We start from the raw sequence: 56,068 nt of genomic DNA, 5'->3' as shown, positions 1-56,068 counted from the left end.
CCTCGGCCTGCGGGCCATGCGGATCGGCGCAGTGCGGCGCCTGCCGATCCTCTTCGGGCGCATGGCGCGCGCCATCCCGGACGCGACCATGCGGGCCTGGACCCGGCCCGCGATCGAGGACCCGCTGATCCGCCGCGACCTGCTCAAACACGCCCGCGCGCCGTTCGATCGCGCCGTCCTGACGCGGCAGACCGAGGCGCTGCGCGGTTTCACCGGGGACGCCCTCGTCCTCTGGATCGCCGACGGCACGGTTATGCCGCGCGAGCACGGCCGCCGGCTCGCCGATCTGCTGCCGCGCGGTCGGCTCGTCGAGCTGCCGGACTCCTACGTCCTCGCGATGATGGACCGTCCGGACGCCGTCGCCGCCGAGCTCGCGGCCTTCCTCGGCGCGCCGACCACGTCGCCGCAGGAGTGACCCTCGTCCGGGCCTACTTCGCGTACGCCCGGGGGAGCGGCTTGCCGGCGGCAGCGAGCACGCCGCGCAGGCGCGTGGGGTAATCGGTGATGATGCCGTCGACACCGAGCGCGAGCTGCGCGCGCATGTCCTTCTCCTCGTTGACGGTCCACGGGATGACCGTCAGGCCGGCGGCGCGCGCCGCGGCGACGGTCTTCGCGTCGGACAGCTCGAAGTCGGGGGAGAGCACGTCGAAGCCCGCCTCCTTCACGCCCCGGACCACGTCGCCGCCGGATCGCTCGAAGCTCACCGGGCCGAGCCAGGCCGAGCCCTTCTTCCACGTCGTCGCGTCGTACAGCGCCACCAGCGGCACCGACGGCGCCTGCGCCCGCACCAGCGGCAGGGACCGCCAGTCGAAGCTCTGGACCGCGATCCGATCGAGCACTCCCGCGCGGCGCGCGGCGCCGAGGATCTGCGCGACGAAGGCGGCCGGCTCCGCCGACTTCGACCGCTCCTCCGCCTCGATCTTGGTCTCGATGTTGAATCGCACCGTGTTGCCCCGGTACTGCGCGGCCAGGTCGAAGAGCTGCGGCAGCGTCGCGATCCGATTGCCCTCGACGACCTTCGCCGCCGGGAACTTCGCCAGCTTCCTCGCGCACACCAGCGTCTGCACCTGGGCGTAGGTGAGGTCGTGGATCGTCTTGCCCACGTAGGGGAACTGCTTGTCGCCGGGCGTCGCGGGCGCGGTGTCGGTGCACTTGTCCGCCTGCACCGCCGGGTCGTGCCAGATCAGCGGCACGTCGTCCTTGGTGAGCACGACGTCGAGCTCGAGCGTGGTCACTCCGAGCTCGAGCGAACGTGCGAAGCCGTACAGCGACTCCTCGGTATGCTCGCCTCGCCCGCCGCGGTGCGACTGCAGGTCGAACGAGCCCGACGGGGCCGCCCACACGGGGGCGGCGACCGCCCCACCGCCCAGCACGACGGTGACGGCCGCCGCGAGCGCGGCGACGCGGGACAGGGTACGGGAGCGCGTGGTCATGGCGGCAACGTAATCGCACACGATGAATCGCGGGTGAACGGCGGGCGCGCCGCGGGCGCGCCGCGGGCGGAAAGCGCGATCAGGCGAGCGGCGGTGCCGCGGGAGCACCCGGCGCGGTGTCCGGCGCGGGAATCCCCGCGGGTGCGGGCGCCCCCGGAGCGCGGAGGACGGGCGAACCGGGCGCGGGCGGCGCGGGCTTTCCCGGAGCGGCGCCGGACACGGGGTGCGGTGCGGGCGCGCCGGGCTTCCCCGGTGCGGCGGGCGCGAGCGGTGCAGCGTGGGCCGCACCCGCGAACGGGACGCCCAGCGCGGCTGCGGCGACGGCGGCGAGGAGCAGCCGGCGTCCGCCGGCGATGAGGATCGACATGGTTCTCCCTGGTGACGAGCCGCCGCGCCCGGTGCGGGCGGCCGCTATCGACGCTAGGGGCGGCCCGTCACCGTCGGGTCCGCGTCCGGTCGCAGCCTCGTCCCGCCTCGGTCCCGAGAGACGACGGACGCCCGCCGGGGTTCCGGCGGGCGTCCGAGGATCGTGCGCTACTTCTTCGTCGCGTCCTTGAGCGACCAGGTGGGCGCGAGGTCGCCACCGGTGTGCTCGAGCACCTTCGGCTTCACGGCGAACCAGCCGATGGCCAGGATGGCGACGAAAGCGGGGATGCCCAGGATGACGACGATGAGGTTCGTCTTGTCCCAGAAGCCACCGTCGGACTTGTAGCCCGAGTAGGCCATGCCGACGAGGACCAGGAAGAGGAAGACCAGGCCGACGTAGCTCATGAACGGCGCGAGCGGGGCGCGGAACGGGCTCTTGGTGACGATGCCCGCGTCCGAGAGCTTCCGGTAGCGGATGTGGCACAGGAAGATCAGGCTCCACACACCGACGACCGCGATGGCGGAGGCCTCGAGGGCGATGTCGAAGGCGTGGCCGGGGACGAGCGCGTTGAGCACGGCGCCGAGCACGTAGAAGATCGACGTCACGATGATGCCGGTCGCCGGGACGCCCGACTTGCTCATGTTCATGAACATCTTCGGTGCTTCGCGGCTGGCGGCGAGGCTGCGGAGCATGCGGCCCGTGGTGTACAGGCCGGCGTTGAGCGAGCTCATGGCGGCGACGATGAGCACGCCGTTGATGAGGGTCGCCATCCAGCTGACGCCCATGCGCTCGAAGACCGTGACGAACGGGGACTCCAGGTCGCCCTCGGCGTTCCGGGTGCCGTACTGGCTGGTCGGGAGGATGCACACGAGGAGGAAGATCGAGCCGCAGTAGAAGACGGCGATACGCAGGATCACCGAGTTGACGGCCTTGGGCACCTCGCGCTGCGGGTTCTGCATCTCGCCGGCTGCGATACCGACCATCTCGATGGCGGCGTAGGCGAAGACGACGCCGGACATCACCACGATCGGGGCGATCCACCCGAAGGTGTCGCTGTGCGGCCAGAATCCGCCGGGGTTGGACCAGAGGTTGGAGATCCCGGCCTTGTGCGCCTGGTCGCCGTCGCCCACCGTGACCTGACCGATCACGATCACGAGGCCGACCACGAGGAAGATCACGATGGCGCCGACCTTGAGCACGGACGCCCAGAACTCGAACTCGCCGAAGGCACGCGCCGAGAGCAGGTTGATCACCAGGACCACGGCGAGCGCGATGATCACCGACACCCAGTTGGGCAGCTCCCACCACTTCCGGACGTACACCGCCACGGCCGAGAGTTCCGCGACGCCGGTGAGCGCCCAGAAGATCCAGTACAGCCAACCCGCGGCGTAGGCCGCGGCCTCGCCGAAGAACTCACGGGCGTAGGAGACGAAGGCGCCCGAGCTCTGGCGGTAGAGCACCAGCTCGCCGAGGGCGCGCATCAGGAAGAAGGCGATCACGCCGACGAAGGCGTAGCTGAACAGCAGGGCGGGGCCCGTGCTGTTGAGGCGGCTGGCGGAGCCCAGGAACAGGCCCGTGCCGATGGCGCCGCCGATGGCGATCATCTGCACGTGTCGCCGACCGAGGGTTTGCTTGTAGCCCTCCTGCTCGGCCGCGAACTTATCGACGGAATGCGTCATGGATGAGTCTTTCTCCTCGACGTATCGGTGCGCATGGGGTTGTGCGCTGGATGGGAATGTAGACCTCGCAACGCTTCCGCGGACGCGTTACCGAGAGATGACTTGGGGATGTCGATCGACGTCGACGTGTAAACATAGGTCCATGACCGACTTCTCGGACCTCGGGGAGCTGTTCGCCTTCCTTTCCGGACACGCGCCCTTCGACGGCCTGCCCGACGACGTTCGCGCACGTCTGGCGGCCGAATCGTCGATCAGCGAGTTCGCCGAGGGCGCGACGATCCTGGACGGTTTGTCCGCTTCGCCCGACCACGCCTTCGTGGTGCTCGCCGGCCGGGTCGGGGTGTGGAACTTCCCGTCGGCGTCGCCGACCGACGTGGGCGACGTCGACGAGGTGGTCGGTCCGGGCGGGGTCTTCGGTTACGTGGTCATCCTGGTGGGCGCGAAGGGCGGGCCTCGCGCCGTCGCCCTCTCCGATGTCACGCTGCTGCGCCTGCCCGCGTGGGCGGTGGGCGACATGTTCTCCACGCCGGCCGGCGCGGCCTTCCTGGCCACCGAGCTCGCCAAGCCGACCACGGCGGTCTCCGCCGAGGAGGTGCGCGAGCGGACCGCGGGCGAGATCGTGCGGCGCCCGCCCGTCATCTGCCCGCCCACCGTCACCGTGCAGGAGGCCGCCACGGCGATGACGGCCGCGAAGTCCGGGTACATCCTCGTCGAGAACGCCGCCCGGGAGCCGCTGGGCATCGTCACCGACCACGACCTGCGGGCGCGGGTGATCTCGGTCGGGCGCCCCGTCACCGATCCCGTGACCGCGGTGATGACGGCGCCGCTCGCCGCCGTTCCGGAGACCGCGCTGTCGTCCGACGTGCTGATCGAGATGCTCGACCGCAAGCTCCATTACATGGCGGTGCTCGACGAGCACGCGGCCGTGCGGGGCGTCGTCCAGGACGTCGACTTCCTCACGGTGCCGACGACGTCCACGTTCGCGCTGCAGCGCCGGATCGAGCGCGCGGAGGCGGCGGAACTGCCCGAGATCGGCGCGACGATCCGCGAGATCTTCCCCGTGCTCTGGGGACAGCAGGCCCCGGTCCGCCACATCTCGGGCGTCGCGGCCGTGGCGATCGAGGCGATGGTGCGCCGGTGCATCGAGCTCGAACTGCCGGTGCATCCCGAGTTGCAGGAGGGCGACTTCACCTGGCTCTCGCTCGGGAGCGTCTCGCGCCGCGAGGTGGTGCCCAGCTCCGACGTCGACAGCGCGATCATCCTCAAGGACCTGCCCGGTGCCTCGGCGGAGGAGATCGAGGTCCGACGGTCCGCCGCCCTCGCACTGGCCGCCGCCGTCCACGCGCGGCTCGAGGAGTGCGGCATCCCGTCGGACACCAACGGCGCGGTCGCCGCGCAGACCCGCTTCTGCCGCACCGAGTCGGAGTGGCTGTACGCGGCCGGCGAATGGATCGATGCGCCGCTGTCGAACAACGCGATGATGATGGCCTCGCTGCTGGTGGACGGCCGCCCCGTGTGGGGCGACCTGACCCTGCAACCCGTGGCCGGTGTCTACCAGCATCTCTCGGAGCATCCCCGTGCCTTCATCCTGATGTTGCGCGAGGCCCTCACCGCCAAGGCGCGGCTGCGCTCCGTGCGAGACGTGATCTCGTTGCGGGGCGGCACCTTCGACATTAAGGCGCACGCGCTGGTGCCGGTGGTGAACATCGCCCGGTGGGCCGCGCTGAGCCGCGGCTCCACCAAGCTGCAGACCCGCAACCGGCTCGCCGCGGGCGCGGATTCGCCCGTGCTGCCCGATGATTCCGCCGAGGTGCTGCGCGAGGCCTTCTCGATCCTCGAGCGACTCCGCATGGAGCATCAGGTGCAGCAGATGGGCGCCGGTCGCGCGCCGGGTGACGTCCTGTCCATCCGGCGGATGTCGTCCCTGGACCGCGGGCTCCTCGAGCAGTGCGTGCGCGAGGTGGCCGCGGTGCAGCGCCGCATGGCCAACCTCGCGCAGTACCTCGACGCCGGCGAATGGTGAACCGGCACCGGTGAGCTCACGGCTCAGGCCAGGACGGCCTCGGGTGCCTTCGACTCGATGCCCAGCGCCTCGCCGACTCCGGCGTTGAGGAGCACGCCGTCGTGCGTGGAGAGGCCGGCGGCGAGGGCGGCGTCCTCGGAGCACGCGGCCTTCCATCCCTTGTCCGCGATGCGCAGCACGTAGGGCAGGGTGGCGCCGGTGAGCGCGAACGTGGAGGTGCGCGGCACGGCGCCCGGCATGTTCGCGACGCAGTAGAAGACGGTCTCGCCGACCGTGAAGGTCGGATCGTCGTGCGTGGTGGGGTGCGAGTCGGCGAAGCAGCCACCCTGGTCGATCGCGATGTCGACGAGCACGGCGCCGGGCCGCATGCGATGCACCAGGTCGGTGGAGACCAGCTTCGGCGCCGCGGCGCCCGGGATCAGCACGGCGCCGATGACCAGGTCCGACTCGACGACGGCCTCCTCGAGCGCGAGCGAGGTGGAGTAGCTCGTGTGCACGCGGCCGCCGAACTGGGCGTTGACGGCACGCATCTTGCGCACGTCCAGGTCGAACACGGTGACGTCCGCGCCCATGCCCGCGGCGATCTGCGCGGCGTTGATGCCGGAGACGCCGCCGCCGAGCACCGTGACCTTCGCGGGCGCGGTGCCGGGGACACCACCCATGAGCACGCCGCGGCCGCCCTTGGAGCGCATCAGGTGGTAGCTGCCGACCTGCGGGGCGAGCCGACCCGCCACCTCGGACATCGGGGCGAGCAGGGGGAGTGAGCCGTCGGGGAGCTGGACCGTCTCGTAGGCGATCGACGTGGTCTTCGACGACAGGAGCGCATCGGTGCACGGCCGCGACGCGGCCAGGTGCAGGTAGGTGAAGATCGTCTGGTCGGCGCGCATCCGGGCGTACTCGGGCTCGATGGGCTCCTTGACCTTGAGCAGCAGGTCGGCCTCGCCCCAGACGTCGTCCGCCGTGGCCACGATGCGGGCGCCCGCTGCGGCGAAGTCCTCGTTGCTGATCGCCGACCCGACGCCCGCGCCGTCCTCGATCAGCACGTCGTGGCCGCGACGGGTCAGCTCGGCGACACCGCCGGGCGTGATCGCCACGCGGTACTCGTTGTTCTTGATCTCGGTGGGGATTCCGACGCGCATCGTGTGCTCCTGTCAGGCGAAGGTGGCTTGTGTCACATAGTCTGAAGAAACATCGAGAACCGATCAAGCACACGGAAGAAGATTCTGAAAGGGTCGAAGTTGGCTGACGTACATTCTGTGAGAACGGCGTATCGCCCACCATCGTCGAACGATCGTCGACCTCTGCTCGACGACGCGGACCGGCGGATCCTGCTCGTGCTCCAGCGGGACGGGCGGGTCTCGAACGCCGCCCTCGCGGAGGAGGTCGGCCTGGCCCCGTCCACGGTGCACACCCGCGTCCGACGACTCACCGACGCGGGTGTGATTCGCGGCTTCTACGCCGACGTCGATCCGGCGGCCGTCGGGCGACCGCTGCGCGCCATGATCTCCGTGACGCTGCGGTCGACGGCCCGGCACCGGATCCGGCAGTTCGTGGAGTCCGTGATCGACCTGCCGCCCGTCATCGACGCGTACTTCCTCGCCGGGGGTGACGACTACCTCCTCCACGTCGCGGCCGTCGACACCGACGACCTGCGGCACCTCGTCGAATATCTCAGCGCCCGCGAGGAGGTCGCCGGCACCAACACCTCGCTCGTCTTCGAGCACGTCCGCGGATCGGCGCCGCTGTAGGTGTGCAACCCGCTGCAACGATCGACGGGGCGCACGGACCGCGGCGACTGTGGGATGGATCACACGTCGACGACCGGAGGAATCCCATGCGAGCAGCGCGCTACTACGACCGCAACGACGTCCGGATCGAGGACGTCCCCGCTCCCGTCGTGACGGACGGCACCGTCGCCATCGACGTCGCGTGGTGCGGGATCTGCGGGACCGACCTGCACGAGTACGTGGACGGCCCGATCTTCGTGCCCCCGTGCGGCCATCCGAATCCGGTGAGCGGCGAGGCCGCGCCCCTGACGATCGGGCACGAGATGTCCGGCGTCGTCGCCGCGGTCGGCGCCGGTGTCGACGACCTGCGGGTGGGGGACCACGTGGTGGTCGAGCCGTACATCATCGCCGACGGCGTGGACACCGGGCCGGACAGCACCGACTACCACCTCTCGCCGAACATGAACTTCATCGGGCTGGGCGGCCGCGGCGGCGGGCTCTCGGAGCGGATCGTCGTGCAACGCCGCTGGGTGCACCGGGTCTCGAAGGACGTGCCGCTGGACCAGGCGGCGCTCATCGAGCCCCTCGCCGTGGGGTACCACGCGCTGCAGCGCTCCGGCGCCGGCGCGGGCGCGTTCGCCCTCATCACGGGCGCGGGGCCGATCGGTCTGCTCACCGCCGCGGTGTGCAAGGCGAAGGGGCTCACCGTCGCGATCAGCGAGCCCAGCTCCCTGCGTCGCAGCCGGGCCGCGGACACCGGCGTCGCCGACCACGTCTTCGACCCCACGCAGGTCGATGTGGTCGAGGCGGTCCGGGGCCTCACGGGCGGCCGCGGCGCGGACGTCGGCTTCGAGTGCACCTCGGTGCAGCCCGCCCTGGACACCCTGTTCGACGCGCTGCGGCCGCAGGCCGTGCTCGTGGTCGTCTCCATCTGGGGCCACCCGGGCAGCGTCGACATGCAGAAGCTGGTGCTCAAGGAGATCGACATGCGCGGCACCATCGCCTACGTGAACAACCACGCCGAGACGATCGCGTTGGTCGAGAGCGGCACCGTCGACCTGGCGCCGTTCATCACCGGGAGGATCGGCCTCGACGAGCTGGTCACCGTCGGCTGCGACACGCTGCTGCACCACAACGAGACCGCCGTGAAGATCCTCGTCTCGCCGTCGGGAGCGGGCCTGCCCGCGAAAGTCTGACGGCGGCACCGGCCTACGCTGTCGTGGTGAGCGAGAGCAGGATCGTCCCGGCCGCCGACCGCACGCATTGGCGCGGCGAGGGGATCTACACGCGGCAGTCGATGCCCTTCACCGGCAACTTCGATCTGGGCGAGAACGCGCACGGGCAGCTGCTCGTGCACAACGACGACCTCATCGACCCCGGTTCGGGCGTCGACCGGCACTTCCACCGCGATGCCGAGATCGTCACCTGGGTGATCGCTGGGGAGGTGCACCACGACGATTCGTCCGGCGAGACGGGCCTGGTCCGGGCCGGCCAGGTACAGGCCATGAGCGCGGGCAGCGGGGTCAACCACCGCGAGCAGAACCCGCGCTCCACCGGCGTGGTAGCCCGGGTCGTCCAGATGTGGCTGCCGCCCAACGAGCCCGGCGGTGAGCCCGAGTACCGCACCGCCGACGTCCCGCTCGACGGGCGCGGCCTGGTCCTCGTCGCCTCGGGGATCGCGGGCCGCGATCCGGCGGTGGTGATCAACAACGACGCCGCGGCGCTGCACGCGGCCAGGCTGGCGGCAGGGGAGTCGGTGGTCCTGCCGCCGGCGCCCTACGGCCACCTCTTCGTCGTCTCCGGCTCGGTCGCCGTCGGCGACGACCGGCTCGCAGAGGGCGACGCGCTGCGCACGGTCCACACCGGCGCACTCACGGCGACCGCCACCGAGCCCGCCGAGATCCTGTTCTGGGAGATGCACGCACAGGCGGTCTCCGCGCGCTGATCGCTCACGATGTCGGCTTCTGGCGGCGCGCGTGTGCTCAGGAGCACGTGCACCCGCGCAGAACTCGAATTCGTGAGGCGGACGCCCGAGTCCCGGGAATGCCCGTTCGAGCCCGTTCGCCTTCGGCTCGGTCCACCTCCTGCGGCGCGGCCCGCGGTGTAGGAGGATTCTCCGGTGCAGACCACCGAATCCACCGCCGAACACCGCCGCCTCGCGGAGAGCCCGGGGCCCGACGGACCGTGGCGCCTGTGGGGCCCCTACCTCGCGGGGCGCCAGTGGGGCACCGTCCGGGAGGACTACAGCGGCAGCGGCGACGCGTGGGCCAGCTTCGGCTTCGACCAGGCGCACCGCCGCGCCTATCGGTGGGGCGAGGACGGGCTCGGCGGCATCTGCGACCGCTACGGCTTCCTCAACCTGGCCGTCGGCCTGTGGAACCACAACGACCCCATCCTCAAGGAGCGCCTGTTCGGCCTCACCAACGAGCAGGGCAACCACGGCGAGGACGTCAAGGAGTACTGGTGGCCCGTCGACGGGACGCCCACGCACAGTTGGATGCACTGGATGTACCGGTACCCGCAGGCGGAGTACCCGTACCAGCAACTCCGTGACGGCAACGCCGCACGCGACCGCACGCAGCGCGAGTACGAGCTCGCCGACACCGGCGTGCTCGCCGACAACCGCTTCTTCGACGTGCACGTGCGCTACGCCAAGGCCGCGCCCGACGACATCTGCGTGGAGATCGAGGCCGTCAACCACGGTCCGTCGCCCGCGCCGCTCGATCTGTTGCCGCAGCTGTGGTTGCGCAACACGTGGGCCTGGGGGCACGACGAGCGGCGCGGCGAGATCACGCACGTGCAGTCGCCGCAGGCCGGCGGCCTCGAGGCCGTCCGCGTGACGCACCAGTGGCTCGGTGAGTACCACCTCGCGGCCGAGGGGTCCCCACAGCTCCTGTTCTGCGACAACGAGACCGACGCGGTGGAGCTCTTCGGTGCCGCGCAGAACGCCTCGCCGTACCCGAAGGACGGGATCACCCGGCGCGTCGTCCAGGGCGACGAGTCGGCGGTCAACCCGGAGAGTCGCGGGACGAAGGTGGCCATCTGGTACCGCTTCGCGCCCGTCCCGGCGGGGGAGAGCGTGACGGTGCGGCTGCGGCTCTCGCGCACCGCACCGTCGCTGGACACCTTCGGCCCGGGGTTCGCCGCCGTGTTCGCCGACCGGCGCGAGGAGGCGGACGAGTTCTACGGCACCGTGATCCACCCGGACGTGCAGGGCGAGGACCGGGCCGTCGCTCGCCGCGCCTACGCGGGCATGCTGTGGAACAAGCAGCTCTACCGCTACGACGTGGAGTCCTGGCTGGAGGGCGATCCCGCGGTCGACCCGTCGCCGCGCGAGCGGGCCGACCCGGGCCGCCGCAACACCACCTGGAAGCACTTCTCGTTGGCGGACGTGATCTCCATGCCCGACGAGTGGGAGTACCCGTGGTTCGCCGCCTGGGACCTGGCCTTCCACTGCATCCCGCTGGCCCACGTCGACCCCGAGTTCGCCAAGGAACAGCTGGTGCTCATGTGTCGCGAGTGGGCGATGCACCCGAACGGCCAACTGCCGGCGTACGAATGGGAGTTCGGCGACGTCAACCCGCCCGTGCACGCCTGGGCGGCGTGGCACGTCTACCGCATCGACGGTTGGCGCGACCAGGATTTCCTCGTCCGCGTCTTCACCAAGCTGCTGCTCAACTTCTCCTGGTGGGTCAACCGCAAGGGTTCCGACGACGCCGGCGTCTTCGAGGGCGGCTTCCTCGGTATGGACAACATCGGCTTCTTCAACCGGTCCGCGCCGCTGCCGCCCGGCTACCGGCTCGAGCAGTCCGATGCCACCAGCTGGATGGCGTTCTACTGCCAGCAGATGTTCAAGATCGCCATCGAGCTCTCCCGGCACGACCCGGTGTGGCAGGACTGCGCCACCAAGTTCCTCGAGCACTTCCTGCAGATCTCCAAGGCGACGTACAACTTCGGTTCGCACAGCCTCTCGCTGTGGGACGACGAGGACGGCTTCTTCTACGACGTGCTCGTCCGGCCCGACGGCAGCGCCCTGCCGATGCGGGTGCGCTCCATGGTGGGGCTGCTCCCGCTGCTGGGCGCCACCGACGTGCCGACGTGGGTGGCACAGGAGTGCCCCGACGTGACCGCGCGCCTGAATTGGCTGCGCTCCCGCCGGCCGGAACTCGTGGAGCCCGTGCTCTCCGGCGCTGCGGCCGACGGCGCCGGAGACGGCCGGATGCTGCTCTCCCTCGTCAGCCCCGACCGGCTGCGCCGCGTGTTGGAGCGCATGTTCGACCCGGCGGAGTTCTTGGCGCCCTACGGCATCCGCTCCTTGTCCAAGGCGGAGCAGCAGGTGACCGAGGACGTGGACGGGAACACCGTCTCCATCCAGTACGAACCCGGCGAGTCGACCACCGGCATGTTCGGCGGCAACTCCAATTGGCGTGGGCCGGTGTGGTTCCCGGTGAACGTGCTGCTCGCCGACAAGCTGCGCACGTACGGCCGACACTTCGGTGAGGACTTCACCATCGCCATCCCCACCGGCTCCGACAACCTGTGCACGCTGGAGGAGGCGGCCGACGTCATCGACGAGGGCCTCGTCGGGTTGTTCCGCCCCGTCGCGCGGGCCGACGGTGGCGGCGCCCGTCGCCCCGCGGACGCCGGGCGGATCGAGGGCAGCGACAACCCGCTCTGGGCGCAGCACCCCACCTTCTACGAGTACTTCGACGGCGACACCGGCGAGGGCCTCGGCGCGACCCACCAGACCGGGTGGACGGGCCTCGTCGCGCACCTGCACAACCCCCGTCTCCCCATGGAACCCCCGCGCGCTCCGGTGGCCTGACGGCTGGAGAAATTTCACACTGCAAAGCGTGAAAAATCTGGCATCAAGTACGGTGTACAGGATCTTTGCAGGGTTACGATCCGTTCAGGCGGATGCCAGCCACCCGCCCCGAATCGATTGGGGAAGGGCGTGATGCGGACGACGGGACCAACGGACGACGGCGACGTCGTCGACGTCCTCGGGGTCGGATTCGGACCCGCCAACCTGGCGCTGGCGATCGCGCTCGCGGAGTCGCCGGACCGGATCCGCTCCGTGCGGTTCCTGGAGCGCCGCGAGGCCTTCGCATGGCACCCGGGAATGCTGTTGCCGGGCACGTCGATGCAGATCAGCTTCCTCAAGGACCTGGTGACGCTGCGCAACCAGGCCAGTCCGTTCTCCTTCGTCGCGTACCTCGGTGCGCGGGACCGGCTCGTGGACTTCGTCAACCGCGCCGTTCTCACGCCCGAGCGCGCCGAGTTCGCGGACTACTTGGCCTGGGCGGCCGCGTCGTTCGCCGACCAGGTGCGGTACGGCCGCATGGTGACGGGCCTCGCCCGGTGCGCCGACGGCCCGCGGTTCGCCGTCACCCATCACGGTCCCGATGGAGACGAACGGGTCACCCGCGCACGGTCGGTGGTCGTGGCGCGCGGCCTGCGCCCCGTCCTCCCCGCGTGGACCGACGGGCTCGACCCGCGGCGCGTCTTCCACAACATCGACCTCGTCCCGCGGCTCGGCGAACTGGAGCGCGATCTCTCCGACGGGGTCGCGGGCGGGCGCTTCCTCGTGGTGGGTGGCGGCCAGTCCGCCGCGGAGGTGGCGCTGCACCTGCACGACGCGGGGGCGCGCGTCGACCTCGCGTTCCACGGCTTCGGGCTCGCGGACGTGGACGAGAGTCCCTTCGTCAACCAGGTCTTCGATCCGGACGTGGTCGACGAGTTCGCCGTCGCGCCGCCGGAGGCGCGCGAGGCGCTCCTGCATCGGCACGGCAACACCAATTACGCGGCGGTCGAGCACGCACTGACCCGCGAGCTGTACGACCGCTGGTACCGGCAGAAGGTCGGCGGCCCACGCCGATTGGGCGTGCACCGCACCAGCGAGGTCGTCGCCGCGCACGCCGCACCCGGCGGCGGCGTCGCGACCGAGCTGCGCCGCCTCACCACCGGCGAGCGCACCGCGGCGACCTTCGACGCCGTGGTCTGCGCCACCGGGTTCCGGCCCGGCGGCCTCACCGGGTTGGACGGCATCGCGCCGCCGGGCGCCGACCTGCACGTCGCCCGCTCGCACCGCGCCGTGATCGACGGCGTCGAGGTGCCGGGCCTCTACGTGCAGGGCGCCGACCTCCCGGGCCACGGGCTCGGGACCACGCTGCTGTCCAACGTGGCCGTCCGCGCGGGCGAGATCGCCCGCGCGCTGCACCAGGAGGAGTCGCCATGACCACGCGCACACCGGCGGGCACCGTGCTCTTCGCGGCGACCGAACGCACCCCGTTCACGGTCTTCGTCGCCGAGGACCCGCGCGACATCGAACGCGCGCAGGCCCTGCGGTACGACGCCTTCTCCACCGAGCTGGGCGCCCCGCTGCCCGGGGCCGTGATCAGCGAGCGCCTCGGCCGGCCGATCGACGTGGACCGGTTCGACGACTACAGCGCCCACCTCCTCGTGCGGCACGACCCGACCGACGAGATCGTGGGCTGCTACCGGATCATCCTTCCCGCGCCGAGCGGGCAGCGGGAGGTGTTCACCACCAGCATGTTCCGTCTCAGCCCGGCGTTCGCGGCGATGGCGGACGACGTGGCCGAGTGGGGCCGCGCCACGATCGCGGCGGGCTACCGCGGCGGCGTGGTCTCGGTGCTGCTGCGGATCGCGCTGCTCGCCTTCTACGAGCGTGCCGGATTCCGGTACGCGATGGGCTGCATGTCCGTGCGGATGGAGGACGGGGTGCACCCCCGCGCCGCGCTGGTCCGCGCGGCCCTCGGATTCCTCACCGACAACGACGCGCTCGCCGACGGCGCCGTGCGCGCCGATCCCATCCGGCCCGTCGTCGTCGACGGTGTCCCCATCGGCGAGCTCCCGCGGCCCGAGGGCGCCGATGAGGACCTGGTGCCGCCTACGATCCGCATCGCCGTCCGGTACGGCGGCATCATCTGCGGCATGCCCTCGTACGACCCCGATTTCGAGATGGCCGACTTCCTGGTCCTGTTCGAGGACGAGCGGATGCGCGCGGCCGGCTGCCTCGACGAGGTCCGCTCCTTCCTCGCAGCGCTGTGATCGCCCGCCTCACCCGCGCCGTCGCAGCGCGCCCCCGCGCCGTTCTCGCCGCGTCGCTGCTCCTGCTCATCGTGCTGGGCGTGTTCGGCGCCGGGGTCGGCGGCGCGCTCCGCAGCGGCGGCAGCACCGACCCCGCCGCCGAATCCGCCCGCGCGCAGGAGAGCCTGGAGGGCGACTTCGGGCGCGGCGGGTCCTCGCTCGTGCTGACGGTGCGCGCGCTGACGCCGGAGGCGGCGCCCGCCGCCGCGGACCACGGTCGCGCGATCACGGACGCGGTCCGGCGCGCACCCGCGGTGCAGTCCGCCGCCTCCGCCTGGACCGATCCCGCCGCGGCGGCGCGCCTGACGTCGGCGGACGGCCGCACCGGCCTCGTGGTCGCGAGCCTGACCGGCGGCACCGGGGACGCACCCGACCACGCCCGCGCGATCGTCGACGGCCTGCCGAGCCCGCCCGACGGGGTGCGGGTCGAGGCGGGCGGCGAGGCCATGACCTACCTGCAGATCAACGAGCAATCCGGGAAGGACCTGGTCCGGGCCGAGCTGATCGCCCTGCCGCTCACCTTCCTCGTCCTCGTGTGGGCGTTCGGCGGGCTCGTCGCGGCCGCGTTGCCCGTGGTGGTGGGGATCGCGGCGATCATCGCGACCTCCGGGCTGCTGCGGCTCGTCGCGGAGGCCACCGACGTCTCCGTGTTCGCGCTCAACCTCATCACCGCGATGAGCCTCGCGCTGGCCATCGACTACACCCTGCTGGTGGTGAGCCGGTACCGCGAGGAGGTGCCCGAACGCGGCCGCGACGAGGCGCTCGTGACCGCCATGGCGACGGCCGGGCGCACGGTCCTGTTCTCCGCGATCACCGTGGGGCTCAGCCTCGCCGCGATGGTGCTGTTCCCCATGTACTTCCTGCGCTCCTTCGCCTACGCCGGGCTGGTCGTCGTCGGGTTCACCGCCGTCGCGACCCTGATCGTGACGCCCGCGATCCTGACGCTGCTGGGCGACCGCATCGACCGGCTCCGGGTGGGCCGCGGCCCGCGGCCGACGGACGATTCCCGCTGGTACCGGGCGGTGAAAGCCGTGCAACGCCGGGCGGTTCCACTCGGCATCGCGGTGGTGGCGCTGCTGGTCGCGCTCGGCGCGCCCTTCCTCGGCGCGAAGCTCGGCTACCCCGACGACCGGACCCTGCCCACCACCGCCTCGTCGCACGCCGTCGGCGACGAGCTGCGCAGCGGCTTCCAGCCGAATCCCACGGCCGACGTCCTGATCCTGCTCCCCGAGGGCGCACCGTCGGGCACCGAGGACTACGCCCGAGAGCTGTCCCGGACCGCGGGCACGGGCCCCGTGGTCGGGCCGGACGGGACGTGGCTGCGCGGCACCCGCGTCGCCGACGGGGATCCGGCGGCCCGGGCGGGCTTCGCGCGCCTGGTCACGGTGGCGAGCGAGCACGACCCGCGGTCGGCGGCCGGCGGTACCCAGCTGGACGCGCTCCGCGCGGTGCCCGCGCCCGCCCCGACGCTCTTCGCCGGTGCGGCCCAAGCCGATCGGGACGCTGTCGACTCGATCCTCGGGGCGGTCCCGCGGGTCCTGGTGGCGATCGCGATCACCACCTTCCTGCTGCTGTTCCTGCTCACGGGCAGCGTGCTGCTGCCGCTCAAGGCGCTGGTGCTCAACGTGCTCTCGCTGTCGGCGACCTTCGGGGCGATGGTGTGGATCTTCCAGGAGGGGCACCTGGGCGGGCTCGGGACGACGGTGACCGGGCACCTCATCGCGGACATGCCCGTGCTGATGTTCTGCATCGCCTTCGGACTGTCGATGGACTACGAGGTCTTCCTGCTCTCGCGGATCCGCGAGGAGTGGCAGGGGCTGCCCGGCCGGGACCGCGCCGCGAACGACGAGGCCGTGGCCCGCGGCATCGCGAGCACCGCGCGGGTGGTGACCGCCGCCGCGCTGCTCATGGCCGTGGTCTTCGCCGCGATCGGCTTCTCCGAGGTGTCCTTCATGCGCATGCTGGGCGTGGGCCTCGCCATCGCCGTTCTGCTCGACGCGACGCTGGTGCGGCTGGTGCTGCTGCCCGCGTTCATGCGGATCGCGGGCACCGCGAACTGGTGGCCCGGATTCAGAGCCAGCCGCGGCGCTTGAACGCCGCGTAGAGGCCGCCCGCGAGGGCGATCATGGTCAGCAGGCTCAGCCAGAAGCCCCACTCCTTCCCGAATCCGGGGTAGGGCACGTTCTGGCCGAAGTATCCGGTGATGGCGGTGGGCACCGCGATGATCGCGGCCCAGCTGGTGAGCTTCTTCATCACCGTGTTGAGCTGGTTGTCCACCAGGGCCAGGTTGGTCGAGCGCACGGATTCCACGTTGTCGCGCAGCCCTTCCGTCCAGTCCGCGGCGCGCATCGTGTGGTCGTAGACGTCCTCGGCGTAGGGCAGCAGCTGGTGCAGATCGGGCGCCGCGGACACCCGGCGCAACACCGAGCCCACCACGTCGCGCATCGGCAGCACGATGCGGCGCAGATCGCCGACCTGCTTGTGCAGGTCGAAGGTGATCTGGGAGACCCGGTCGCTCGAGCGGCCGTCGAACAGGATCGATTCCACGTCGTCGAGCCGCTCGTCGACGGTCGTGATCCGGGCCGTGTAGCCGTCGACCACGGCGTCCAGCAGCATCAGTTCCAGTGACTTCGGGCCGTACTGCAGCAGATCCGCGTTGTCCGAGATGTTCTCCGCGACCTCGTCGACGGGGAAGCCGTGGCCGAGGCGCACCGTCAGCACCCCGTGCTCGAAGAGGAACAGCGAGATCCGGCTGGTGGTGCCGTCCTCGGCGATCGTGTAGGCGGTGACGAACATGATCTCGCCGTAGCGCAGGGACTTCGGGCGCTCGTGAACGGTGAGCGCGTCCTCGACGGCCAGCTTGTCGAGGCCCATCGTCTCGACGAACGGCGCGAACTCCGCTTCGGTCGGGTCGAGCACGTCCACCCAGATCAGGCCCGACGGTGCCGCCAGGGCCCGCGTGGCGGCGTCCGTCGCGGCGTGGTGGACGACGTCGAAGCAGTCGTCCGCATCACCCACGAAGGTCCGGATGGTCACGTCCATGGGAGCAACCCTAGGACCCGCCGGACTCCGGCCGCTCGACCTGCTCGGCGAGCGTCGCAGGGGCTTGGACGCAGTACGAGTCGGTGAGGAGCTCGGCGACCTCGTCCCAGTCCGTGTGCTCGTCGACGATGATGCCGACGGTGCTCTCGCCCCAGTTCACCCGGAAGTACGGGTCGCCGAGGTTCTCGAACGCCGGGACCTCGCCGGGCTCGGCCCGGAAGATGAGGCGGAACTGCTGGTCCTCGCCGCCGAAGACGTGCGCCACCGTCGCGCCGCGGACGCGCCAGCGCGTGCCGACCCAGGCCCGGTCCGCTACGCATTCGGGGAAGGTCTCGAGGATGCCGGCGAGGCGGTCGATCCATTCGTCGGGAACGTCCGGTCGGGTGGTCACCGGGCAAGGGTATCGTCGGGCGCATGCTGAACGTGGGTGTGTTGGGATCCGGCGGCAAGGTCGGCCGTGCAATGGTGGACGCCGTCGAGGCGGCCGACGACCTGGCGCTGAGCGCCACGGTGGATGCGGGTGACATGCTCACCGGCTTCCTCGACTCGAACACGCAGGTCGTCATCGACTTCACCCACCCGGACGCGGTGATGGACAACCTGGAGTTCCTCATCGACAACGGGATTCACGCCGTGGTCGGCACCACCGGCTTCACCGACGACCGGCTCGACACGGTGCGCGGCTGGCTCGCGGAGAAGCCCGGCGTGGGCGTGCTCATCGCCCCGAACTTCGCCATCGGCGCCGTGCTCACGATGCGCTTCGCAGCGCAGGCCGCCCGGTTCTTCGACTCGGTCGAGATCATCGAGCTGCACCACCCGTACAAGGCGGACGCCCCGTCCGGCACCGCAACCCGCACCGCGGAGCTCATCGCGGAGGCGCGCGAGGAGGCCGGCCGCGGCAAGATGCCCGACGCCACCTCGGCGGAGTTCGATCGCGCCCGCGGCGCGCGCGTCGACGGCGTCCGCGTGCACTCCGTGCGCGTCGCCGGCCTCGTCGCGCACCAGGAGGTGCTGCTCGGCACCCAGGGCGAGACCCTGACCATCCGGCACGACTCGCTGGACCGCAGCTCCTTCGTGCCGGGCGTACTGCTCGGCGTGCGCGGCATCTCCTCGCGGCCCGGCCTCACCGTGGGCATCGAGCCGTTCATGGACCTGTGAGCCCCGTGGAGCGCCGCGATCGGGGGAACCTGGGCCAGCTGCTGGTCATCGGGTTCCTGTCGGTCGCGATGCTCACGTACATCGGGCTCATCGGCGCGTGGGCGTGGATGATCGCCCGCCGCGGCGGCGGCGCGAACCTCGGCCTCGGCTTCGGCATGGTCCTGGTCGGGCTCGTCGGCCTGTGGATCCTGTGGTCCGTGCTCAGCAACGGCTACGCGCACCAGAAGCTCGCGGCGTCGGCCAAGGCGCTGGGGCGCGACCTCGACGTCTCGGAGCTGCCGAAGATGCCCTCGGGGCGCGTGCAGCGGGACGCCGCCGATGAGCTGTTCGCGCAGGTGAAGGCCGAGTACGAGGCCGAGCCCGAGTCCTGGGTGAACGCCTACCGGCTCGCCCGCGCCTACGACTACGCGGGCGACCGCTCCCGTGCCCGCGACTGGATGACCAAGGCCGTCTCGATGGAGAAGAAGGCCCGCTGATGGCCGTGCTCCTCGTGATCCACCACACGCCGTCTCCACACTGCCAGGAGATGTTCGAGGCGGTGATCGCGGGGGCGACAGACCCCGAGATCGAGGGCGTGGAGGTGGTGCGGCGCGCGGCGCTCGCAGTGACCGCGTCGGACGTGCTGGCCGCGGACGGCTACGTCCTCGGCTCGCCGGCCAACCTCGGCTACATCTCGGGGGCGCTCAAGCACGCCTTCGACACGATCTACTACCCGTGCCTCGACTCTTCCCGCGACCGGCCCTTCGGGTTGTATCTGCACGCGAACGAGGGCGGCGAGGGCGCGGAGCGCGCGGTGGATTCGATCACCGCCGGGCTCGGATGGGTGAAAGCGACGCCGCACGTCGTCGTGTCGGGCAAGCCTTCGAAGGCGGATCTCGAGGCGTGCTGGAACCTCGGCGCCACCGTCGCCGCGCAGCTCATGGGGCAGTGAGGCGGGGATCGCCCACCGTGAATCCACGGCTCAGCTGCGCACAAGGCCGCATCCTGCTTCGCGTCGATCTGAGCCGTGGATTCACGGCGCCCCGCACTCACAGCGAGCGGCGTCAGGGTCCAGGCAATAGGGTCGGCGAGTGGCTGAATCGCGGCTGGACCTCCTGCGCTGGCAGTTCGACCTGACCTGGGCGCTCGGCGAGGTGCACCTCGCCGAACTGACGCCCGACGACTTCCGGTGGGAACCGGCGTCGCTGACCTGGACGATGCGCCGCGGCGACGACGGTGCGTGGGTCGCCGATTGGGCGGAGACCGAGCCCGACCCGATTCCGGTCCCGACGATGGCGTGGATCAGTTGGCACATCGGATGGTGGTGGAGCACCACCGCCGACCACCTACTCGGCCGACCGGTCCGGGAACGCGAGTCCGTGCGCTGGCCCGGGCCCGACGGTGCCATCGCCTGGCTGACCGAGAAGCGCGACGAGTGGCTGACCGTCCTCGACGGACTCACCGACGAGCGCCTCGACGAGCCGTCGGGGTTCCCCTGGCCGCCGGACGCCGACCTCACCGTCGGCCACCAGGTCGCGTGGGTCAACGCCGAGCTGATGAAGAACCTCGCCGAGATCGGCCAGCAGCGTCTCGCCCGCGCCGCGCTGCGGGCGGAGTAGTCCACCCGCTTCTTCGACTCTCTAGAATGGGGTTGTGATCGCGACGCCCTACGAAGACCTGCTCCGCGACGTGCTGGAGAACGGCACGCACCGGCCCGACCGCACGGGCACCGGGACGCGCAGCGTCTTCGGGCGCCAGCTGCGGTACGACCTGTCGCAGGGCTTCCCGCTCATCACCACCAAGCGGGTGCACATGAAGTCCATCGCGTACGAGCTGCTGTGGTTCCTGCGCGGCGACTCCAACGTCACGTGGCTGCAGGACAACGGCGTCACCATCTGGGACGAGTGGGCGGCACCCGACGGCGAGCTCGGCCCCGTCTACGGCGTGCAGTGGCGCAGCTGGCCCACCCCCGATGGCGAGCACATCGACCAGATCAGCAAGGCGATCGACACGCTCCGCACCAACCCGTCGAGCCGGCGCAACATCGTCTCCGCGTGGAACGTCGCCGAGATCGAGAACATGGCGCTGCCGCCGTGCCACGCCTTCTTCCAGTTCTACGCGGCGGACGGCAGGCTCAGCTGCCAGCTCTACCAGCGCAGTGCCGACCTGTTCCTCGGCGTCCCGTTCAACATCGCCAGCTATGCGCTCCTCACCCACATGGTCGCCGCGCAGGTGGGCCTCGAACCCGGCGACTTCGTGTGGACCGGTGGCGACTGCCACATCTACGACAACCACGTCGAGCAGGTCACCGAGCAGCTCAGCCGCGAGCCGTACCCGTACCCGCGGCTCGAGCTCGCCGAGCGCCCCAGCATCTTCGACTACGCGTACGAGGACATCACGGTCCACGACTACCAGCACCACCCCGCGATCAAGGCGCCGGTGGCCGTCTAGTGATCGGCCTCATCTGGGCGCAGGCCCGCGGGGGAGTGATCGGCGCCGACGGCGGGATCCCCTGGCACATCCCCGAGGACATGAGGTTCTTCCGCGAGACCACCGCAGGCGGCGCCGTGCTGATGGGGCGCCGCACGTGGGACTCCCTGCCTGCGCGGTTCCGTCCGCTCCCGGGACGCACGAACATCGTGGTCACCCGGGATCAGGACTGGCGCGCCGACGGTGCCGTGGTCCAGCACGAGCCGGCCCTCCCGGACGGCGACGTGTGGGTCATCGGCGGCGGTGAGATCTACGCCGCGACACTGCCGCTCGCGGACGTCCTGGCCGTCACCGAGGTGGACGCCGACATCGACGGCGACACCCGCGCACCGTCGATCCCGGACACCTTCGCGCTGGAGGAGGACGCGGCCTGGCGCGAGTCCTCGTCGGGCCTGCGCTACCGGCACCTCACCTACCGGCGCAACCGCTAGCCAATAGCAACTTTCCGGGGCGGGGTGGGTAGCCTTAGCGCTTATGAGTGCGACCCCGGCGACCACAACGCCCACCACGCCCTTCGGCGCGATCTCCGTCGCGATGGTGACGCCGTTCAAGGCGGACGGCACGCTGGACCTCGAAGCCGGGCAGAAGCTGGCGTCGCACCTCGCCGACCAGGGATGCGACGGGCTCATCGTCGCGGGCACCACGGGCGAATCGCCCACCACCCAGCCGTGGGAGAAGATCCAGTTCCTCAAGGCGATCATCGAGGCCGTCGGCGACCGCGTGCAGATCACCGCGGGCGTGGGCACCTACGACACCGACGAGTCCGCCGTCTTCGCGCGCGACGCCGCCGAGGCCGGTGCGCACGGCCTGCTCGTGGTCACCCCGTACTACTCGCGGCCGCCGCAGGCCGGCCTGCTCGCGCACTTCACGACGGTGGCCGACGCCACCGACCTGCCCGTGCTGCTCTACGACATCCCGCCGCGCTCCGTGGTCGCGATCGAGACCGATACGCTGCGAAAGCTGGCCGAGCACAAGAACATCGTCGGCGTGAAGGACGCGAAGGGCGACCTCGGCGCCGGCGCCCGGCTCATCGCCGAGACCGACCTGCAGTTCCTCTCCGGCGACGACCCGCTGAACCTCCCCTGGCTCTCCGTCGGCGCGCTCGGCTTCGTCTCCGTCATCGGGCACGTCGTCGCGCCGCAGCTGCGCGCGATGCGCGACGCCTACTTCGCGGGCGACAACGCCCGCGCCAAGGACATCAACGCCTCCCTCGGGCCCGTCTACGAGGCCATGGCCGGCCTCGGCGGCGTGACCTTCTCGAAGGCGGCACTGGCCCTGCAGGGCCTTGATATGGGTGTACCGCGCCTCCCGCAGGTGCCGCCCACCGGTGAACAGCGCGACCGGCTCGCAGCGCTACTGACCCAAGCGGGGGTGCTCTAAACAATGACCGACGGTGCAGCAGGCGGAGCCCGACGGAGCCGAAAGGCCACCCGACAGGCGGGACCGCCTGCCGAGCCCAAGCCGGTGATCTCCACCTCGGCGGCGCGGGTCGTCGTCGAGGACAAGGCGCAGGCTCCGGCGGCACAGGCCCCGGCGAAGGCTCAGGCTCCGGCCGCGAAGGCCGAGGCGCAGCAGCCGCAGAAGTCCGCGTCGCGGGGCGGTGGCAACCGCCGCGGCGGCGGGCGGCGCGGTGGTGGGCAGAAGGCGCCGTCGGCGGCGGTGGAGCGGCTGGGCGCCCCGCCCAAGCTGCCCAAGGGCGGGATGCGCGTGGTCGCGCTCGGCGGCATCAAGGAGATCGGTCGCAACATGACCGTCTTCGAGTACGACGGCAAACTGCTCGTCGTCGACTGCGGCGTGCTCTTCCCCGAGGACCAGCAGCCCGGCGTCGACCTGATCCTCCCGGACTTCCGGTACATCGAGGACCGCATCAAGGACGTCGAGGCGATCGTGCTGACGCACGGCCACGAGGACCACATCGGCGCGGTGCCCTTCCTGCTGCGCCTGCGGCCCGACATCCCCGTCGTGGGCGCCAAGTTCACGCTCGCGCTGGTCAAGGCCAAGTGCGACGAGCACCGGCTGCGGCCCAAGCTGATCGAGGTCCGCGAGGGCGAGTCGACCAGTCACGGACCGTTCGAGTGCGAGTACTTCGCCGTGAACCACTCCATCCCCGACGCGATCGCCGTGGCGATCCACGCCGGCGGCCAGGTGGCGCTGCACACCGGCGACATCAAGCTCGACCAGCTGCCGCTCGACGGCCGGCTCACGGACCTCGCGGGCTTCTCGCGGCTCGGCGACGCGGGCGTGGATCTGTTCCTCGTGGACTCCACCAACGCCGAGGTCCCCGGCTTCGTGACCCCCGAGCGTGAGATCGGGCCGGTGCTCGACAACGTGATCGGGCGGGCCAAGGGCCGTGTGATCGTGGCGTCCTTCGCCTCGCACGTGCACCGGATCCAGCAGATCGCCGAGGTCGCGATGGCGCACAACCGGCGGATCACCTTCGTCGGCCGGTCGATGGTGCGGAACATGGCGCTCGCGCAGGAACTCGGCTACATGCACCTGCCCGAGGGTGTCGAGGTGGACCTCGACACGGCGGCCTCGCTGCCCGACGACCGCGTGGTGCTCATCTCCACAGGCTCGCAGGGCGAGCCCCTGGCCGCGCTCTCGCGCATGGCCCGCGGAGAGCACCGCAACATCACCATCTCGCCGAACGACCTCGTCGTGCTGGCCAGCTCGCTCATCCCGGGCAACGAGAACTCCGTCTTCGCGGTGGTCAACGGGCTGTCCAAACTGGGCGCCAAGGTGATCACGCAGCAGAGTGCCAAGGTCCACGTGTCCGGCCACGCCAGCGCCGGCGAGCTGCTCTACCTCTACAACGCGGTGCGCCCGCGCAACGCGATGCCCGTGCACGGCGAGTGGCGCCACCTGCGCGCCAACGCCGCGCTGGCCGAGGCCACCGGCGTGCCGAAGGACCGCATCATGCTCGCCGAGGACGGCGTCGTGGTGGACCTCGTCGGCGGTGTCGCGAAGATCGTCGGGCAGGTGCCCGTCGGCCACGTCTACGTGGACGGCTCGTCCGTCGGCGACGTCGGCGAGTCGACGCTGTCCGACCGCCTCGTCCTCGGGGAAGGCGGCTTCATCGCCATCACCGTCGCGATCGACGAGGAGGGCAACGCCGTCAGCAAGCCCGAGGTCTCCGGCCGCGGCTTCTCCGACGACCCGACCGCGCTCAAGGAGGCGGAGCAGATCGTCGAGGACGTGATCGCCGACCTGGCCGCCGAGGGGGTCAAGGAGGCGCACCGCATCGCGCAGGGCGTTCGACGGGCCGTGGGCCGCTGGGTCGACAAGGCCTACCGTCGCCGGCCGATGATCGTCCCCACCGTCATCGTGGTGGGGGAGTAGGGCCTAGGGCTGCCGTTCGACCTTCGCGACCTGGGCGCGCAGCGTCTGCCAGAAGATCTCGGAGTCCGCTGCTGCGTCCTTCTTCCCTTCCGCCTCGACGATGACCGTCACGCCGCGGACGTCGACCCACGCCTGCAGCGTGTTCCGGCCGACGGCCATGATGAAGGGCTTGAGCCGCGCGAGGTCGTCGGGTGCGGCGAGGATCGTCGGGCGGTTCGCCGCGGAGACGTCGGAGCGGCAGGCCTCGGTCGCCGCGCCGCGAGCCGCGGTGATCGTCCTGCTGAGCACCGAGGCCTCGAGCTCCGTCGTGCCGTGGACCGCCTCGGCCTCCACGATCTCGGTGCCCTCCATGGAGCGCGGGAGGGCGTTGAGCTTCGTGCCGCACTCCGAATCGGCGGGCGAATCCTCGGGTAGCCCGTCGGGCGAGGTCAGCGTCTCGCGCTCGACCTTGTAACCGGTACTGCCGGCGGGGAACTCGTGCGCGGCGAGCACCGCCTGCTGCGGGACGACGGGGGCGGCGTGCGCGAGGGCGGGTAGGGAGATGATGATGGCCGCGGCGGCTGCCGCACCTGCGACCCGGCGTCGAACGTTCATGTTCGCTCCTCCGAAGAAGGATCCTCTCGTGGGCCGGAGCCTAGCGGAGTGTCCGGTTCGGGGTGGAGGAGTCGGCGAGTCGGTGCGACCGTGGCGACGGGGGCGGCAGGGACGCCGCCGGGCGATCACGGCTGACGCTCGACCTTGGCGACCTGCGCGCGCAGGAGCTGCCAGAAGGCGTCGCGGTCCGCGGCGGCGCCGTTCTCGCCCTCGACGATGACGCCGACCGTCGTGCCGCGGACGTCGGCCCATCCGCGGATGTCGTCAGCGCCGGTGGTCAGTACACGCGGACGGACGCGCTCGAGGTCCGTGGGGGCGGTGACTGCCACTGCGCGCGGCACATCCGGCTCGGCGCATCGGGTCACGACGTCGGCGATCCGGGACGTCAGCGGCCGATCGACGATCGACACCATGATCGCACTCCGACCGCGGAGGGCTACCGCGTCCGCGACCGCGGACCGGCGGAAATCGCCGTCCAGCCCGTCTCGCAGGGCGATGCAGTCCGCCGACTCGAGACCTCCGAGTCCTGTCGACGGCGTGCGCCGGCCCGGCGTGTACTGCGTGGACCCGGCGGGGAACTCCGCTGCGGTCAGAAGCGCTCGCGCGGGGACGACCGGGGCCGCGTGCGCGGCCGCGGGCAGGCCGACGGTGGCGAGGACCGCCACCGTCGCCCCTGCGACCAGGGTGCGCAGGCGCATCAGCGCGCCCTTTCGACCTTCTGGATCTGCGCGCGGAAGACCTGCCAGAAGCGGGCGGTGTTCGCGGGGGTCTCGCTGAGGCCGCGGACGTAGACGTTGACCGTGTATCCGTTGACGTCGGCCGCGCCCTCGATCGCGCCGGCTCCCTCGTCCTCGCCGTAGGTAATGACGGTGGGGTTGAACCGCGTGAGATCGCCCGGCACCGGGAGTTCCGCGTTCCGCCCGGAGCACGCCTGGGCCACTCCGCGCCAGAGCGCCCCCTGGGCGGGCGAGATGACGCCGGCCGTCATGAACGAGTATCCGTTGCGGGCCGAGGCGGCCACGGACTGCGCGTTCGCATTCGCGCCGTTCAGTCGGTTCGCGGCGTCCTTGCACTGCTGCGGCGCGGTGTTCTTGATGGTGACCGCCTCGCCGTTCAGCCGGCCGGTGCGGTAGTCGTTCGACCCGGCCGGGAACTCGGCCTTGGTGAGCACGAGGTTCGGGCCCACCGGCGCGGCGGAGGCCGCGGGGGCGAGGGCCGTGCCCCCGGCCGCGAGTACGGCGAGGAGGGCGGAGGCCGAGGCGAAGCGCGTGCGGCGGGACGTCGACGTTGAGTTCGCAATCATGCGGTGAAGTATAGGACACTTCTTTTTGATTTCAGTACGAAGTACAGGCGTGCTGGCGTGGCCTGCGGCGCACGGCCGGACGGGTCTAGGGTGGCCCGTGTGAAGCCAGCTCGGAGTGAACGCGCCGCCCTCGTCGAGGCGGCGCGCGCCGCCGGACCCGATGCCCCGACACTCTGCGGCGAGTGGACCGTGCGGGAGTTGCTCGCGCACCTCATCCTCCGCGAGGGGCGGCCGGACGCCATGGCGGGCATCCTCGTGCGCCCGCTCGCCGGGTACACCGAGCGGGTGCAGGCGGGAATCGCGGCCCGTCCGTTCGACGATCTGCTCGAGACCGTCGCCGGCGGACCGCCCCGGCTCTCGCCCCTGCGCCTGGTCGACGAGCAGGCGAATCTCGGCGAGTACTTCGTGCACACCGAGGACATCCGGCGGGCCGTGCCGGGGTGGACGCCGCGGGTGCTCGACAAGCGGGTCGAGCGCGGCCTTCACGACGTCGTCGCGCGGATCGCGCGGCTCACGATGCGCGGCGCTCCGCTGCGGGTCAGCCTCACGACCGAGGAGGGCACCGTCGCCACCGCGGGGCGGGGTCCCGAGGTGGCGGTGATCGGCGCGATCGGCGAGGTCACGATGTGGGCGTTCGGGCGCGACGAGGCGCTGGTGACGTTCGAAGGGGCCGACGGCGACATCGATCTGCTCGGATCGGTGGTTCGTTCGCTCTGACGACCCGCCGCAGGTCCTGCTGTTACATGTGTGGCACTTGATACGGATGGGGTTGGTGTCGATAGACTGCCCCCATGGCATCGAAGACCACCACCCGCGCGCGCGGGGCCGCGAACTCCCGCTCCGGGGGCACGCGCGCCAGCCGCGCCGCGAGCCCGACGCGCAGCCGGCCGGCCGCCCCGCGCTCCCGCAGCAAGCAGGGCACCGCGGCGCCCAAGGCCGCCTCGGGCGCCGGCGGGGGAGTGGCGCGCGGCCTGGGGGCCGGATGGAAGCTGCTGGCCAAGGGGGTCGGCGGCGCCGTTCGCACCGGCAGCCGGTCCGACGACACCGAACCCGCGGCCACAGCGACCGGCGAGGTCGCCCAGCCGAAGCCGACCCACTCGCGCGACGGACTCGCGCTGGCCCTGTTCGCCGTCGCGATCATCCTCGGCGCGGCCGTCTACTTCGACGCCGGCGGGCCCGTGGGCGCGTTCTTCTCCACCGGCGTCCGCGCGGTGGTCGGCTGGTTCGCCGTGCTCGTCCCGCCGCTCGCCATCGCCCTCGGCGTGATCATGATGCGCCGACCCGACAACCCGTCCGCGCATGTGCGGCACCGCGTCGGCTCCGCCCTCATCGTGCTGCCCTTCCTGGGCCTGCTGCACATCGCGTCCGGCGGACCGTCGAGCTTCGACGACCGCGCCGCCGCCGGCGGCTACCTCGGGTACGTCGTCGGGGGCCCGCTCACCGACGGCTTCACCGCGTGGATCTCGGTGCCGCTGCTGGTCCTGGTCGCGTTGTTCGGCCTGCTCCTGGTCAGCGGAATGACGGTGCGCGAGATCGTGGACCGGCTCAAGTTCTACTTCGGCGTCGACATGAAGGAGCAGTACGGCGACGAGGAGCCGCTCGACGAGGACGACCTCGACTCGCCCTTCGCCGCCTTCGACTCGGGGCGCGGCGACACCGCGACCCGCGCGCTGATGCCCTACGGCGACCCCTACGACAACTACCCGGCCGACCCCGAGCCGCCCAAGCGGAGCCGCCGTCGCAAGGCCGCCGCGGAGGACGAGCCCGCACCGTCGGACCAGGTGACCGCGCCGATCACGCCGGAGCCGGCGCCGTCGGACGAGCCGACCGTCGAGGTGCCCCCGGCGCCGAAGCCCCGGCGGGCCGCGGTGGTCAAGGACCACACGCCGCCGCCCGCGCCGAAGGCGACCGAGTTCACCGTCGCGCGGACCATCGACAGCGAGGACTACCTCCTGCCGCCCGCCGACCTGCTCATCGAGGGCGAGCCGGCCAAGGCGGGGACCAGCGCGAACGACGCGATGATCGACGCGATCAGCGGCGTCATGGAGCAGTTCAAGATCGACGCGGCCGTCACCGGCTACACCCGCGGCCCGACGGTCACCCGGTACGAGCTCGAGCTCGGCCCCGGCGTGAAGGTCGAGAAGGTCACCCAGCTGCACCGCAACATCTCCTACGCGGTGGCGACGGACAACGTCCGCCTGCTGGCGCCTATCCCCGGCAAGTCGGCCGTGGGCATCGAGGTGCCCAACACCGACCGCGAGATGGTGCGCCTGGCCGACGTGCTGGCCGCCGACAACACGCGCAAGGACACGCACCCGCTGGTCATCGGCCTGGGCAAGGACATCGAGGGTGAGATGGTCAACGCCAACCTCGCCAAGATGCCCCACCTTCTGGTCGCCGGGTCGACGGGCTCCGGCAAGTCGAGCTTCGTGAACTCGATGCTCGTCTCGCTGCTCGCGCGCGCCACGCCCGAGGAAGTCCGGATGATCCTCATCGACCCCAAGATGGTCGAGCTGACGCCGTACGAGGGCATCCCGCACCTCATCACGCCCATCATCACCGACCCCAAGAAGGCCGCCGCGGCGCTGGCCTGGCTGGTCGATGAGATGGAGCAGCGGTACAAGGACATGCAGGCCTCGCGCGTGCGGCACATCGACGACTTCAACCGGAAGGTGCGATCGGGCGAGATCACCACGCCGCTCGGGAGCGAGCGCGTGTACCGGCCGTACCCGTACATCGTCGCCATCGTCGACGAGCTCGCGGACCTCATGATGACCGCCCCGCGCGACGTCGAGGAGGCGATCGTCCGGATCACGCAGAAGGCCCGCGCCGCCGGCATCCACCTGGTGCTCGCCACGCAGCGGCCCTCCGTCGACGTGGTCACCGGCCTGATCAAGACCAACGTGCCCTCGCGCCTGGCGTTCGCCACGAGCTCGCTGACGGACTCGCGGGTCATCCTCGATCAGCCGGGCGCCGAGAAACTGATCGGCATGGGCGACGCGCTGTTCCTGCCGATGGGCGGCAAGTCGACCCGCATGCAGGGCGCGTTCATCACCGACGAGGAGATCACCTCCGTCGTCGACTTCGTGCGCAACCAGGCCGAGCCCGAGTACGCCAACGGCGTCACCGAGACCAAGGTCGAGAAGAAGGACGTCGACCCCGACATCGGCGACGACCTGGACGTCTTCCTGCAGGCCGTCGAGCTGGTCGTGTCCTCGCAGTTCGGCTCGACGTCGATGCTGCAGCGCAAGCTGCGCGTGGGCTTCGCCAAGGCCGGCCGCCTCATGGACCTCATGGAGTCGCGCGACATCGTCGGGCCGTCGGAGGGGTCCAAGGCGCGCGACGTGCTGGTCACGCCCGACGAGCTGCCCGGCCTCATGGTGGTGCTGCGGGGCGGCGGCGATGTCGCCCAGGAAGCGGGCGAACCGGACTTCTGATACAGTCCTGCTTGCATGTGTGAGGGGAGTATCCCGCTCGCGGCGTGAACGTCAACACGGTGGATCGACATCCACCCGGGCACGCCGGACCCGCAGGTCGGGTCGGGAGAGACCTCCGGATCTGTACCGGAGGTGTATGCAATGCACGTTTCTGCCGTCGTCTGGATCGTCTCGATCCTGGTCGTTCTCGGCCTCTTCGTCTTCGACTTCTTCAGCCACGTGCGCACGCCGCACGAGCCCTCCCTGAAGGAATCCGGCTTCTGGTCCGCGGTGTACATCGGCATCGCGATCCTGTTCGGCATCGGCGTGTGGGCGGTCTCCGGGCCGCAGTACGGCGGTGAGTTCTTCGCCGGCTTCGTGACGGAGAAGGCGCTGTCCGTCGACAACCTCTTCGTGTTCGTCATCATCATGGCGAAGTTCGCGGTGCCCCGGATCTACCAGCAGAAGGTGCTGTTGATCGGCATCGTCATGGCGCTGGTGATGCGTGCCGGCTTCATCGCCGTCGGTGCCGCCGCGATCTCCGCGTACTCCTGGGTGTTCTACATCTTCGGCGCGTTCCTGCTCTACACCGCGATCAAACTGGTCAAGGAGGCGTCGTCGCCCGAGGGGCCGGTCGAGGACGAGAAGGAGCGCGAGGGTCGCGTCGCCGCGCTGTTCAAGAAGATCGTCCCCACCACGGAGACCTACGACGGCGACAAGCTGATCACCAAGGTCGACGGCAAGAAGGTCGCCACCCCGCTGCTGCTCGCGCTGGTCGTCATCGGCTTCACCGACGTGCTGTTCGCGCTCGATTCGATCCCCGCGATCTACGGCCTCACCCAGGAGCCCTACCTGGTGTTCATGGCGAACGCCTTCGCGCTGATGGGCCTGCGCCAGCTGTACTTCCTCATCGGCGGCCTGCTCGACCGCCTGGTGTACCTGTCCTACGGCCTGTCGATCGTGCTCGGCTTCATCGGCGTGAAGCTGGTGCTGCACGCGCTGCACGAGAACACGCTGCCCTTCATCAACGGCGGCGAGCACGTCGCGGTGCCGGAGATCTCCACCGGCCTGTCGCTGTCGGTCATCCTGGGCGTCCTGGTCATCACCACCGTCGCCTCACTGATCAAGTCCAAGCGCGACGGGCGCAAGGCCCTCGTCGACGAGGACAGCGGCTCGAAGCCGGAGTGACTCCGGTCAGGACGGTTTGACGCCCACGGCCACGGTGGCCTGCCGCTCGTCGTCGATCTCGATGTACGTGTCGAGGCCGACGGCGCGCAGCGCGGCCACCGTGTACGTCGCCTGCTGGCGCCCCGTCTCGATGAGCACCCGCCCGCCGGGGCGCAGCCAGTGCGGCGCGTCGATCGCGATCCGGCGATGCAGGGTCAGCCCGTCGGGGCCGCCGTCGAGCGCCCGGTGCGGCTCGTTGTCGCGGGCCTCGGGCGGCATCGTCCGGATCGCCGCGGTCGGAACGTACGGCGCGTTCGCTGCGATCACGTCGACGGTGCCGCGCAGCACCCCGGGGAGCGGGCGGAACAGGTCGCCGACGAGCACAGTGGCCTTCGGGGCGTTGCGCGCGGCGTACTCGGCGGCGGTGCGATCGATGTCCGCGGCGTAGGTCTTCGCGGCGGCGGCGGTCGCCACGATCGGCCCGGCGCCGCAGCACAGCTCGACGAGCACGCCACCGCCGTCGGCGAGCTCGGACAGCAACTCGGTGCGCCGCCGGGGCACGAAGACGCCGGGGCCGACGACCAACCTGCGGCCGCGGAACTCGACCCAGCCGAGGAGATGCTCCAGCGGCTCGCCCGCACAACGCCGGCGGACGAGGGTCTCCAGGTCGGACCCGGACGCCGCGTCCTCCAGCAGCTCGGCCTCGCGTTCGGCGAAGGCGCATCCGGCCGCCCGCAGCTCACCGATCACATTCATCGGAGGAGTCAATCACGGTTGGGCGTGATTCACCACACTCACGACACCGAGGTTCAGGCTGGTTCACAGTGCGCGAGAACCGGTGTGATCCGATGAATTCCAGAAACCGGTTACAGCGTGACGAGCATCCGGGTGTTGCCCAGCGTGTTGGGCTTCACGGACGACAGGTCGAGGAACTCCGCGACGCCCTTGTCGTAGCTTCGGCACAACTCGTTGTAGACCTCGGCGCTGACGGGCGTCCCCGTCGATCTCCGCGCGAATCCGTGCCGGCCGAAGAAGGCCGTCTCGAAGGTCAACCGTCGACTCGTACACCCAGAACTCCTGCACCGACTCGTACGGCGTGACCGGATTCTTCCCCAGCAGGATCTTTCCCTCGTACACGTCGATGAGACGCTTGATCGCGGGGACGTCCGAGGTCCGGGCGAGCCGCAGCACATCGTCGCGGTCGGTGGTCACGGTGGGAATCCGTAGCGCGCAGAGCCGTCGATTCGGCCTACCGATAGGCTGATCGGCGTGAGTGCAACGGACGGCGTGCAGCCCGCGAGCACACCTGTCTCGAACGTCAACGTCGCGAACGGGTTGACGGTGCTCCGGATCGTACTCGTCCCGGTGTTCCTCGCGGCGCTGTTCGTCGACGGCGGCCACTCCACCACATGGCGGTGGATCGCCTTCGCGATCTTCGCGGTCGCCATGATCACCGACCGCGTCGACGGCCAGATCGCCCGCCGTTACGGCCTGATCACCGATTTCGGCAAGCTCATGGACCCCATCGCCGACAAGGCGCTCACCGGCGCGGCCTTCGTCGGACTGTCCGTCCTCGGTGAGCTGCCCTGGTGGGTCACGCTGGTCATCCTCGCCCGTGAGTTCGGCATCACCGCCTTCCGGTTCGCCGTCATCCGCGACGGCGTGATCCCCGCGAGCCGCGGCGGCAAGCTCAAGACCCTTCTCCAGACCATCGCCATCGGGCTCTACCTCATGCCGCTGCCGGGGTGGATGGACGTGCCCAGCCAGGTGGTCATGGGCGCGGCCGTGATCGTCACCGTCGCGACCGGCGTGGACTACCTGCTGAGCTGGTGGCGTGGCCGCAAGTGACGCCGCCCGCCTCGTAGCCGCCCTCGCCGAGCGCGGCGAGACGGTCGCGTCGGCCGAGTCGCTCACCGCCGGCCTCTTCGCCGCCACCGTCGCCGACGTCCCCGGCGCCAGCGCCGTACTGCGCGGCGGCCTCATCATCTACGCCACCGACCTCAAGGCGAGCCTGGCCGGCGTCCCGTCGGACGAGCTGGAACGCAACGGCCCGGTCCATCCCGACACCGCGCGCGCCCTCGCCGACGGGGCGCGGGCGCGGTGCGGCGCCGACTGGGGCGTCGGCCTGACCGGCGTCGCCGGCCCCACCGAACAGGACGGCGTGCCCGTCGGCACCGTCCACCTGGGGATATCCGGCCCGTCGGGCACGTCCGTGACCACGCTGCAGCTCGACGGTGACCGGGCGGACGTCCGCCGCGGGGCTGTCCAAGCCGCCCTGCGGGAGCTCGCCGCGCGGGTTTCGGCGAATCGGGAACCTTCCGGGCCCGCCCCGCGTTGACTGGACAGTAACCAAGACGGAGGTGAGCATGGCTCTACTGCTTCGCGAGGCGATCGGCGAGAACCTGCGTAAGACCCGGGTGCGTCAGAGTCGCACGCTGCGAGACGTTTCCTCGGCGGCCCAGGTCAGCCTCGGCTACCTGTCGGAGGTCGAGCGCGGCCAGAAGGAGGCGTCCAGCGAGCTGCTGGCCGCGATCTGCGGCGCGCTGGCCGTCGACGTCGCCGACGTGGTGGCCCAGGCCAGCGTGTCGCTGCGCCCGATCCCCACGATGGTGATCCCGGCGCCGGCGCTCGCCGTCGCCTGACCCTGAGACGACCCCGTCGCGGGTTCGGGGATTTCCCCCGANCCCGCGACCGGGGCGGCGCAACAGGGGCGTTTCCCGATAGATTGATAGGCACGAGTCCGGCGGTCGCCGGACGGCCGGATGTGGATTCGGCGATGGACGTATCGAGGCGGAGGAGAACTGACGATGGCTAACCCGTTCGTCAAGGGGTGGAACTACTTGATGGCGCTGTTCAACTCGAAGATCGACGAGAACGCCGATCCGAAGGTGCAGATCCAGCAGGCGATCGAAGACGCACAGCGTCAGCATCAGGCGCTCTCGCAGCAGGCGGCGGCCGTCATCGGCAACCAGCGCCAGCTCGAGATGAAGCTCAACCGCCAGCTCGCCGAGGTCGAGAAGCTGTCCGCCAACACGCGCCAGGCTGTGCAGCTCGCCGATCAGGCCACCGCCGCCGGTGACGTCGCGAAGGCCACCGAGTACACCAACGCCGCCGAGGCCTTCGCCGCGCAGCTGGTGACCGCGGAGCAGAGCGTCGAGGACCTCAAGGGGCTGCACGACCAGTCGCTGCAGGCCGCCGGCCAGGCCAAGCGCGCCGTCGAGCAGAACGCCATGCAGCTGCAGCAGAAGCTCGCCGAGCGCACGAAGCTGCTCAGCCAGCTGGAGCAGGCGAAGATGCAGGAGCAGGTCTCCGCGTCGCTCAACCAGATGGGCCAGCTCGCGGCGCCCGGCAACACCCCCAACCTCGACGAGGTCCGCGAGAAGATCGAGCGCCGCTACGCCAACGCCCTCGGCTCCACGGAGCTGGCGCAGAACTCGGTGCAGGGCCGCATGATGGAGGTCCAGAACGCCACCGTGCAGATGGCCGGCCACTCGCGGCTCGAGCAGATCCGCGCGTCGATGCAGGCCAGCGGCCAGATCCAGGGTGCCCCCGCGGCCCCGCAGGCGGCCCCCGCGCCGCAGACGCCGCAGCAGGCCCCGAACCCGGGCTTGCAGAAGCCCTGAGAACCGAGGAACGGATGACCGACCAGCGAGGCCGCTACCGCACCGACTTCTCGGCGGTGGCGGCCTCTGCCGGTCGGATGGCCGCCTCCGCGATCACCGCCGCGTCCACCGCGATGGAGACGGCCGCCCGCGCGGCCGATGAGGCGCGGGACAAGGCCGCCCGCCGCCGCGATCCCAAGGCGGCCCACCAGCGCTCCATCAAGCAGGCCCGCTACACGGTGAACAGCTGGGCCGCGACCACCTCCACCTCGGCCGTGGTGGCCGTCGGCGGTTTCGCCGCGGCCGCGCCCGTCGTGGGCGGGACCGCCACCGCCGTCACCGCCCTCGTCGCCGTGCCCGCGGGCTACGCCGTCCGCAAGCTGCGCCGCCTGCGCCGTACCCCGCCGCCGCCGCGCACCTACGCCCGCCGCGCCGTCCCGGCGCGCTCCTCCGCGCTGCACGATCCCGTGCGCGCCCTCGCCGACGCCGAGCAGGAGTTCCTGGCGCTCATGTCGGTGCTCACCCGCTCCGGCGCGTTGCCCCCCGAAGCGCTCAGCGAGCTCGACGACGACGCCGAGACCTCCGCCGACGCCATCGTCTCCTACGCCGAGCAGCTCACCGATCTCGAGCGCGTCGTCGTGGGCGGCGGGGGATCGGCCGCATACCTGCGCGAGACCTTCGAGGAGGGCCTCGACAGCCTGGACGACGGCGTCGAGGCCTATCGGGAGATGGTCCGTTCCGCCGCGACGACGGTCGCCGCCGCGCGCCGGTCCCTCGGGTCGCCCGCCCGCTTCGACGAGCTCAGCACCGCGACGCCGCGCCTGCAGGAGACCGCCGAACGGCTGCGCGCCTGGGCCTACGGCATCGCGGCACTGCCGCCGGTGCCGGATCCCCACGCCTGGTGATCCGCTCTCGGGGTTAACCCCCAAATCTCCCTGAAACCGCAGTTCAGAGCGTGACTTCCGGGCTCCGGCGGGGGCAGTATGGAAGGCGAAGGACCCATCGAAAACCTCCCGAAAGGTGCACCGCAATGTTCTGGAAGATCCTCGGCGCCATCGTCGCCATCTGGCTCGTGCTGATGGTGGCCTCGGCGATCATCAAGTCGCTGTTCCCGCTCGCCGTCATCGCGCTGGTGATCATCGGTATCGTCTCGGTGGTCAAGTGGCTGAGCTCGGGGAAGAAGACCCCGAGCACGTTCTAGCGGGGCCGCCCCCGCGCACGCCCCACCGGGCGTGTCGACGGCTCACGGAGGAGTGCGGGTGCGCGTAGCGATCGTCGCGGGTTCCGAGGCCGGGCATGCACTGCCCGGCCTCGCTCTCGCTCTCCGTCTGGTCGGTGCGGGCCACGAGCCGGTCGTCTTCACCGGGCGGCAGTGGGGCGCGGTCGGCGAACGCTACGGCGTCGACACCCGCGAACTCCCGGGACTGGCAGCGCGGCCGGGCGACGACGACGGCGACGCCGGATCGAAGATCCACGGCCGCGCCGCGTACATCGCCACCCGGGTCCTCCCGGGCATCGAGGCCCTCCGCGCCGATCTCGTCGTCGCCGACATCCTCACCCCGGGCGGGGGGATGGCGGCGGAACTGCTGGGCGTGCCCTGGCTGGAGCTCAGCCCCCACCCGCTCTACCTGCCCTCGAAGGGACTGCCGCCCATCGGATCCGGCCTGGCCCCCGCGCAGACGCCGCGCGAGCTGCTCCGCGACGCCGTGCTCCGGGCCTTCACGGCCCGCGACATCCGCAACGGCCGCCGCCAGCGCGCGGAGGCCCGTGCCGGCATCGGGCTCCCGTCGCGCGACGGAGGCCCCGCCGGACGGCTCGTCGCCACCATTCCCGCCCTCGAACTGCCGCGCCCGGACTGGCCGGCGCGCACGCACCTCGTCGGGCCGCTCACCCTGGAGCCGACGGACGACCCGTGCCCCGTCCCCGACGGTGTCGGCCCCCTCGTCATGGTGGCGCCGTCGACCGCGGCGACGGGGGAGCAGAACCTCGCCGAGGTCGCCGTCGACGGACTGCGCGGCGCCGGCGTGCGGCTCGCGGTGAGCGGGCTCAATCCGCCCGCCTTCGACGAGCCGTGGGTCGCCAGCGGCTTCGGCCGGCAGGACGACCTCGTCGCGCGCGCCGACGTCGTGGTCTGCGGCGGCGGGCACGGCATGCTCACCAAGGCGCTCACCGCGGGGAGGCCCGTCGTCGTCGTGCCCGGGGGCGGCGACCAATGGGAACTCGCGAACCGCGTCGCGCGCCAGGGGAGCGGCGTGCTCGTGCGGCCGGCGACCCCCGGCGCGATCCGCGACGGCGTGCGCCGCGTGCTCGACGACCCGTCGTACGCGCGCGCCGCGCGGTGCGCCGCGGACGGGGCCCACCGCGTCGCGGACCCCGTGCTGGTGTGCGAGGCCTATCGGTAACCTGGTGCGGTGCGCCTCACCGACTTCCGCGAACTGCTCTACGCCGAGTTCGGCACCCTGCGCGGCGACACGCTGATGCGGGACCACAGGCTCAGCGCCTTCGGCGCCACCGGCGATCAGGCCATCGAATCCGGCGTCGACCCGAAGGACGTCTGGCGCGAGCTCTGTTCCGAGTTCGACGTCCCCCGGTCCCGCTGGTAGCTACTCCTGGGGCGTGGGCCCCGGCGTCCACAGCCCGGACCGCGTGACCTCGGTCCGGCCCAGCTGCGCCGCGGGCGCGTCGACGTAGGGGACGTACCGCTCCAGCGCGCCCCACTCCCGGCCCCAGTCGTGGTTCAGGTACGTCGGCACCGTCTGCGCCTTGGCGAGCAGCAGCGCCCAACCCAGCGGCCCGCCGGCGTCGCCGCCCTGCCACGTGGTGGTCGCCGCGGCCGCGAGGTCGCGCTCGGGGAGGATCCGCCACTTCGGCTGCTCCGCGACGCCGCCGTTCTCGCGCCACTGCCGCTGGCAGGGGAAGCCGATCCCGGCGCCCCAGTCGACCAGCGTCGGATCATCGCCCAGCAGCTCCTGCAGCGTCTCCAGCTTCGGCGCTCGCGGGGGCGTGTACGCCACCCACGTGCTCTCCGACGGTGCCGTGATCGTCGCCCGCACGCGCACGGCCGTCGCGCCGGCGGGCACCGTTTCCGCCGGAACGCGCAGGTTGCGCCACGCGGGCGCCGGACCGATGTCGATCGGCGTGACCGCCCCGTTCGGGGTGATCGTGCTCTCGCCGGTGCCGAACTCGAGCTGCAGGTCGCCCGGGCCGAAGCGGCCGGCGACGCTGATCGTCAGCAGCCGGTCGATTCCGCCCGCGGGCAGCGCGTACCAGCTCGAGATCGCGCGCGCGGAGTGCTGCGGACCGGTCTGCCGGGAGCCGACCACCGGCACCCGCGCGGGATCGAGCCCGAAGGGCAGCGCCGCGGTCGAGCCGTTGACGCCGGGCGCGTCGAGGGTGCCGCCGCCCGTGCCGCCCGTGTTCGACGGGGTGTTGTCGGCGTCGCCGGTGCGCACCAGGTCCGCGGCGCCCCGCGACGACGAGGAGAGGCTGCCCGCGATGCCGTTCGGCGTGAAGTTCGCGTTCAGCTCCCCGACCAGCGGATCGGGCGCGGTGCCGATCGGTGCGAGCACGCCCGCGGTGGCGTCCCGCTCGACGAGTACCTCGTCGGCCATGCCGCACGGGTCACCCGCGAGCGAGCGCAGGTTCTGCTGGCCGTAGGAGTAGGCCGGCCGCTGGATCATGATCGACGCGACGTTGGTGGCCCCGATCATCGCGATGATGAGCGTTGCGACCAGCGTGATCGGTGTGGCGAAACCGGGCAGTCGCCCGCCGAACTCGGGCAGCCGGGGAGTCCGGCCCGTCACGTGCACCACCAGCGCGCCGAGGAGCAGCACCACGGTGGCCGCGCCGAAGACGGTCGCGATCTTCACGCCCGCGACCGCCGGGTCCGCACCGCCCCAGGGGATGCCGAAGTTGCCCGGGTAGAACCAGCCGTTGGTGGTCTCGAACGCCAGTGTCGCGCAGCCGGCGACGGCCGCGAGGGCGAGCAGCCGGAACTGGGGCCGGCGGATGGTCCGCGGCCCGATCGCCACGACGGCGATCGCCGCGACCATCGCGCCCAGCGTGGCGAACGCGCCGAAGTGGTGGGTCCACTTGGTGGGGTTGAAGGCCATGACCAGCAGCGAGACGCCGATCGCGGCCACCACGCGGCGCGCCGGCCCGGTCGCGATGCCGGGGATCCGGCGGCGCCACAGCAGCAGCGTCGCCACCGCGACGGAGCCGAGGAACAGCGCGAGCATCGCGAACCGTCGCGCGACGGATCCGTTGGGGTTCTGCTGGAACAGGGCCTCGTACCGGATGATCTCGCGGTGCCAGGGCTCGCTCGGCCCGACGTCGCCGAGCAGCTTCGTGGACTGCAGCATCTCGACCAGGCCGTGGTCGGCGAAGACGAGGAAGAGCACGGACGCGCCGGCGGCGCCCAGCGTCAGCAGCGTCGCGGCGTAGCCGTTCGCCCGCACGTGCGCCACGACGGCACGCCACAGGGGCGCCGCGGCGACGAGGAAGACGACGAAGGCGAAGCTGCCCGTCGGGGCCGCGGAGAGCGTGAGCCCGGCGACGACGAGGCCGAGGCCCGCGGAGGCGAGGCGGCGGGTGGCGACGGAGCGCTCCACCAGGCACCAGGTCACGACGGTGCCGACCGCGACGATCGGCTCCGGGCGCAGGCCGGGGTTGTAGGTGAGCCAGAACAGGGTGAACACCGCCGCCATCGCCCAGAGTGCCCGCGAGTATTCGCGCGGCGCGCGCCGCTTGCTCAGACCCAGGCGCGGCAGCACCTCGCGGGAGAGGAGGAACCACGCCAGGATCCCCGACAGCAGCGCCGGAAGGCGCAGCCACGGGCTGGAGACGCTGAGATCCGCCATCCAAGAGACCACGTAGAACGGCATGCCGAACGGCGCGTACGGGGCGTCGTAGTAGCGGAAGACCTCGGGCATGTAGCCGGAGTGCGGCGCCGCCTTGATCATCCCGAGGATGTAGCCGTCGTCCGAGGTGGGGGCCCCGACGATGTGCCACGCCAGCAGGCTGCCGATCACGGCGACGTCGGCGAGGCGCACGTGCAGCCAGCTGCGGGGGAGCAGCCTGCCTCGGCGCCGGCCATCCGCGCGGTCGAGCAGCGCCAGCGCGAGGAGCGAGACCAGCACGCAGGCCACGCCGACGAGGATCGCGACGCCCTTGAGCACCGACGGCGAGGACGTGTACCGCGAGTCGACGTCGATGGTGACCTTCGGCGTCGGGCCCTGCAGGTCCGCGGGCAGGTCGGAGAACACGCCCACCACCTGGGGCCGGAGGTCGCCGCGGACGTCGCCCTGGGCCGAGATGCCGCTGGCCGCGGCGAACGCGTGATCGGCGTCGATCGCGATCCGCAGCTCGCCGCACCGCGTCAGGTCGGCGCGCGGCACGTGGTGCACCAGCGCGCCCCGGGAGCGGACCGTCAGCGCCTCGCCGTCGACGGTGACGAACAGCCCGGCCGTGCGCGCCCGGTCCCCGGCCGGTGGGGGTGTTGTGGCCGCGAGCACGGTCTGCCTGTCCGACGGTGCCGCCGCCGCGACCGCACAGGGGATCGTCGCGTCGACCTCCAGCGGCTTGTACATCGTGAGCGGCGCGGTGACCGGTGCGAGCGATCCGGACTGCGGCCAGTCGATCGTGACCGCGGTCTGCTTGATCGGCAGCAGGGGCGTCGCGATCGCGAGCACCAGGCCGATCAGGCCGGCGACGACGGCGGCGATCCGGGCGATTCGGAGGTTCACGATCAGTCAGGGTATCGGCCCGGACCGGCGGGCCCGGTCGGCGCGCGGCGCGTCGCCCGAGACGGCTGTGAAATACGTCGTCCCGGCAGCTATGCTGTGACCACCGACACAGCCCGCGCCCGGTTCCGCCACCCCTGGAACAGGGCGTATTGAGAGAAAGCACGGTGGTTTCAGTGACCCTTGACGCCAATTCGCCGATCGAGAAGCTCCCCGGCGGTACCGACGCCACGCGGGCGGGCCGGCACGACGCCGACCCCCGGGGCGGGCAGTCCGCCTCGGTCGAGTCCTTCTCGCTGGACGATCGGTACACGCGCGAAGAGGGCACGATCTACCTCACGGGCATTCAGGCCCTGGTCCGCATGGTGCGCGACCGGGCGCGGCTGGACCGCCGCCAGAACCTCAAGACGGGCTCGTTCATCTCCGGCTACGAGGGCTCGCCCCTCGCGGGCTACGACCTGGAGATCGCCAAGCGCACGAAGTACCTCAAGGACTTCGACATCGTGCACCGCCCGGGCCTCAACGAGGAGCTCGCCGCCACCTCGGTCATGGGCTCGCAGATCGCGGCGCAGGTCGGGCACCTCGATCGCGGCCTGGACGGCGTCACCGGCTACTGGTACGGCAAGGCCCCCGGCCTCGACCGCGCCACCGATGCGCTGCGGCACGCCAACATGATCGGCACCCACCCCACCGGCGGCGCCGTCGCCCTCGTCGGTGACGATCCGGGCGCCAAGAGCTCGACGGTGCCCTGCGCCTCCGAGATGTCGCTGGCCGACCTCTACATGCCGATCCTCTACCCGGCCGACTCGCAGGACATCCTCGACCTCGGCGTGCACGCCGCGATCATGTCCCGCGTCTCCGGCCTGTGGACCTCGCTGAAGATCTCCGCACACGTCGCCGACGGATCGTCGACCGCGGACGTGCACCCGGACCGCATCCTGCCCGTCTACGGCGACCTCGGCACCAGCCCGCACGTCCCGTCGGGCCAGCTGCTCGGCGCGAAGCTGATGGAGCTCGAGCAGAACCAGCTCACCGTCCGCATGCCGCGCGCCACGGAGTACGCCCGGATCAACCGCCTCAACCGGATCACGGTGCGTTCGAGCGACGACCGGATCGGCATCGTCTGCGCCGGCAAGACGTACCTCGACGTGCGCGAGTCGCTGCGGCTCATCGGCATCGAGGACGACGAGCTCAACCGCCTCGGCATCCGGATCCTCAAGATGGGCATGGTCTACCCGTTCGAGCGGCAGATCCTGCACGAGTTCATCGACGGTCTCGACGAGGTCATCGTGGTCGAGGAGAAGCGCGACTTCCTCGAGACGATGATGCGCGACATCCTGTTCCGGCACCCCGGCGCCCCGAACATCGTCGGCAAGGCCAACGAGGACGGCTCCACCCTGTTCTCCCGCTTCGGCGAGCTGGACGTCGACTCGGTCTCCCGCGGCCTGGCCCAGCGCCTCGCCCGCGTGCACCAGGTGCCCGCGGCGAAGGACTGGCTGGACCGCAAGGCGCAGGTGCGCACCCGCATCGAGCTGCCGCTGGCGCAGCGCAGCCCGTACTTCTGCTCGGGCTGCCCGCACAACACCTCCACCAAGGTGGCCGACGACACGCTCGTGGGCGCCGGCATCGGCTGTCACGCGATGGTGCTGCTGATGGATCCCCAGCAGGTCGGCGACGTCACCGGCGTGAGCCAGATGGGCGGCGAGGGCGCGCAGTGGGTCGGCATGGCCCCCTTCGTCACCGAGAAGCACTTCGTGCAGAACATCGGCGACGGCACGTTCATGCACTCGGGCTCGCTGGCGCTGCGCCAGTCCGTGGCCTCCGGGGAGCGGATCACCTACAAGCTGCTGTTCAACGGCACCGTCGCGATGACCGGCGGCCAGGACCCGGTCGGCGAGATGACGCTGCCGCAGATCTGCACCCTGCTGCTCGCGGAGCGGGTCAGCAAGGTCGTCGTCACTTCCGACGATCCCAAGCGCACCAAGGCCCTCGGCCTGCCGAAGGGCGTCGAGGTCCGCGACCGCGCCGACACCCTCGACGTGCAGCGCGAGCTGGCCGAGGTCGCCGGCGTGACCGTGCTCGTGCACGATCAGCACTGCGCCGCGGAGAAGCGACGCAAGCGCAAGCGCGGCAAGTACCCCACGCCCAACCAGCGCGTGGTGATCAACGAGCGCATCTGCGAGGGCTGTGGCGACTGCGGCCAGAAGAGCAACTGTCTCTCGGTGCATCCGGTCGAGACGGAGTTCGGCCGCAAGACCCGGATCGACCAGAGCTCCTGCAACCTCGACTTCTCGTGCCTCAAGGGCGACTGCCCGTCGTTCGTGACGGTCACCCCCGGCGAGGTCGGCAAGGTCCGCAAGTCGGTGCCCGACATCACCGCGGAGTCGATCCCGCAGCCGAAGAAGGCGCGCCGCGAGGCGGACGGCATGGCCATCCGCATCACCGGCATCGGTGGCACGGGCGTGGTCACGGTCTCGCAGATCCTGGCGACCGCCACGGTGCTCGACGGCCACTCGGCCCGCACCGTCGACATGACCGGCATGGCGCAGAAGGGCGGCGCCGTGGTCTCGGACATCAAGGTCTCGGCCACGTACGTCGATCAGGCCGCGAAGGTCGCCTCGGGCGACTGCGACGTGTACCTCTCGTGCGACAGCCTCGTCGGCGTGGACCCGGCGAACCTCAAGGTGGCCTCGCCCGAGCGCACCACCTCGATCGTCTCGACCACCGAGGTCCCGACCGGCCAGATGGTGATCGACACCTCGGTGGGTTACCCCGACGCGCGGAGCATCCACGAGGCCATCGACCGGGCGTCGCTGCGCACCGTGTACCTCGATCCGGGCGACCTGACGCTGCAGCTGTTCGGCGACGAGCAGTACGCCAACCTGTTCATGGTCGGCGCCGCGTTCCAGACCGGCGCCCTGCCGATCAGCTCCGCGTCGATCGAGCGGGCCATCGAGCTCAACGGCGTCGCCGTGGAGAAGAACCTGCAGGCCTTCCGCCGCGGCCGCCAGTCGGTCTCGGATCCGGCCGGCGTCAAGGCCGCGATCGATGCGCTGCACCCTGTGCCCGCGCCGGCCCCGGTCAGCGCGTTCGCCAAGGGCCTCGTCGCCGTCCTGGACGGCGGCTCCGAGGAGCTGCTGCGCCAGGTCGGGCTCCGCGTCGACGAGCTCGTCGCGTACCAGGACAAGGCCTACGCGGAGCGGTACGTCGCCGACGTGGCCCGCGTGTTCCGCGCCGAGAAGAGCTGGGGCTCGGAGGATCTCACCGCGGCCGTCGCGCACAACCTGCACAAGCTGATGGCCTATAAGGACGAGTACGAGGTGGCCCGGCTCTCGCAGGACGCCGGCTTCGCGGCACAGGTCGCCGACGAGTTCGGCGCCGACGCCAAGAAGGCGATCCGCCTGCACCCGCCGACGCTGCGCGAGATGGGCCTGAAGAACAAGCTGGCGCTGGGCGAGTGGGTCAATCCGGGTATGAAGACGCTGGCGAAGATGAAGCGCCTGCGCGGCACTAAGCTCGACGTCTTCGGCATGACCGAGATGCGGCGCATGGAGCGCACCCTCATCGCGGAGTACCGCGCGCTGGTGGGCCTCATGATCGCCGCCGCCGAGGGTGGCCGCGTCGCGGAGGAGCAGCGCGTGCAGGTCGTCGCCCTCGCCGAGCTGCCGGACATGGTCCGCGGTTACGAGTCGATCAAGACCGGCAACGTCGAGAAGTACCGCGCCGCAGTCCAGGAGAAGTTGCAGCAGCTGGGCTGGTAACTCCCGCTCCCTCGTATTCGACGGTGACCGCCCCTCGCCTCCGAGGGGCGGTCACCGTCGTCGGTTCCCGACGTATCCGCGGTCACGGATGCATGCGTGCGCCCTTGAGGATCCGGTCGACGGCGTTCTTGGGGCCGTGGACACCGATGCCGACGAGCTCGAGGTCGTCGGTGCCGACCGCCTGCACCGCGGCCCGGTTGTCCCGGTCGTTCCCGGTCGAGAAGAGCTCCCGCGTGAAGACCGAGACGGTCAGGCCCCGTCCCAACGCCCGCTGGTGTGCGGCGCGGAGCGTCTCGCCGGCGCCCTCGAAGACGAGGACGGGCTGGCGGAACATCGGTAGGTAGGCGGCACCGTCGGCATCGGCGTAGGGCTCGCCGATGACCTCGGGGACGGTGGCGGCGATCCCGCTGACGAGGAACGCGGCGGCGTTGAGGCGCTGCCATCCGGCGAGGTCGTCGCGGAGCAGCACCGCGATCTTGGTGTCGAATCGAATCGTCTCGGTCATGCAACCAGGATCGCCATCGCCGGGTCCCGGATTCTTGTACATACTTGATGGATGCCCGCGGAGTCGACCGTCGCCTGGCGTCCCCGCGTCGCGGGAATCGCCGAGGTGTTCCGGGCGCATTTCGAAGAGCACGCCTACCCGATGCACACGCACGATGTCTGGACGCTGCTCACGGTCGAACGCGGACGTATCGGGTACGAGCTCGACGGCGAGCGGTGCGATTCGTCGACGCGATCGGTGACATTGCTGCCGCCCCACGTCGCGCACGACGGCCACAGCCTCACGGCGGGCGGGTTCGACAAACGCGTGATCTACCTGGAGTCGCGGATGCTCTCGGGGATCGGCCGGGCCGTCGGCACGCCGACGCTTCTGGACGGGCTGCTCAGGCGGCGCGTCGACCAGCTCAACCGGGCGCTCGCCGAGCCGGGCGAGGAGTTCGAAGCGGCGAGCCGGCTCGCCCTGATCGTCGAACGGTTGCAGTGGCACCTGGACCGCAATCCCGAGCCGTCGCGGGCCCCGCTGAATCGGTCCCTCGCGCACGCCCTCCGCGATCTGCTCGACGGCAGAGTCCGGGAGGGCATGACCTTGGACGAGGCTGGCAATGTGCTCCATGTGGACCCGACGCACCTGGTCAGAGAGTTCTCGCGGGAGTTCGGACTCCCGCCGCACCGGTATCTCATCGGCCGTCGGGTCGAGCTCGCGCGCAGGATGCTGCTGGCGGGTGGCGCCCCGGCGGACGTCTCGGTGGAGGCGGGGTTCCACGATCAGTCGCACCTCAACCGTCACTTCAAGTCGATGGTCGGGACCACGCCCGGTCGGTACGCGCGGAGCGGCGGAGCCGCAGCTCGGGGATGATCGGATCCCGGTTCCCGGACACCCGATCCGCGCGGCGCGGCGTGTCGCGCGTTCGATGCTTGCTTCGAACGCAGGTTCGCCTATAGTCGACGGTGTTCGACGTGAAAGTGAGCCGATGAGAGCGCGCCCCGATGCGGATGCGAAAACTTGTCAGAGGGTCCCTCTAGCGTCCGTAGCAACAGTAGAACCCAGCGCCGGCGGTACTTCCCACCCCGGCCCGAAGGACGGAGAGTCCCATGGCACCTGCGGCACCGGATCGCGATAAGGCCCTCGAGCTGGCCCTCGCGCAGATCGACAAGAGCTACGGCAAGGGCTCGGTCATGCGCCTCGGAGACGAGGTGCGCCAGCCCATCGCGGTGATCCCCACCGGGTCCATCGCGCTGGACGTGGCGCTGGGCATCGGCGGCCTCCCGCGCGGCCGCGTCATCGAGGTCTACGGCCCGGAGTCCTCGGGTAAGACCACCGTCGCGCTGCACGCGGTCGCGGAGGCGCAGGCCAACGGCGGCATCGCGGCCTTCATCGACGCGGAGCACGCGCTGGACCCGGACTACGCCGCGAAGCTGGGAGTCGATACCGATGCTCTGCTCGTCTCGCAGCCCGATACGGGTGAGCAGGCGCTGGAGATCGCGGACATGCTGATCCGTTCCGGCGCGCTCGACATCATCGTGATCGACTCGGTGGCCGCGCTGGTCCCCAAGGCCGAGATCGAGGGCGAGATGGGCGACAGTCACGTCGGCCTGCAGGCCCGCCTCATGAGCCAGGCGCTCCGCAAGATGACGGGCGCCCTGAACAACTCGGGCACCACCGCCATCTTCATCAACCAGCTGCGCGAGAAGATCGGCGTCATGTTCGGCTCGCCCGAGACCACCACGGGCGGTAAGGCGCTGAAGTTCTACGCCTCGGTGCGCCTGGACGTGCGCCGCATCGAGACCCTCAAGGACGGCACTGACGCCGTGGGTAACCGTACCCGCGTCAAGGTCGTCAAGAACAAGGTCTCGCCGCCGTTCAAGCAGGCCGAGTTCGACATCATCTACGGTCAGGGCATCAGCCGCGAGGGCTCCATCATCGACATGGGCGTCAACGAGGGCTTCATCCGCAAGTCCGGCTCCTGGTACACCTACGACGGTGACCAGCTGGGACAGGGCAAGGAGAACGCCCGCAAGTTCCTGGTCGAGAACCCCGACGTCCGCGACGAGATCGAGAAGCGGATCAAGGAGAAGCTCGGCGTGGGCGCCGACGTCACCGCCGACGCCGACGAGATCGCGCCCGCGCCCGTCGACTTCTAGGCCGCGATGGTGGACTACGCCGACGACGAGGTCGTCTCCCGGGGCCGGCGCCGCGGGCGCCGTTCCCGCGACGGCGGCGGCCCCGTCGCCGGCGAACCGCGGCAGGAGGAGCAGGACCCGGCCAAGCGTGAGGCGCTGGCCCGGGACCTGATCTACCGAGCCCTCGGAATGCGGGACCACTCGCGGGCGGAGCTGCGGAACAAGCTCGCCCGCCGTGGTTTCGATGAGGAGCTCACCGAGCGGATGCTCGACAAGTTCGTCGCCGCCGGCCTCATCGACGACGCGGCCTTCGCGCAGCGCTGGGTCCAGTCCCGGCATCAGTTCTCGGGCAGGGGCCGCCGCGCCCTGGCACAGGAACTGCGCACGAAGGGCGTCGGCGCGGAGGAGGCGTCGGCGGCGCTCGACACCGTCAGCCGCGAGGACGAGCGGGAGCGCGCGGCGGAACTGGTGGAGCGCAAACTCGCCCGCGTCGAGGTCCCGGAGGACCGCCTTGAGCGGGACAAGCTTACCCAGCGGCTCGTCGGCATGCTCGGCCGCCGCGGCTACCACCCGTCGCTGGCGCTGTCCGTCGTGCTCGACGCGGTCCGCGAGAAGGCCGACGCCGCGCACGAGTAGCCGCGACGGCCCCGACGCCGCCAAGACCAGGGGAGTGGATCCCCGTGCCAGGTGGAGCCCCCGGAGAACACTCCGGGGGCTTCGCTGCATCGGCGATCGTGGCGCTGAGGCCTTTCCAGGCGCGTGCACGAGGCGGTAGGGTTCCCGGCATGACTGCCGGAACGGCCTCGGGCCACGCACGGACGGGTGATCCGGCGAACGGTTGACGGCGCGGTCTCCGCCGTTCGGAATCGATCGACACAGCACCCCGATTCCGAACCCCCGAAGGAGATCCCCGTGCCCGCACGTTTCAACCACACCATCATCTTCGCCACGAACAGCGAGGATTCCGCGGCGTTCTACCGCGACTACCTCGAGGCCCGCCCCGCGCAATCCTGGGGGCCGTTCACCAACCTCGAGATCGAGGACGGCGTCCTGCTGCAGATCGCGTCGCCGCCGATCGATATCCAGCCGCAGCACTACGCCTTCCTCGTCGACGACGAGCACTTCGACCGCGCATACGCGCTCCTCGTCGAGCGCGGCGTCGACCACGCCGCCGATCCGTTCTGGAAGGAGCCGGGACGGATCAATCACGGGCACGGCGGCCGCGGCGTCTACGTCCGCGACCCCGCGGGGCACGGCATCGAGCTGCTCACCCGCCCGTACCTGTGACGGTCAGCGCGCCGCGCACGGCGCGCTCGTCGCGGAGAGGAAGCCGAGGTCCCCGACGCCGGGCACCAACCGATCGGTACCGCCGTCGCGCTCCAGGGTCCGCGCGGCCTCCTCGTCGCCGACGGCCCGTCGCAGCGAGCGCTCCCATGCACCGGATTCGAGCATCTGCCGCAGCGCGGCATTGACGGCGTTCCGGGCATCGTCGTCGCCGTGGGCCAGCCCGATCCCGTACCGCTCGACGGAGAACGGCGACCCCGCGGTGCGGAGCCGGCCTTCCACGCAGGTGTCCTTCGGCAGCACCATGTCGACGAGGCGGAACGCATCCGGGCGCTGAGCCGCGAATCCGGCGAGGATCACCTCATCGGTGGTCACGGCGTCGACGGCGCGGCGCGCCAGCGCGTCCGCACACGCCGAGTAGCTGTCGTACTCCAGGAGCCGCACGCCGGGCAACAGGGCGGCGACGGCCCGCGCCGACGTGGAGCCCGTCACCGCGCAGAGCGTGCGGTCCCGCCCCAGATCGGAGACCGTTCCGACCGCCGCCTCGTCGCGGCGCACCAGCAGGCCCTGGCGTGTCGTCAGGTACGGCCCCGCGAAGGTCACCGCGGTCGCGCGGTCGGCGTCGATCGAGTACGAGGCGACGATCGCATCCACCTCGCCGTTGGCGATCAGCCGCTCGCGCTGCGGGGTCGGGCTCTCCCGCCACGTGATCTTCGGCTCCGCCTTTCCGCGGGCGGCGGCGACCGACCGGACCACGTACTCGGCGACGTCGATGTCGAAGCCCGAGTACTCGCCGTCGGCTCCGCGCAGCCCGAGGCCCGGCTGGTCGGCCTTCACACCGAGGAGGACGGCACCGTCGTCGATCGAGCGCAGCAGGTTCCGCGGCGACGGCCCCGAACACGCGCAGAGCGCGGCCATGACCACTGTGACCAGTGCCAGGGCCGCGCTCGCGCGGGGTCTGGAGGGCACGGCGATCAGTCGCCGTAGTCCTGCCGCAGATCCTTGTGCTTCGGGTCCGGGTGGGTGGTCTCCATGACCTCCTTGGACATGAGCCCCGGTTCGGGAAGCGGATGCGGCGCATCGACGATCAGCTTCTTCTTGCGGCCCTCACGCAGGTTCTTCTCGATGTTCGACGCCAGCGCCGACAGGCCGAAGTTGATGAGGATCATGATGATGGCGACCACGATGAGCGAGGGGATCACGTTGCCCCACTCGTTGCCCGCCTGGATGCCGGACTTCACGACCTCGATGTAGCCGATCTGGTAGCCGAGCGCGCTGTCCTTGAGCGCGATCACCATCTGCGAGATCAGAGCCGGCAGCATGGCGGCGACCGCCTGCGGGAGCAGGATCAGCCGCATCGTCTGCGACTTCCGCAGACCGAGGGCCTTGGCCGCTTCGAACTGGCCGTTGGGCAGGGAGTTGATACCCGAGCGCAGGATCTCCGCGATCACCGAGCCGTTGTACAGGGTGAGGCCGAAGACCACCGCGAAGAAGGCGATGTAGTCCGAGGTGAACACCTTGTACACGCCGAAGACGATGTACAGGAAGTAGATCAGGATCAGGACCGGGATCGCGCGGAAGAACTCCACGATCGCACCCGTCGCCCAGCGCACCGACCGGTGATCGGAGAGCCGGCCGATGCCGAGGAAGGCGCCCATCACCATCGCGAGGATGATCGAGGCGAGAGCGGCCTTGAAGGTGCCCCACAGGCCCGGGAGGATGTACGTGCCCCAGTAGTTCTTATCGGCGAAGGGCTCGAGCTTCTCCTGATCGAACTGGCCGTTCGCGGCGAACGCCGTGAGCACCCAGGCGAACAGTGCCACCAGCACCACGATGAAGGCCACCGCGATGATGTTGTTGCGCACCCGGGCCTTGGGACCCGGCGCGTCGTAGAGGACGGTCGAGGTGGACTTCGTGCTCATCGCTTCACCGCCAGTCGCTTGGCGAAGTAGCCGAAGACGGCTCCCTCGAACAGAGTGATCACCATGAAGCCCGCCGCGAAGATCACGAAGATCAGGATCAGCTGATCGCTGTGCAGCTCGAGCTGCTCCTTCATCAGCAGGGCCGCCTCACCGACGCCGATGATCGACGCGATCGTGGTGTTCTTCGTGAGCGCGATGAGCACACTGCCCATCGGCGCGATCACCGCGCGGCCGGCCTGCGGCAGCACGATGAGCTGGAAGACCTGCATGAAGGACAGGCCCAGCGAGCGTGCCGCCTCGGCCTGGCCGAGCGGCACGGTGTTGAAGCCGGACCGCAGGGTCTCACAGACGAAGGTGGCAGTGTAGACGATGAAGCCGACGACGGCCAGCCAGAAGTTGTTGTTCTCCGTGAAGTCCGCGTTGTTCGGCGCCAGCGCGAACCCCATGTTCTGGTACAGGCCGAGGGACAGGAACAGGATGATCAGCGTCAGCGGCGTGTTCCGGACGATGTTGACGTACCAGGTGCCGAAGACCCGCATCGCCGGGACCGGCGAGACGCGCATGCCCGCGAGGATCGTGCCCCAGATGGTGGCGCCGATCGCCGAGAAGAAGGTCAGCTTGATGGTCACCCAGAACGCCGGCCACAGCTGTGGCCCGAGGTCTTCCCACATGTCAGACACCTGCCTTCGCGCACTGCGCCTGCGGATCGGCCTTCGGTAGCGTCATCGCCTTACCGTTCACGGTGACGGTCACGTTGCCGTCCTTGTCAGGAAGCAGCCAGCTCTGATCGCCGGGCACGGCGACGAGGACCGACTTGGGCTTGCCGCCCTCGACGGGGCGCCCCTGCTCGATCATCGTGTTCGCGTACTCGCCCAGGTTCTCCCGCAGCGCCTTGAACAGCTCGTTGTCGGGGTTGGCGTAGGCGAGGCCGGTGAAGGTGGAGACGACCGCCGCCGGGACCACGCACGACGGGACCGCGGGGACTGCCTCCGCGTCGTACGTCGCGGTGCCCTGTTCGCCGAGCAGCATCTGGCGCAGGGCCTTGTTCACCTCGCTGAGCGCTTCGGCGTCGCCCTTGCGCAGGCCGATGCCGTAGCGCTCGGTGGAGAACTGGTCGCCCTTCTTCTTCTCGGTCTTGGTGCCCGTGCTGCTGGTCAGGGTCACGTCCTTCGGGTAGGTCATCGGGACGATGTCGAACTCGTCGGGGTACTTGGCCTGGAAGCCGGCGAGGATCGTCGCGTCGGTGGTGAGCGCGTCCAGCACGCCGCGTCGCACGCCCTCCACGCACGAGGCGTAGCCGTCGTACTGCTGCAGCTGGACGTTCGGCAGGGCCGCCTTCACGTTGATCGCCGACGTCGAGCCGGACACCGAGCACAGCTTCCGGCCCGAGTTCAGGTCCTCGAGGCTGCGGATCGGGTTCGCGGTCTTCTTGCTCACCAGCAGCGCCTGATAGGTGGTCAGGTACGGGCCGGCGAAGGTGACCTTCTTGGTGCGTGCCGCGCTGATCGAGTACGTGGCCGCGATCATGTCGACCTCGCCGTTCTCGATCATCCGCTCACGAAGAGGAGACGGGGTCTCCTTCCAGGTGATCTTCGGCTCGGACCAGCCGTTGTTCTTCGCGATCTGCTTGATCACGAACTCCGAGACGGCCACGTCGGAGCCCGAGTGGGACTTGTCGGGGTCGCGGTTGGCGAGGCCGGGCTGGTCGTACTTGGTGCCGAGCACCACGTCGCCGTTCTTGATCGAGGCCAGCAGGCTGCGCGGGGTGTCGGTGCCGCACGCGGACAGCAGCGGGACGGTCACGAGGGCGGCGGCGACGGCCGCGACCGCGCCCCGCCACCGTCGGGTTCGAGTGGTCTGTGGTGATGTCATCAGTGCCCCAGGATCTTGCCGAGGAAGTCCTTGGCGCGGTCCGACTTCGGTGCGGTGAAGAAGGACTCGGGCTCGGTGTCCTCGACCACCTCACCGTCGGCCAGGAACAGGATGCGGTCGGCGGCCTTGCGCGCGAAGCCCATCTCGTGGGTCACGCAGACCATCGTCATGCCCTCCTTCGCGAGTCCCACCATGACGTCGAGCACCTCGTTGACCATCTCGGGGTCGAGCGCGGAGGTGGGCTCGTCGAAGAGCATGACCTTGGGGCCCATCGCGAGCGCGCGGGCGATGGCGACGCGCTGCTGCTGGCCGCCGGACAGCTGGGCGGGGTATTTGTCCTTCTGCGCGACGATGCCGACGCGGTCGAGCAGCTCGAGCGCGCGCTTCTCCGCGTCGGCCTTGGACTGCTTGCGGACCTTGATCGGGCCGAGGGTGACGTTGTCGAGGATCGTCTTGTGGGCGAACAGGTTGAACGACTGGAAGACCATGCCGACCTCGGCGCGCAGCCCCGCGAGGCCGCGCCCCTCCTCCGGGAGGAGGGCGCCGTCGATCTTGATCGTGCCCGAATCGATCGGCTCGAGCCGGTTGATGGTCCGGCACAGCGTCGACTTGCCCGAGCCCGAGGGACCGAGCATGACGACGACCTGTCCCTTCGGGACCGTCAGGTTGATGTTCTTGAGCACATGGAGGTCGCCGAAGTGCTTATCGACTGATTCGATCTCGATCATCGGAGCGGAGCCTGTGGGCTCAGTCGCGGGAGTGGTCATTGTCCGAGCCTATGAGTTCGGAGGTTTCGCTCGCGTTAACTCGGGCGGATTCGTGCCGGAAATCTGTGAACGAGGGTGATTTGCCCCCGCCGATTATCCTGGTGAGGTGATCGAAGCAGCCCCCGCCAGCCGAACGTACGAGGTCCGCACCTACGGGTGCCAGATGAACGTGCACGATTCCGAGCGCCTCTCCGGCCTGCTCGAGGACGCCGGTTACGTACGCGCGGACGGTGGCGAGCAGGCCGACCTCGTGGTCTTCAACACCTGCGCGGTCCGGGAGAACGCCGACAACAAGCTGTACGGCAACCTCAGCCACCTCGCGCCGATCAAGCGGGAGCGGCCCGGGATGCAGATCGCCGTCGGCGGCTGCCTCGCCCAGAAGGACCGCGGCACCGTCGTGAAGAAGGCGCCGTGGGTCGATGTGGTCTTCGGTACCCACAACATCGGATCTCTGCCGACCCTGCTCGAGCGCGCGCGGCACAACGAGAAGGCGGAGGTCGAGATCAAGGAGGCGCTCGACGCCTTCCCGTCGACGCTGCCCGCCCGCCGCGAGAGCGCGTACGCGGGATGGGTGTCCATCTCGGTCGGCTGCAACAACACGTGCACGTTCTGCATCGTGCCGAGCCTGCGCGGCAAGGAGGTCGACCGCCGGCCCGGCGACATCCTCGCCGAGGTGCAGGCCCTCGTCGACCAGGGCGTCTCCGAGGTCACCCTGCTGGGCCAGAACGTCAACGCCTACGGCGTGAACTTCGCCGACCCCGAGCTGCCCCGCGACCGGGGCGCGTTCGCCGACCTGCTGCGCGCGTGCGGCCGTATCGAGGGCCTCGAGCGGGTCCGGTTCACCAGCCCGCACCCCGCGGAGTTCACGGACGACGTCATCGACGCCATGGCGGAGACCCCGAACATCTGCCCGCAGCTGCACATGCCCCTGCAGTCCGGCTCGGATCGCGTGCTCAAGGAAATGCGCCGCAGCTACCGCAGCACCAAGTTCCTCGGCATCCTCGACCGCGTCCGCGAGAAGATCCCGCACGCCGCGATCACGACCGACATCATCGTCGGTTTCCCGGGGGAGACCGAGGAGGACTTCCAGGCCACCCTCGACGTGGTGGAGAAGGCCCGGTTCAGCTCGGCGTTCACGTTCCAGTACTCGATCCGCCCCGGCACCCCGGCCGCGGACCTGCCCGACCAACTGCCGAAGAAGGTCGTGCAGGAGCGCTACGACCGGCTCATCGCGCTGCAGGAGCGGATCACGCTCGAGGAGAACCAGAAGCAGGTCGGTCGGCGCGTCGAGCTGCTCGTCGCGCTGGGCGAGGGGCGCAAGGACGCCGAGACCAAGCGCATGTCCGGGCGGGCCCGCGACGGCCGGCTCGTGCACTTCGCGGGCGGCGAGGGCATCCGCCCCGGCGACGTCGTGGAGGTCGAGATCACCGGCGCCGCGCCGCACCACCTCGTCGCCGACGGCGGCGTTCTCAGTCACCGCCGCACCCGCGCGGGCGACAACGTCGAGGCCGCCATCACCCCCGTCACGGCGCCCGTCGGGGTGGGCCTCGGCCTGCCTCCCGTCGGCCGCCCGGCGCCCGTCGCCGCACCCGCGTCGACGGGGTGCTCGACCTGCTGACCCGTCTCTACGACGACCTGTAGGAGACACCGTCGGCCGCGGGGTGGACAATGGAGGCCATGAACGCCGACAGCGAGAACCCCCGGAGCGCCGAAGAGCTGGAGAGCCTGCGCTCGCAGGTCGAGTCCGTCGAGCGCAAGCTCGCCGGCGAGTTCCAGGTCAGCCCGCGGATCCTGGTGGCCGCGATCGCCGTGGTCGTGGTGATCGGCTCGCTCGCGCTGCCGCACACCGGTTCGGTGACGGGCATCGAGATCATCACCGGCGACCCGCACATCGAGGGCAGCTCGCTGGTCATCGTGTCGAAGATCTTCGTCTGGCTCGAGGTGCTGTTCGGCGTCTTCGCCTCCGGCGCCGCGCTGCTGACCCGGCGCTGGGTACTGTCCGTGATCGCCGGAGCGGGCTGCGGCGTCGCGATCGTCTTCGGCCTGCTCTCCGTCTGGTCGCGGCAGACCACCGGCCTGCACGGCGAGCCGCCCACGGGGGCCGGGATCGGCCTCTACCTCGGCTGGCTCGCGATGATCGTGCTCGCGGTCGTCTGGATCAAGACCATCTGGGCCCGCACTCCGTTCCAGCTCGCGGCCGAGCAGGAGCGCCGCGACGCCGCGCAGGAGTGGGACGAGTTCGCCCGGTCCAACCGCATCGGCCACCAGCCGCCGCGCCCGCAGCGCCCCACCGATCAGGCGTAGTAGCGACGGCGACGACGGCCGCCCGGCGAGCATTCTCGCCGGGCGGTCGTCGTTCTGAGGGTCAGCGGTTCTCGACCGCGCCCTCCGCGGCGTCGGCCCATTCCCGCCACTGCTGCGCCTGCTCGCGCAGCCGCACGGCGTCCTTGGTCTTGCCCGCCTTCTCGGCCTTCTCGGCCTGCTCCTCGAACTGAGCGACGCGGTCCCGGAACTGCGCGGCGCGGGCGGCGGCCTCGGGGTCGGTGCGGCGCCACTGGGTCTCGTCGGCGGCCTTGATCTTCTTCTCGAGCGCGCGGATCCCGGCCTCCAGCGAGCCCATCTGGTCGCGGGGGACCTTGCCGATCGCCTCCCACTTGTCCTGCAGCTCACGCAGCGCGGCCTTCTGTGCAGGGAGGCTCTGCGCGGACTCGATGCGCGGGGTGTACTCGTCGAGCAGCGCCTGCTTGGCCTTCCCGTTCTCGGAGAACTCGGCGTCCCGCTCGTCGGCGGCGGCGTTGCGCGCCGAGAAGAACTCGTCCTGGATGCCCTTGAACCGGGCCCACAGCGCGTCGTCGGTGTCGCGCGGCGCGCGGCCGGCGGCCTTCCACTTCGCGAGCAGGTCGCGGAACTTCGCCGAGGTCTCACCCCATGAGGTGTCGTTCTTGAGCTTCTCGGCCTCGGCGATCAGCTCCTCCTTGCGGGCCTTCGCGCCGGCGCGCTCGCGGTCGAGCTCGGCGAAGTGCGCGCCGCGCCGCTTGTTGAACGCGTCGCGGGCCTTGGAGTAGCGCTTCCACAGGGCGTCGTCGGTCTTGCGGTCGACGCCCTTGATGGTCTTCCACTCGTCGAGCAGGGCGCGCATCCGGTCACCCGCAGTCTTCCACTGCGTGGCCTCGGCGGCGATCTGCTCGGCCTCCGCGGCGAGCGCCTCCTTCCGGGCGATGCCCTCGGAGCGGCTCTTCTCCCGGTCTGCCTGCGCGGTCACGATGGCGGTGTCGGCACCCGTCAGCAGGGCGCCGACACGGGCGGCCAGGCCGTCGAGGTCGCCCACGACGGCGGCTGTGGGCAGCGTGTCCGCGACCTGCTGGGCCGCGGCGCGGATCTTCTTCGGGTCGCCGGTGCCGCTGGCCAGGCGCTCCTCCAGCACCTCCACCTCGGTGGCGAGCTCGTCGTACTTGCGGCCGAAGTGCGCGAGGCCCTCCGCTGACTCTCCGGCCTGCCAGGAGCCGACGGCGCGCTCGCCGCCGGAGGTCACGACGTAGACGGTGCCGTCCTCGTCGACCCGGCCGTGCTTCGTCGGATCGGACGCCGGGCGCGTCCGCGGCACGGCCTGCGCGGCGGCCGGGGCATGCGGGCGCGGACCGCCCGGGCGGGGGCCGGGGTGCGGCTT

The 56,068-nt window shown here is 70.8% G+C and carries 53 protein-coding genes and 1 pseudogene (1 of these 54 cut by a window edge); 35 read left to right on the top strand and 19 right to left on the bottom strand.

Annotation, left to right across the window (positions count from 1 at the left end):
• Nucleotides 1-415, top strand: the end of a protein-coding gene (locus tag ACM9LD_RS19470) for an alpha/beta fold hydrolase (protein WP_415678235.1). 431 nt of this gene lie to the left of the window's left edge; 415 of the gene's 846 nt are visible here — the last part of the coding sequence; its start codon lies beyond the left edge, outside the window; its stop codon occupies nt 413-415.
• Between the two features lie 13 nt (nt 416-428).
• Here ACM9LD_RS19470 and ACM9LD_RS19465 read toward each other — a convergent pair whose 3' ends face one another.
• The 3 genes from ACM9LD_RS19465 to ACM9LD_RS19455 form a co-directional block, all read right to left on the bottom strand.
• Nucleotides 429-1,433 (bottom strand): glycerophosphodiester phosphodiesterase family protein, encoded by a 1,005-nt coding sequence (locus ACM9LD_RS19465; RefSeq protein WP_415678209.1) that lies wholly within the window; start codon nt 1,431-1,433, stop codon nt 429-431.
• A gap of 79 nt (nt 1,434-1,512) precedes the next feature.
• Nucleotides 1,513-1,800 (bottom strand): hypothetical protein, encoded by a 288-nt coding sequence (locus tag ACM9LD_RS19460; RefSeq protein ID WP_415678208.1) that lies wholly within the window; start codon nt 1,798-1,800, stop codon nt 1,513-1,515.
• A gap of 167 nt (nt 1,801-1,967) precedes the next feature.
• Nucleotides 1,968-3,479: an amino acid permease gene (locus ACM9LD_RS19455; RefSeq protein WP_415678207.1), complete on the bottom strand. Its 1,512-nt coding sequence runs from the start codon at nt 3,477-3,479 to the stop codon at nt 1,968-1,970.
• 142 nt (nt 3,480-3,621) lie between these two features.
• Here ACM9LD_RS19455 and ACM9LD_RS19450 point away from each other — a divergent pair, with 142 nt between their 5' ends.
• A complete protein-coding gene (locus ACM9LD_RS19450; RefSeq protein WP_415678206.1) occupies nt 3,622-5,502 on the top strand; it encodes a putative nucleotidyltransferase substrate binding domain-containing protein in 1,881 nt (626 codons plus the stop codon).
• A gap of 23 nt (nt 5,503-5,525) precedes the next feature.
• On the opposite strand, the gene ald is transcribed toward ACM9LD_RS19450, so the two are convergent.
• On the bottom strand, nt 5,526-6,641 hold the full coding sequence (ald, locus tag ACM9LD_RS19445; protein WP_415678205.1) for an alanine dehydrogenase: 1,116 nt from the start codon (nt 6,639-6,641) through the stop codon (nt 5,526-5,528).
• Between the two features lie 117 nt (nt 6,642-6,758).
• On the opposite strand from ald, the gene ACM9LD_RS19440 reads away from it, so the two are divergent.
• The 7 genes from ACM9LD_RS19440 to ACM9LD_RS19410 all read left to right on the top strand — a co-directional run bounded on the left by ACM9LD_RS19440 (nt 6,759) and on the right by ACM9LD_RS19410 (nt 16,432).
• Nucleotides 6,759-7,250 (top strand): Lrp/AsnC family transcriptional regulator, encoded by a 492-nt coding sequence (locus ACM9LD_RS19440; protein ID WP_415678204.1) that lies wholly within the window; start codon nt 6,759-6,761, stop codon nt 7,248-7,250.
• Nucleotides 7,251-7,336: 86 nt separating this feature from the next.
• The gene (locus ACM9LD_RS19435) at nt 7,337-8,425 is read left to right on the top strand and encodes a 2,3-butanediol dehydrogenase (RefSeq protein ID WP_415678203.1); all 1,089 of its coding nucleotides are present in this window, start codon (nt 7,337-7,339) and stop codon (nt 8,423-8,425) included.
• 26 nt (nt 8,426-8,451) lie between these two features.
• Complete coding sequence (locus ACM9LD_RS19430) at nt 8,452-9,174, top strand: pirin family protein (RefSeq protein WP_415678202.1); 723 nt, start codon at nt 8,452-8,454, stop codon at nt 9,172-9,174.
• Between the two features lie 174 nt (nt 9,175-9,348).
• The gene (locus tag ACM9LD_RS19425) at nt 9,349-12,054 is read left to right on the top strand and encodes an MGH1-like glycoside hydrolase domain-containing protein (protein WP_415678201.1); all 2,706 of its coding nucleotides are present in this window, start codon (nt 9,349-9,351) and stop codon (nt 12,052-12,054) included.
• A 132-nt stretch (nt 12,055-12,186) separates the two neighbouring features.
• Nucleotides 12,187-13,467 (top strand): SidA/IucD/PvdA family monooxygenase, encoded by a 1,281-nt coding sequence (locus ACM9LD_RS19420; RefSeq protein ID WP_415678234.1) that lies wholly within the window; start codon nt 12,187-12,189, stop codon nt 13,465-13,467.
• Nucleotides 13,464-14,300, top strand: coding sequence for a GNAT family N-acetyltransferase (locus ACM9LD_RS19415; protein ID WP_415678200.1), 837 nt, complete (start codon nt 13,464-13,466; stop codon nt 14,298-14,300). Before ACM9LD_RS19420 ends, ACM9LD_RS19415 begins: the two co-directional genes overlap by 4 nt.
• Complete coding sequence (locus ACM9LD_RS19410; RefSeq protein ID WP_415678199.1) at nt 14,297-16,432, top strand: MMPL family transporter; 2,136 nt, start codon at nt 14,297-14,299, stop codon at nt 16,430-16,432. The genes ACM9LD_RS19415 and ACM9LD_RS19410 overlap by 4 nt, the downstream gene beginning before the upstream one ends.
• Here the strand turns inward: ACM9LD_RS19410 and ACM9LD_RS19405 are convergent.
• Nucleotides 16,410-17,381 (bottom strand): magnesium transporter CorA family protein, encoded by a 972-nt coding sequence (locus ACM9LD_RS19405; RefSeq protein ID WP_415678198.1) that lies wholly within the window; start codon nt 17,379-17,381, stop codon nt 16,410-16,412. The genes ACM9LD_RS19410 and ACM9LD_RS19405 overlap by 23 nt on opposite strands.
• Before the next feature lie 10 nt (nt 17,382-17,391).
• A complete protein-coding gene (locus ACM9LD_RS19400; RefSeq protein ID WP_415678197.1) occupies nt 17,392-17,772 on the bottom strand; it encodes an MmcQ/YjbR family DNA-binding protein in 381 nt (126 codons plus the stop codon).
• Nucleotides 17,773-17,795: 23 nt separating this feature from the next.
• On the opposite strand from ACM9LD_RS19400, the gene dapB reads away from it, so the two are divergent.
• The 8 genes from dapB to ACM9LD_RS19360 all read left to right on the top strand — a co-directional run bounded on the left by dapB (nt 17,796) and on the right by ACM9LD_RS19360 (nt 24,347).
• Nucleotides 17,796-18,539 (top strand): 4-hydroxy-tetrahydrodipicolinate reductase, encoded by a 744-nt coding sequence (dapB, locus tag ACM9LD_RS19395; protein ID WP_415678196.1) that lies wholly within the window; start codon nt 17,796-17,798, stop codon nt 18,537-18,539.
• A complete protein-coding gene (locus ACM9LD_RS19390) occupies nt 18,536-19,015 on the top strand; it encodes a hypothetical protein (protein ID WP_224650583.1) in 480 nt (159 codons plus the stop codon). Before dapB ends, ACM9LD_RS19390 begins: the two co-directional genes overlap by 4 nt.
• Nucleotides 19,015-19,470 (top strand): flavodoxin family protein, encoded by a 456-nt coding sequence (locus ACM9LD_RS19385; protein ID WP_415678195.1) that lies wholly within the window; start codon nt 19,015-19,017, stop codon nt 19,468-19,470. Before ACM9LD_RS19390 ends, ACM9LD_RS19385 begins: the two co-directional genes overlap by 1 nt.
• Nucleotides 19,471-19,609: 139 nt before the next feature.
• The gene (locus ACM9LD_RS19380) at nt 19,610-20,137 is read left to right on the top strand and encodes a DinB family protein (RefSeq protein WP_415678194.1); all 528 of its coding nucleotides are present in this window, start codon (nt 19,610-19,612) and stop codon (nt 20,135-20,137) included.
• A 34-nt stretch (nt 20,138-20,171) separates the two neighbouring features.
• Nucleotides 20,172-20,969, top strand: a complete 798-nt coding sequence (locus ACM9LD_RS19375; protein WP_415678193.1) for a thymidylate synthase — start codon at nt 20,172-20,174, stop codon at nt 20,967-20,969.
• Complete coding sequence (locus ACM9LD_RS19370; protein ID WP_415678192.1) at nt 20,969-21,439, top strand: dihydrofolate reductase; 471 nt, start codon at nt 20,969-20,971, stop codon at nt 21,437-21,439. The genes ACM9LD_RS19375 and ACM9LD_RS19370 overlap by 1 nt, the downstream gene beginning before the upstream one ends.
• A gap of 43 nt (nt 21,440-21,482) precedes the next feature.
• Nucleotides 21,483-22,388, top strand: a complete 906-nt coding sequence (gene dapA / locus ACM9LD_RS19365) for a 4-hydroxy-tetrahydrodipicolinate synthase (protein WP_415678191.1) — start codon at nt 21,483-21,485, stop codon at nt 22,386-22,388.
• Nucleotides 22,389-22,391: 3 nt separating this feature from the next.
• Complete coding sequence (locus ACM9LD_RS19360; RefSeq protein WP_415678190.1) at nt 22,392-24,347, top strand: ribonuclease J; 1,956 nt, start codon at nt 22,392-22,394, stop codon at nt 24,345-24,347.
• A gap of 3 nt (nt 24,348-24,350) precedes the next feature.
• Here the strand turns inward: ACM9LD_RS19360 and ACM9LD_RS19355 are convergent, their stop codons facing one another.
• The 3 genes from ACM9LD_RS19355 to ACM9LD_RS19345 all read right to left on the bottom strand — a co-directional run bounded on the left by ACM9LD_RS19355 (nt 24,351) and on the right by ACM9LD_RS19345 (nt 26,244).
• Nucleotides 24,351-24,941, bottom strand: coding sequence for a hypothetical protein (locus tag ACM9LD_RS19355; RefSeq protein ID WP_415678189.1), 591 nt, complete (start codon nt 24,939-24,941; stop codon nt 24,351-24,353).
• A gap of 125 nt (nt 24,942-25,066) precedes the next feature.
• Nucleotides 25,067-25,639, bottom strand: coding sequence for a hypothetical protein (locus ACM9LD_RS19350; RefSeq protein ID WP_415678188.1), 573 nt, complete (start codon nt 25,637-25,639; stop codon nt 25,067-25,069).
• Nucleotides 25,639-26,244, bottom strand: coding sequence for a hypothetical protein (locus ACM9LD_RS19345; RefSeq protein ID WP_415678187.1), 606 nt, complete (start codon nt 26,242-26,244; stop codon nt 25,639-25,641). Before ACM9LD_RS19345 ends, ACM9LD_RS19350 begins: the two co-directional genes overlap by 1 nt.
• A gap of 99 nt (nt 26,245-26,343) precedes the next feature.
• Here ACM9LD_RS19345 and ACM9LD_RS19340 point away from each other — a divergent pair, with 99 nt between their 5' ends.
• The 3 genes from ACM9LD_RS19340 to ACM9LD_RS19330 all read left to right on the top strand — a co-directional run bounded on the left by ACM9LD_RS19340 (nt 26,344) and on the right by ACM9LD_RS19330 (nt 30,848).
• The gene (locus ACM9LD_RS19340) at nt 26,344-26,961 is read left to right on the top strand and encodes a TIGR03085 family metal-binding protein (protein ID WP_415678186.1); all 618 of its coding nucleotides are present in this window, start codon (nt 26,344-26,346) and stop codon (nt 26,959-26,961) included.
• Nucleotides 26,962-27,035: 74 nt separating this feature from the next.
• Complete coding sequence (locus ACM9LD_RS19335) at nt 27,036-29,681, top strand: FtsK/SpoIIIE family DNA translocase (RefSeq protein WP_415678185.1); 2,646 nt, start codon at nt 27,036-27,038, stop codon at nt 29,679-29,681.
• 141 nt (nt 29,682-29,822) lie between these two features.
• Nucleotides 29,823-30,848: a TerC family protein gene (locus ACM9LD_RS19330; protein ID WP_415678184.1), complete on the top strand. Its 1,026-nt coding sequence runs from the start codon at nt 29,823-29,825 to the stop codon at nt 30,846-30,848.
• 6 nt (nt 30,849-30,854) lie between these two features.
• Here ACM9LD_RS19330 and ACM9LD_RS19325 read toward each other — a convergent pair whose 3' ends face one another.
• Nucleotides 30,855-31,583 carry a putative protein N(5)-glutamine methyltransferase gene (locus ACM9LD_RS19325; RefSeq protein WP_415678183.1) on the bottom strand — a complete coding sequence of 243 codons (729 nt, stop codon included), beginning with the start codon at nt 31,581-31,583 and terminating at the stop codon, nt 30,855-30,857.
• A gap of 110 nt (nt 31,584-31,693) precedes the next feature.
• Nucleotides 31,694-32,048, bottom strand: a pseudogene (locus tag ACM9LD_RS19320) (GNAT family protein).
• Between the two features lie 48 nt (nt 32,049-32,096).
• Here ACM9LD_RS19320 and pgsA point away from each other — a divergent pair.
• The 8 genes from pgsA to ACM9LD_RS19280 all read left to right on the top strand — a co-directional run bounded on the left by pgsA (nt 32,097) and on the right by ACM9LD_RS19280 (nt 37,032).
• Nucleotides 32,097-32,675 carry a CDP-diacylglycerol--glycerol-3-phosphate 3-phosphatidyltransferase gene (gene pgsA / locus ACM9LD_RS19315; protein ID WP_415678182.1) on the top strand — a complete coding sequence of 193 codons (579 nt, stop codon included), beginning with the start codon at nt 32,097-32,099 and terminating at the stop codon, nt 32,673-32,675.
• Nucleotides 32,662-33,165 carry a CinA family protein gene (locus ACM9LD_RS19310; protein ID WP_415678181.1) on the top strand — a complete coding sequence of 168 codons (504 nt, stop codon included), beginning with the start codon at nt 32,662-32,664 and terminating at the stop codon, nt 33,163-33,165. The genes pgsA and ACM9LD_RS19310 overlap by 14 nt, the downstream gene beginning before the upstream one ends.
• 28 nt (nt 33,166-33,193) lie before the next feature.
• Nucleotides 33,194-33,469, top strand: a complete 276-nt coding sequence (locus tag ACM9LD_RS19305; protein WP_126198283.1) for a helix-turn-helix domain-containing protein — start codon at nt 33,194-33,196, stop codon at nt 33,467-33,469.
• Nucleotides 33,470-33,634: 165 nt separating this feature from the next.
• Nucleotides 33,635-34,450, top strand: a complete 816-nt coding sequence (locus ACM9LD_RS19300) for a PspA/IM30 family protein (protein ID WP_415678180.1) — start codon at nt 33,635-33,637, stop codon at nt 34,448-34,450.
• 14 nt (nt 34,451-34,464) lie between these two features.
• Nucleotides 34,465-35,334 carry a phage shock envelope stress response protein PspM gene (pspM, locus tag ACM9LD_RS19295; protein WP_415678179.1) on the top strand — a complete coding sequence of 290 codons (870 nt, stop codon included), beginning with the start codon at nt 34,465-34,467 and terminating at the stop codon, nt 35,332-35,334.
• 125 nt (nt 35,335-35,459) lie between these two features.
• Nucleotides 35,460-35,630, top strand: a complete 171-nt coding sequence (locus ACM9LD_RS19290; RefSeq protein WP_415678178.1) for a hypothetical protein — start codon at nt 35,460-35,462, stop codon at nt 35,628-35,630.
• Between the two features lie 58 nt (nt 35,631-35,688).
• Entirely contained in the window at nt 35,689-36,831 is a 1,143-nt protein-coding gene (locus tag ACM9LD_RS19285; RefSeq protein WP_415678177.1) for a glycosyltransferase, read from the top strand.
• Between the two features lie 9 nt (nt 36,832-36,840).
• Complete coding sequence (locus ACM9LD_RS19280) at nt 36,841-37,032, top strand: DUF3046 domain-containing protein (RefSeq protein WP_415678176.1); 192 nt, start codon at nt 36,841-36,843, stop codon at nt 37,030-37,032.
• Here the strand turns inward: ACM9LD_RS19280 and ACM9LD_RS19275 are convergent, their stop codons facing one another.
• Nucleotides 37,033-40,173, bottom strand: a complete 3,141-nt coding sequence (locus ACM9LD_RS19275) for an arabinosyltransferase domain-containing protein (protein WP_415678175.1) — start codon at nt 40,171-40,173, stop codon at nt 37,033-37,035.
• Nucleotides 40,174-40,346: 173 nt separating this feature from the next.
• Here ACM9LD_RS19275 and ACM9LD_RS19270 point away from each other — a divergent pair, with 173 nt between their 5' ends.
• Nucleotides 40,347-43,931 (top strand): indolepyruvate ferredoxin oxidoreductase family protein, encoded by a 3,585-nt coding sequence (locus tag ACM9LD_RS19270; RefSeq protein WP_415678174.1) that lies wholly within the window; start codon nt 40,347-40,349, stop codon nt 43,929-43,931.
• Between the two features lie 82 nt (nt 43,932-44,013).
• On the opposite strand, the gene ACM9LD_RS19265 is transcribed toward ACM9LD_RS19270, so the two are convergent.
• Nucleotides 44,014-44,436 (bottom strand): DUF2000 family protein, encoded by a 423-nt coding sequence (locus ACM9LD_RS19265; RefSeq protein ID WP_415678173.1) that lies wholly within the window; start codon nt 44,434-44,436, stop codon nt 44,014-44,016.
• Between the two features lie 51 nt (nt 44,437-44,487).
• On the opposite strand from ACM9LD_RS19265, the gene ACM9LD_RS19260 reads away from it, so the two are divergent.
• From ACM9LD_RS19260 to ACM9LD_RS19245, 4 genes are all read left to right on the top strand, one after another.
• A complete protein-coding gene (locus tag ACM9LD_RS19260) occupies nt 44,488-45,291 on the top strand; it encodes a helix-turn-helix domain-containing protein (protein ID WP_415678172.1) in 804 nt (267 codons plus the stop codon).
• Nucleotides 45,292-45,527: 236 nt separating this feature from the next.
• Nucleotides 45,528-46,577 carry a recombinase RecA gene (gene recA, locus ACM9LD_RS19255; protein ID WP_415678171.1) on the top strand — a complete coding sequence of 350 codons (1,050 nt, stop codon included), beginning with the start codon at nt 45,528-45,530 and terminating at the stop codon, nt 46,575-46,577.
• 6 nt (nt 46,578-46,583) lie between these two features.
• On the top strand, nt 46,584-47,192 hold the full coding sequence (locus ACM9LD_RS19250; protein ID WP_415678170.1) for a regulatory protein RecX: 609 nt from the start codon (nt 46,584-46,586) through the stop codon (nt 47,190-47,192).
• 276 nt (nt 47,193-47,468) lie between these two features.
• Nucleotides 47,469-47,843, top strand: coding sequence for a VOC family protein (locus tag ACM9LD_RS19245; protein ID WP_415678169.1), 375 nt, complete (start codon nt 47,469-47,471; stop codon nt 47,841-47,843).
• Between the two features lie 3 nt (nt 47,844-47,846).
• Here ACM9LD_RS19245 and ACM9LD_RS19240 read toward each other — a convergent pair whose 3' ends face one another.
• The 5 genes from ACM9LD_RS19240 to ACM9LD_RS19220 are packed head-to-tail and all read right to left on the bottom strand — an operon-like array spanning nt 47,847 to nt 52,362.
• A complete protein-coding gene (locus ACM9LD_RS19240) occupies nt 47,847-48,809 on the bottom strand; it encodes a glutamate ABC transporter substrate-binding protein (RefSeq protein WP_415678168.1) in 963 nt (320 codons plus the stop codon).
• A 5-nt stretch (nt 48,810-48,814) separates the two neighbouring features.
• Nucleotides 48,815-49,762, bottom strand: coding sequence for an amino acid ABC transporter permease (locus ACM9LD_RS19235; protein WP_415678167.1), 948 nt, complete (start codon nt 49,760-49,762; stop codon nt 48,815-48,817).
• Nucleotides 49,759-50,442: an amino acid ABC transporter permease gene (locus ACM9LD_RS19230; RefSeq protein WP_415678166.1), complete on the bottom strand. Its 684-nt coding sequence runs from the start codon at nt 50,440-50,442 to the stop codon at nt 49,759-49,761. The genes ACM9LD_RS19235 and ACM9LD_RS19230 overlap by 4 nt, the downstream gene beginning before the upstream one ends.
• Complete coding sequence (locus ACM9LD_RS19225) at nt 50,435-51,634, bottom strand: transporter substrate-binding domain-containing protein (RefSeq protein ID WP_415678165.1); 1,200 nt, start codon at nt 51,632-51,634, stop codon at nt 50,435-50,437. The genes ACM9LD_RS19230 and ACM9LD_RS19225 overlap by 8 nt, the downstream gene beginning before the upstream one ends.
• A complete protein-coding gene (locus ACM9LD_RS19220) occupies nt 51,634-52,362 on the bottom strand; it encodes an amino acid ABC transporter ATP-binding protein (protein ID WP_415678233.1) in 729 nt (242 codons plus the stop codon). The genes ACM9LD_RS19225 and ACM9LD_RS19220 overlap by 1 nt, the downstream gene beginning before the upstream one ends.
• A 145-nt stretch (nt 52,363-52,507) precedes the next feature.
• Between ACM9LD_RS19220 and miaB the strand changes: the two genes are divergently transcribed.
• Both miaB and ACM9LD_RS19210 read left to right on the top strand, forming a co-directional pair.
• On the top strand, nt 52,508-54,019 hold the full coding sequence (gene miaB, locus ACM9LD_RS19215) for a tRNA (N6-isopentenyl adenosine(37)-C2)-methylthiotransferase MiaB (protein WP_415678164.1): 1,512 nt from the start codon (nt 52,508-52,510) through the stop codon (nt 54,017-54,019).
• Nucleotides 54,020-54,078: 59 nt separating this feature from the next.
• Nucleotides 54,079-54,705, top strand: a complete 627-nt coding sequence (locus ACM9LD_RS19210; RefSeq protein WP_415678163.1) for an Rv2732c family membrane protein — start codon at nt 54,079-54,081, stop codon at nt 54,703-54,705.
• Nucleotides 54,706-54,766: 61 nt separating this feature from the next.
• On the opposite strand, the gene ACM9LD_RS19205 is transcribed toward ACM9LD_RS19210, so the two are convergent.
• A partial coding sequence (locus ACM9LD_RS19205; RefSeq protein ID WP_415678162.1) for a DUF349 domain-containing protein occupies nt 54,767-56,068 on the bottom strand: 1,302 nt, incomplete at its 5' end.

This window comes from Tsukamurella hominis, from assembly GCF_965137015.1.
GTDB lineage: Bacteria > Actinomycetota > Actinomycetes > Mycobacteriales > Mycobacteriaceae > Tsukamurella > Tsukamurella hominis.
Note: the sequence above shows the minus strand (reverse complement) of the source record. Positions and strands in the feature narration are given on the sequence as shown.

Excerpts from the sequence above, each read along its gene's own strand:
- ACM9LD_RS19300 (WP_415678180.1), top strand. The coding sequence starts at position 33,635 with ATGGCTAACCCGTTCGTCAAGGGGTGGAACTACTTGATGGCGCTGTTC.
- ACM9LD_RS19350 (WP_415678188.1), bottom strand. The coding sequence starts at position 25,639 with ATGCGCCTGCGCACCCTGGTCGCAGGGGCGACGGTGGCGGTCCTCGCC.
- ACM9LD_RS19455 (WP_415678207.1), bottom strand. The coding sequence starts at position 3,479 with ATGACGCATTCCGTCGATAAGTTCGCGGCCGAGCAGGAGGGCTACAAG.
- ACM9LD_RS19260 (WP_415678172.1), top strand. The coding sequence starts at position 44,488 with ATGCCCGCGGAGTCGACCGTCGCCTGGCGTCCCCGCGTCGCGGGAATC.
- ACM9LD_RS19355 (WP_415678189.1), bottom strand. The coding sequence starts at position 24,941 with ATGAACGTTCGACGCCGGGTCGCAGGTGCGGCAGCCGCCGCGGCCATC.
- ACM9LD_RS19405 (WP_415678198.1), bottom strand. The coding sequence starts at position 17,381 with ATGGACGTGACCATCCGGACCTTCGTGGGTGATGCGGACGACTGCTTC.
- ACM9LD_RS19290 (WP_415678178.1), top strand. The coding sequence starts at position 35,460 with ATGTTCTGGAAGATCCTCGGCGCCATCGTCGCCATCTGGCTCGTGCTG.
- ACM9LD_RS19420 (WP_415678234.1), top strand. The coding sequence starts at position 12,187 with ATGCGGACGACGGGACCAACGGACGACGGCGACGTCGTCGACGTCCTC.
- ACM9LD_RS19305 (WP_126198283.1), top strand. The coding sequence starts at position 33,194 with ATGGCTCTACTGCTTCGCGAGGCGATCGGCGAGAACCTGCGTAAGACC.
- ACM9LD_RS19465 (WP_415678209.1), bottom strand. The coding sequence starts at position 1,433 with ATGACCACGCGCTCCCGTACCCTGTCCCGCGTCGCCGCGCTCGCGGCG.
- ACM9LD_RS19360 (WP_415678190.1), top strand. The coding sequence starts at position 22,392 with ATGACCGACGGTGCAGCAGGCGGAGCCCGACGGAGCCGAAAGGCCACC.
- ACM9LD_RS19450 (WP_415678206.1), top strand. The coding sequence starts at position 3,622 with ATGACCGACTTCTCGGACCTCGGGGAGCTGTTCGCCTTCCTTTCCGGA.
- pspM (WP_415678179.1), top strand. The coding sequence starts at position 34,465 with ATGACCGACCAGCGAGGCCGCTACCGCACCGACTTCTCGGCGGTGGCG.
- ACM9LD_RS19210 (WP_415678163.1), top strand. The coding sequence starts at position 54,079 with ATGAACGCCGACAGCGAGAACCCCCGGAGCGCCGAAGAGCTGGAGAGC.
- ACM9LD_RS19330 (WP_415678184.1), top strand. The coding sequence starts at position 29,823 with ATGCACGTTTCTGCCGTCGTCTGGATCGTCTCGATCCTGGTCGTTCTC.
- dapA (WP_415678191.1), top strand. The coding sequence starts at position 21,483 with ATGAGTGCGACCCCGGCGACCACAACGCCCACCACGCCCTTCGGCGCG.
- ACM9LD_RS19345 (WP_415678187.1), bottom strand. The coding sequence starts at position 26,244 with ATGATTGCGAACTCAACGTCGACGTCCCGCCGCACGCGCTTCGCCTCG.
- ACM9LD_RS19250 (WP_415678170.1), top strand. The coding sequence starts at position 46,584 with ATGGTGGACTACGCCGACGACGAGGTCGTCTCCCGGGGCCGGCGCCGC.
- ACM9LD_RS19435 (WP_415678203.1), top strand. The coding sequence starts at position 7,337 with ATGCGAGCAGCGCGCTACTACGACCGCAACGACGTCCGGATCGAGGAC.
- ald (WP_415678205.1), bottom strand. The coding sequence starts at position 6,641 with ATGCGCGTCGGAATCCCCACCGAGATCAAGAACAACGAGTACCGCGTG.
- ACM9LD_RS19460 (WP_415678208.1), bottom strand. The coding sequence starts at position 1,800 with ATGTCGATCCTCATCGCCGGCGGACGCCGGCTGCTCCTCGCCGCCGTC.
- dapB (WP_415678196.1), top strand. The coding sequence starts at position 17,796 with ATGCTGAACGTGGGTGTGTTGGGATCCGGCGGCAAGGTCGGCCGTGCA.
- ACM9LD_RS19325 (WP_415678183.1), bottom strand. The coding sequence starts at position 31,583 with ATGAATGTGATCGGTGAGCTGCGGGCGGCCGGATGCGCCTTCGCCGAA.
- recA (WP_415678171.1), top strand. The coding sequence starts at position 45,528 with ATGGCACCTGCGGCACCGGATCGCGATAAGGCCCTCGAGCTGGCCCTC.
- ACM9LD_RS19385 (WP_415678195.1), top strand. The coding sequence starts at position 19,015 with ATGGCCGTGCTCCTCGTGATCCACCACACGCCGTCTCCACACTGCCAG.
- ACM9LD_RS19265 (WP_415678173.1), bottom strand. The coding sequence starts at position 44,436 with ATGACCGAGACGATTCGATTCGACACCAAGATCGCGGTGCTGCTCCGC.
- ACM9LD_RS19415 (WP_415678200.1), top strand. The coding sequence starts at position 13,464 with ATGACCACGCGCACACCGGCGGGCACCGTGCTCTTCGCGGCGACCGAA.
- ACM9LD_RS19335 (WP_415678185.1), top strand. The coding sequence starts at position 27,036 with ATGGCATCGAAGACCACCACCCGCGCGCGCGGGGCCGCGAACTCCCGC.
- ACM9LD_RS19235 (WP_415678167.1), bottom strand. The coding sequence starts at position 49,762 with ATGAGCACGAAGTCCACCTCGACCGTCCTCTACGACGCGCCGGGTCCC.
- ACM9LD_RS19225 (WP_415678165.1), bottom strand. The coding sequence starts at position 51,634 with ATGACATCACCACAGACCACTCGAACCCGACGGTGGCGGGGCGCGGTC.
- ACM9LD_RS19220 (WP_415678233.1), bottom strand. The coding sequence starts at position 52,362 with ATGATCGAGATCGAATCAGTCGATAAGCACTTCGGCGACCTCCATGTG.